The following is a 57,671-nucleotide window of genomic DNA, read 5'->3' on the forward strand; positions in this document are numbered from 1 at the left end:
GTCGAGCGACGGCGCGTCGAGCAGCGGGGCGAGGTCCTGGAGCTGGCCCTGGGTGGACAGCTTGTTCATGTCGAGGTGGTCGGCGCCGGAGTTGTCGATGACGTCCGGCGGGTTGCCGCCCGCGAAGCGCGGGGTGAGCTTGGGGCCGACCTGCTGGGTGCCGGTGTGCTTGACCTCGGCGCCGTAGGTGGCCTTGTAGTCGGCCTCGGCGTCCTTGGCGTACTGGTCGCCGAGGCCGCCCTTGAAGATGAACGCCTCCAGCGGGGCGCCCTTGGCCACGCCGAGCGGGTTCTTCTCGGACTTGGGGCCGCCGGGGGCCTTGGTCTCCTTGTCGTTGCCGCCACCACCACCGGTGGCGCAGGCGGACAGGACGCCCATGGTGGGTACGGTGATCAGGCCGAGCGCGGCGGACCGCTTGATCAGGTCGCGACGGCCGAGGCCGTCACCGTCGTTGCGGGCGGAGGTGGATCCCATGCTCAAGTCCTCGCTTTCTCCAGGACTCAGGCGGTGTACCGGTCGCCCGTCCTGCTCGCCAGAAGCGAAAGGGCCCCGCCACCGCGGTCAATTGCTGGGTCGTGCAGGTGCTGGGTGGTCGTGCAGTGCTGGACGCCGACAGGTATAGTCCACTTCTCGTCAACTGAGCAAGATCGAAAGCAGCTTTGGGCAGCAGTCTTTCCCGAGTTGAGACCTCCGGGAAACCCGGAACCGCCGGGTACGCATTCGTGTCGCGAAGGTTCGGCAGAACGGCTGAATTCGATCTTCCCGTCACGCCAACACCCTTGACACCGCACATCACTTACCTCCCTACTGTTCGTGCGCAGGTCCTCTGACAACGTTGTCCAACGCGCTTTCGGCAGGAGGCAGGACGCGGGATGCAGCCCAGACAGCCCAGCACGTCCGCACCGAGAACCCGACACCGACACCCCCGTACGGCCGCCCTCGTGGCGGCCGCTTCGCTGATCGCGGCGGCCGCCCCGCCGGCCACCGCCCTGGCCCTGCCCGGCCAACCCGCCGTGGCCGGCCAGGAGTTCCACACGTCCTTCGAGGCGGACGAACGCCCACCGGACTGGCGCGACACCGTCGACGTGGGCGCCGACGGCCGCAAGCGGGCCTCCGGCGTCGACGGCGCCTTCTCGGCGGGGATACCCGGCAACGTCACCGACAAGGTCACCGCCCTGCGCGCCAGCGGCGAGAACAGCGGCGCAGGAGAGACCAAGGAGAACCTGGTCGACCTCCAGCCGAGCACCAAATGGCTCACCTTCTCCCCCACCGCCTGGGTCGAATTCGACCTGGACGAACCCGTCAAGGTGGTGACATACGCGCTGACTTCCGCGAACGACCACGCCCCGCGCGACCCCAAGAACTGGACGCTTCTGGGTTCGGCCGACGGCACGGAGTGGAAGGTTCTGGACACGCGCGAGGGGCAGACGTTCGCCAAGCGCTTCGAGACCAGGACGTACGACTTCAACAATTCAAGGGAGTACGCGCATTACCGGCTGGAGATCACGGCCAACAACGGCGCCTCGGGCATCACCCAGCTCGCCGACGTCCAGTTCTCGAACGGTGACGCCTCCACCCCCGTCCCGCCCGACATGCGCAGCCACGTCCACCGCGGCCCCGGCGGCTCCCCCACCGCCAAGGCGAACGCCGGGTTCAGCGGGGTGCGGGCGCTGCGGTACGCGGGCACGCACCGGGCGGGCGGCCGGGCGTACTCGTACAACAAAATCTTCGACGTCCACACGGCCGTACGGCGCGACACCGAGCTGTCGTACCGGATCTTCCCCTCCCTGCCGGAGACGGACCTGAACTATCCCGCCACCAACGTCGCCGTCGACCTGGCCTTCACCGACGGCACCTACCTGAGCGAGCTGGGCGCCGTCGACAGCCACGGCGGGGCGCTCACCCCGCGGGGCCAGGGCGCCGCCAAACGGCTCTACGTCAACCAGTGGAACCAGGTGACGGCCGGGATCGGGACCGTCGCGGCAGGCAGGACCGTGGACCGGATCCTGGTGGCGTACGACTCCCCCAACGGCCCCGCGACGTTCCAGGGCTGGATCGACGACATCGCGATCAAGCGCGCCGCCCCGGTCGACCACCACGCCCGCCCCTCCGACCACGTCTCGACCGTGCGCGGCACCAACTCCAGCGGCTCCTTCTCGCGCGGCAACACCTTCCCCGCCACCGCCGTCCCCCATGGGTTCAACTTCTGGACGCCGGTGACCAATGCCGCGTCGAAGAGCTGGCTGTACGAGTACGCGCGCGGCAACAACGCCGACAACCTGCCCACGGTGCAGGCGTTCAGCGCCAGCCATGAGCCGAGCCCCTGGATGGGCGACCGGCAGACGTTCCAGCTGCTGCCGTCGGCGGCTGCCGGGACGCCGGAGACCGACCGTGTCCGCCGCGCCCTGCCCTTCCGCCACGACAAGGAGACGGCGAAACCCCACTACTACGGCGTGACGTTCGAGAACGGCATCAAGGCCGAGATCACGCCGACCGACCACGCGGCGATGATGCGGTTCACCTACCCGGGCGCGGACGCCTCGGTCGTCTTCGACAACGTCACCGACGAAGGCGGGCTGACGCTCGACCCGGCGACCCGGTCCTTCACCGGCTTCTCGGACGTCAGGAGCGGCCTGTCGACCGGCGCGACCCGGATGTTCGTGTACGGCGTCTTCGACGCGCCGGTCACCGGCTCGGCGGCGGCGGGCGTCAAGGGCCACCTGCGCTTCGACGCGGGCGCGGACCGCACGGTGACGCTGCGCATGGCGACGTCCCTGATCGGCGTGGAGCAGGCGAAGCGGAACCTGGCCGCGGAGATCCCGCCGGGGACGGGCTTCGAGCGGGTACGGGCACGGGCACAGGCCGCGTGGGACCGGATCCTCGGCCGGGTGACCGTCGAGGGCGCGACCCGCGACCAGCTCGTCACCCTCTACTCCAACCTCTACCGGCTGTACCTGTACCCCAACTCGGGCTTCGAGAAGGTCGACGGCAAGGACCGGTACGCCAGCCCCTTCTCGCCGCAGACCGGCCCGGACACCCCGACGCACACCGGCGCGAAGATCGTCGACGGCAGGGTGTACGTCAACAACGGCTTCTGGGACACGTACCGGACGACCTGGCCCGCGTACTCCTTCCTCACCCCCCGCAAGGCGGGCGAGCTGGTGGACGGCTTCGTCCAGCAGTACAAGGACGGCGGCTGGATCTCCCGCTGGTCGTCCCCCGGTTACGCGGACCTGATGACGGGCACCTCGTCGGACGTCGCGTTCGCCGACGCGTACGTCAAGGGCGTCGACTTCGACGCGGAGGCGGCGTACGAGGCGGCGTTGAAGAACGCGACGGTGGTGCCGCCCTCGTCGGGCGTGGGCCGCAAGGGCATGGAGACGTCCCCGTTCCTCGGTTACGCCTCCACCGCGACGCACGAGGGCCTGTCGTGGTCGCTGGAGGGCTACCTCAACGACTACGGCCTGGCGAGGATGGCCGACGCGCTGCACAGGAAGACCGGCGAGGCCCGGTACAAGGAGGAGGCGGCGTACTTCCTGGGCCGGGCCCGCAACTACGTCACGCTCTTCGACAAGGACGCCGGCTTCTTCCAGGGGCGGGACTTGAAGGGCGAGTGGCGGGTGCCGTCGGCCTCGTACGACCCGCGTGTCTGGGGCTACGACTACACGGAGACCAACGGCTGGGGTTATGCCTTCACCGCCCCGCAGGACAGCCGGGGCCTGGCCAATCTGTACGGCGGCCGGGCCGGCCTCGCGAAGAAGCTCGACACCTACTTCGCGACGCCCGAGACCGCCTCGCCGGAGTTCGTCGGCTCGTACGGCAGCGTCATCCATGAGATGACGGAGGCGCGGGACGTACGGATGGGCATGTACGGGCACTCCAACCAGGTCGCGCACCATGTCACGTACATGTACAACGCGGCCTCGCAGCCGTGGAAGACGCAGGAGAAGGTGCGCGAGGTGCTGTCGCGGCTGTACACGGGCAGCGAGATCGGGCAGGGCTACCACGGCGACGAGGACAACGGCGAGCAGTCCGCCTGGTGGCTGTTCTCGGCGCTGGGCTTCTACCCGCTGGTGATGGGCAGTGGGGAGTACGCGATCGGCTCGCCGCTGTTCACCGAGGCGACCGTACGGATGGACAACGGGCGCACGCTGGTGGTCAAGGCCCCGGAGAACAGCGCGCGCAACGTCTACGTGCAGGGGCTGAAGGTCAACGGCAAGCGCTGGACGTCCACGGCGCTGCCGCACGCGCTCGTCGCGCGGGGCGGTGTGCTGGAGTTCGAGATGGGGCCGGAACCGTCGGCCTGGGGGACGGGGCCGGGCGCGGCGCCGGTCTCCATCACCCGGGACGACTCCGTGCCCTCACCGCCCCGGGACGTGCTCGTGGGCGCGGGTGAGTTGTTCGACGACACGTCGGCGACGGCCGCCTCGGTGGAGGCCGTGGAGCTGCCGGTTCCGCCGGGCGGCACGCGGGCGGTCCAGTACACGCTGACGTCGTCGGCGCGGGCCGCCGCCCCGGCGGGCTGGGTGCTGCAGGGCTCGCGGGACGGTACGGCGTGGACGGACCTCGACCGGCGGTCGGGTGAGTCGTTCGCGTGGGACCGGCAGACCCGGGTGTTCACGGTGGCGCGGCCCGGTACGTACGAGAGGTACCGGCTGGTGCCGGGCGCGGTGTCGGTGCTGGCGGAGGTGGAGTTGCTGCGCTGAGCAGGCGGTTGGACGGCAGGCCCGGCGCGCGTGCGGACAGGCGTGCGCCGGGTCGCCATCCATGTCCGGGCGTTCACTCTTCGCTCTGGATGTCGGTGGCGTGAACGCGGCACTAGGTTGCGGGATTGGCGGGGACATGCCTAGTGAAGGGCAGCCTGATGACGCACGCTCCGGAGAGATCTCGGTCCGCTTCCTCAGCACCAGTGGGTACGTCGCTCTTCGTCAACGGCCATGTCCCGAGGCGGCGGGCGCTGATCATTCTCGTCAGCGCACTGTTCGGTTTCGCGCTGACGGTGGTGTGGTCGGCGGAGTTCGTCGACCGGACGATCGGTGACAACGTCGCCAGTGGGCTGCTCGGGCACGAAGTGCGGGACGCGCCGATCAAAGGCGCCCTGGCCGGTGTGGCCTTCGCGCTCGCCACGGGTGTGGCGGGCACGTTCACCGCCTGCAACGTGGCGGCGTTCAGTGCGATCGCCCCGCTGGCGGGCAGCGTCCGCACCCGGCGCGGGCGGCTGGCGCAGGTGCTCAAGCCGCTGGGGCCGCTGGCCGCGGGCGCGGTGCTGGTGTCGGCGCTCTACGGTGTGATCGTGGCGCTGGTCGGGACGGGGATGCCGCAGTTCCAGGAGAGCGCGGGCGGGGCGTCGTCCGGCTTTTCGGCGCGGCTGGTCCAGGCGATGGTGGTGTACGGGATCATCGGCCTGGTGATGGTGTATCTCGGGCTGGCTTCCATGGGCCTGGTGCGCGATCCGCTGGCGCGGGTGTCGGCGCGGTATCCGGGCGCGCCGATGTTCGTGATGGGGGCGCTCATCGGGGCGTTCCTCATCGGGCGCCCGTTCGCCCTGTTCCGGCAGTTGTTCCGGGACGCGGCGGAGAGCCACAACGTGCTGTACGGGGCGGTGGCCTTCAGCCTGCAGGCGTTCGGGAACGTCCTGATCATGGCGGTCCTGTTCGTCCTGATGGCGCTGTTGGCCGGGGACCGGCTCGGCCGCTGGTTCGAGGCTGACCCGCGCCGGGCGTCCGCCGTGATGGCGGTGGCGTTCATCGCCGCGGGGGTGTTCATGATCCTGTACTGGGACGTGCGGATCCTGGCCCGGCGGGAGGTCATCTGGTACCCGATGGCCCCGTGGGCGTGACGAACGCGGGAGGGGCCGCACCCCCGTCGGGGGTGCGGCCCTCGCGCCGGGCGTCTGGTCCTCAGTTGCGGATCAGGTTGCGCAGCACGTACTGCATGATGCCGCCGTTGCGGTAGTAGTCCGCCTCACCGGGGGTGTCGATGCGGACGACCGCGTCGAACTCGACACCGGTGTCGGTGGTGACCTTGACCGTGCGCGGCGTGGTGCCGTCGTTGAGTTCGGTGACGCCGGAGATGGAGAAGGTCTCCTCGCCGGTCAGGCCGAGGGACTCGGCCGACTGGCCCTCCGGGAACTGGAGCGGCAGGACGCCCATGCCGATGAGGTTCGAGCGGTGGATGCGCTCGTACGACTCGGCGATGACGGCCTTGACGCCGAGGAGCGCGGTGCCCTTGGCGGCCCAGTCGCGGGACGAGCCGGAGCCGTACTCCTTGCCGGCCAGGACGACGAGCGGGATGCCCTGGTCGATGTAGTTGCGGGAGGCGTCGTAGATGAACGACACCGGGCCGCCGTCCTGGGTGAAGTCGCGGGTGTAGCCGCCCTCGGTGCCCGGCGCGATCTGGTTGCGCAGGCGGATGTTGGCGAACGTACCGCGGATCATGACCTCGTGGTTGCCGCGGCGCGAGCCGTAGCTGTTGAAGTCGCGGCGCTCGACGCCGTGCTCCGTGAGGTACTGGCCGGCCGGGGTGTCGGCCTTGATGGCACCGGCCGGGGAGATGTGGTCGGTGGTGACCGAGTCGCCCAGCTTGGCGAGCACGCGGGCACCGGTGATGTCGGAGACCGGGGTGGTCTCCATCGTCATGCCCTCGAAGTACGGGGGCTTGCGGACGTAGGTGGACTGCGGGTCCCACTCGAAGGTGTTGCCGGTCGGGATCGGCAGCGCCTGCCACTGGGCGTCGCCCGCGAAGACGTCGCTGTAGGACTTGGAGAACATGTCCTCGCCGATGGCGTTGGCGACGACGTCGTTCACCTCGGCCTCGGAGGGCCAGATGTCCTTGAGGAAGACCGGGTTGCCGTCCTGGTCGGTGCCGAGGGCGTCCTTGGTGATGTCCACCTTCATGGACCCCGCGAGGGCGTACGCGACGACCAGCGGCGGGGACGCCAGGTAGTTCATCTTGACGTCGGGGTTGATCCGGCCCTCGAAGTTGCGGTTGCCGGAGAGGACCGACGTGACCGCGAGGTCGTGGTCGTTGACGGCCTTGGAGACCTCCTCCGGCAGCGGGCCGGAGTTGCCGATGCAGGTGGTGCAGCCGTAGCCGACGAGGTTGAAGCCGACCTTGTCGAGGTACGGGGTCAGGCCCGCCTTGTCGAAGTAGTCGGTGACGACCTTGGAGCCCGGGGCGAGGGTGGTCTTGACCCACGGCTTGCGGGTCAGGCCCTTCTCGACCGCCTTCTTGGCCACCAGGGCGGCGGCGACCATGACGTACGGGTTGGAGGTGTTGGTGCAGGAGGTGATCGCGGCGACGGTGACCGCGCCGTGGTCCAGCTCGTACGTCGTGCCGTCGGCGGCGGTCACGGTGACCGGGCTGGACGGCCCGGGGCCCGGCACCACGGCCGAGTGCTGCGGGGCACCGGCGCCGTTGTCCTCGTGGCCGTACGCCGGGGCGTCGCTGGCCGGGAAGGACTCGTCGCTGGCCTCGTCCACCGGGGAGGTCAGGCTCTGCTGCGCCTGCCCGGCCTCGACGTAGTTGAGCACGTCGCTGTTGAACTGCTCGGCGGCGTTGGCGAGGACGATGCGGTCCTGCGGGCGCTTCGGGCCGGCGATGGAGGGGACGACCGTGGAGAGGTCCAGCTCCAGCTTCTCGGAGAAGTCCGGCTCGGCGGCCGGGTCCAGCCAGAGGCCCTGCTCCTTGGCGTACGCCTCGACGAGCGCGACCTGCTGCTGGGAGCGGCCGGTGAGCTTGAGGTAGTTCAGCGTCTCGTCGTCGATCGGGAAGATCGCAGCGGTGGAGCCGAACTCGGGCGACATGTTGCCGATGGTGGCGCGGTTCGCGAGGGAGGTGGCGGCGACGCCCTCACCGTAGAACTCGACGAACTTGCCGACAACGCCATGCTTGCGCAGCATCTCGGTGATGGTCAGCACCAGGTCGGTGGCGGTGGTGCCGGTGGGCAGCTCGCCGGTGAGCTTGAAGCCGACGACGCGCGGGATCAGCATGGAGACCGGCTGGCCGAGCATGGCGGCCTCGGCCTCGATGCCGCCGACGCCCCAGCCGAGCACACCGAGGCCGTTGACCATGGTGGTGTGGGAGTCGGTGCCGACGAGGGTGTCGGGGTACGCCTGGCCGCCCCGGACCATGACGGTGCGGGCCAGGTGCTCGATGTTGACCTGGTGGACGATGCCGGTGCCGGGCGGGACGACCTTGAACTCGTCGAAGGCGGTCTGGCCCCAGCGCAGGAACTGGTAGCGCTCCTTGTTGCGGCCGTACTCCAGCTCGACGTTCTGCGCGAACGCCTCGTTGGTGCCGAACTTGTCCGCGATGACGGAGTGGTCGATGACCAGCTCGGCCGGGGCCAGCGGGTTGATCTTCGCCGGGTCGCCGCCGAGCTCCTTGACGGCCTCGCGCATGGTGGCGAGGTCGACGACACACGGCACACCGGTGAAGTCCTGCATGATCACGCGGGCCGGCGTGAACTGGATCTCCTGGCTCGGCTGAGCCTGCGAGTCCCAGCCGCCGAGGGCCCGGATGTGGTCGGCGGTGATGTTCGCGCCGTCCTCGGTGCGGAGCAGGTTCTCCAGGAGCACCTTCAGGCTGTACGGGAGGCGCGCGGAGCCCTCGACCTTGTCCAGCCTGAAGATCTCGTACGACTCGTCGCCCACGCGCAGCGTGCTGCGGGCGTCGAAGCTGTTCGCCGACACGACAGTCTCCTTCATCAATGTGCGCGTTCTTACCGCATCCTGCCGCGATGGCTCCTCGCCGATCCGCTAAGGTAAGACTTAGTTAGGTAACCCTTACCGGCTGGCGCGGCTGCGGTGCGTCTTTCGGCAGATATCTCGATGTCGAGATAACTCTAGTACATGACCGTGCCCCGCGACGAGGCGCGGCCGGTGGACTGTCGTGTCATGCGGTGAAGCGGCGGACGAAACGTCTCTGCCAGGGCGTCTCGACGGCGTGGCGGTCATAGTTCTGCCGCACGAAATGCACCGCTTCGTCCGCCGGAACCCCGTCCAGGACGGCGAGGCAGGCCAGGGCGGTACCGGTCCGGCCGCGCCCGCCACCGCACGCGAGTTCGACACGTTCGATGGCGGCGCGCTCCCATGCCTCGCGGAGGACGGTACGGGCGTCCGCCGGACTGCTGGGCAGCCGGAAGTCCGGCCAGCGCAGCCAGCGGGCCTCCCAGGGCACCTCGGGAGGCCGCTTGCCGAGCAGATACACGCCGTACGCGGGCGCCGGCCCGCCCGGCAGCGGCCGGCGCAGTCCGCGCCCCCGCACCAGTCGCCCGGAGGGCAGCCGCAGGACACCGGGATCGATGGGGTTCCAGGTCTCGGTCATCCGCTCACGGTAGTCGCCGGCAGTCGTCGGCCCGGCCGGCGGAGCCGGAGTTGCGGGGGCGGATGGGCGGGTTGAGCATCGGATCATGTTCAGTGGCGCGCACGTCATCCTCTACACCAAGGACGCCGACGCCGACCGGGCGTTCCTCCGGGACGTGCTGGGGTTCGACAACGTCGACGCGGGGCGCGGCCGGCTCATCTTCAAGCTGCCGCCGGCCGAGGTCGCCGTACACCCGACGCCGGGTGAACCGAAGCACGAGTTCTATCTGATGTGCGACGACATCGAGGGCATCCTCGGTACGTTGGCGAACCGTGGGGCAGAGGTGTCACGGCCGGTCAGCGACCAGGGGTGGGGGCTGCTGGCGGCGCTGCGGCTGCCGAGCGGCGGTGAACTGCCACTCTACGAGCCACGACACCCCACGGCGCACAGCCTGTCACCCTGACGGCGGACCCCCGCGCAGGGGTCATCTCATATCTGAGATAACCTGCCCCCATGGCAGACGACTACCTCGTACGCATCGGCAAGCTCATCCGTGACGCCCGGCAGCACCGCGGCTGGACGCAGACACAGCTCGCCGAGGCGCTGGCCACAAGTCAGAGCGCCGTCAACCGCATTGAGCGCGGGAACCAGAACATCAGCCTTGAGATGATCGCCCGGATCGGCGAGGCGCTCGACAGTGAAATCGTGTCACTCGGGTACGCGGGTCCCATGCATCTGCGCGTAGTGGGCGGGCGCCGGCTGTCCGGCTCCATCGACGTCAAGACGAGCAAGAACGCGTGCGTGGCGCTGCTGTGCGCGTCGCTGCTCAACAAGGGCCGTACGACGCTGAGGCGGGTCGCCCGGATCGAGGAGGTCTACCGCCTCCTGGAGGTCCTCAACTCCATCGGCGTACGCACCCGCTGGATCAACGACGGGATGGACCTGGAGATCGTCCCGCCCGCGCACCTCGACATGGCCGCCATCGACGCGGACGCCGCGCGCCGCACCCGGTCCATCATCATGTTCCTCGGCCCGCTGCTGCACAGGCTGCGGCAGTTCAAACTCCCGTACGCGGGCGGCTGCGACCTCGGTACGCGCACCATCGAGCCGCACATGATCGCGCTGCGCCGCTTCGGCCTGGACATCACGGCCACCGAGGGGCTGTACCACGCGGAGGTCGACCGCGGCGTCACCCCGGACCGCCCGATCGTGCTGACCGAGCGCGGCGACACGGTGACCGAGAACGCGCTGCTCGCGGCCGCCCGCCACGACGGCGTCACCGTCATCCGCAACGCCTCCTCGAACTACATGGTCCAGGACCTGTGCTTCTTCCTGGAGGCCCTGGGCGTACGGGTCGAGGGCATCGGCACCACGACGCTGACCGTGCACGGCGTGCCGTCCATCGACGTGGACGTCGACTACTCGCCCTCCGAGGACCCGGTCGAGGCGATGAGCCTGCTGGCGGCGGCGGTCGTCACCGAGTCGGAGCTGACGATCCGTCGCGTACCGATCGAGTTCCTGGAGATCGAGCTCGCGGTCCTGGAGGAGATGGGCCTCGACCACGACCGGACGGCGGAGTACGCCGCCGACAACGGCCGTACGCGGCTGGTGGACCTCACGGTCCGCCCCTCCAAGCTCGAAGCCCCGATCGACAAGATCCACCCCATGCCCTTCCCGGGCCTGAACATCGACAACGTCCCGTTCTTCGCGGCCATCGCGGCCTCGGCCCAGGGCCAGACCCTCATCCACGACTGGGTCTACGACAACCGGGCCATCTACCTCACCGACCTCAACCGCCTGGGCGGCCGTCTCCAGCTCCTCGACCCGCACCGCGTCCTGGTCGAGGGCCCGACCCGCTGGCGCGCCGCCGAGATGATGTGCCCGCCCGCCCTGCGGCCCGCGGTGGTCGTGCTCCTCGCCATGATGGCGGCCGAGGGCACGTCCGTGCTGCGCAACGTCTACGTCATCAACCGCGGCTACGAGGACCTGGCGGAGCGGCTGAACTCGGTCGGCGCGCAGATCGAAATCTTCCGGGACATCTAGGACTTTCCGGGCCCTGAGGCCCCGTCGCCCTGCACGAGGAGCGGCGGGGCCGGTCCTGGCCGATGATCGACCTGACAGCCCTCGTACGGCACGAGCGCCTCGGGAGACGCAGTGGCAGAGCATCCAGTGATCGGTTACCTCGTCTGGGCCGTACTGTTCGGCGCCATCTTCGCCTGGGAAGGCATCGGCCTGCTCCGGGCGGCCGACGCGTTCCCCACCCTCAGCGACGCGACCAGGGCCGTCATGCGCTACCCGGTCGGCCGCTGGGCCCTGTTCGCCCTGTGGCTGTGGTACGGCTGGCACACCTTCGTACGCGGCTGGCACTTCCTGTTGCAGGACCCTTCCTGAGGGGCCGGTCGTGCTTCCGGTATCCCTCAACATCACGCTCATGCTGACCGGCTACGCCCTGGTCATGGGCTTCCTCGGCTGCGGCCTGCTCATCCTCCGGCGCCGCCCGGCGCGGCCGTGGCCCCCGGCTCGCCGGGTCCTCGCAGGTCCGGGCCGACGGGGCTGGCCGGCCCTGGTCCGCCAGGTCGCGGGCACCGCGATCGGCGGTTACGTGATGCTGATGGCGGTGGTGGTCGGCTACTACCAGGGGGTGGCGCATGTGGGCGGCCGCTTCCTGCTGAGCGCGGTCACCGGCACCGCGCTGCTCATCGGCATCACCCTGCCGGTGTACTTCCTCGCGTCATGGGTCACCGCACGGCGACGCGGATAGGCCGCGACGCCGGCGGCCCGAGTCCCGCGACCACCAGTCCGGGGCCACGTTGATGCCGTGGACGTCGGCGGCCTGGGCGTCGGCCGTTCCCTTGCCCCGGACGATCAGTTCGCCCAGCTTCTCGTCCGCCTCCCGGACTCCCGGATGACCTGCACCGAGGCGGGGCCACGGTCGCCCGGTGATTCGCGTCCGGACCTCTCGCGTTCAGCCCGGCGGCGTCCGCCGCGGTGGCGCCGACGGCGTGCCGGGCCGGGGGCAGCTGTCCTGGTACGGCACTCCGGGTGCGTAGGTGGCCCAGGCATCCCGGCCGAGCCCTTGGCCCGCCAGTTTGCAGGCCATACCGATGGGGTCGGCACTGAGGGCCGGGAGGGACGCCAGGTCCCAGATCTGGAGCGTGCTGTCGCTACGGCCGGTGACGGCGAGGCGGCCGTCGGGGCTGAAGGCGAGCAGCTCCAGTTTCTCGGTGGGGTGGGAGAGCCGGGCGGCGAGGTGGGTCCGGCGGAGGTCCCCGATGTCCGCGAACAGGACGTCACCGGATTCGTTCATGGCGCTCAGCAGATGGCCACCGGGATGGAAGGAGGGGTCGCCGGTGACGTCCCAGTCGTCCCCGGTCACCCGGCCGACCGTCCGGGGCGTGGCCGCCGCGTGGAGGTCCAGAATGCGCAGACCCCTGCCCAGCTCGGAGTCGGCCCAGAGGCGGCCGTCATGGGAGAGGGCGGATCCCATGTTGATGGTCCGCAGCTCCCCGTACGCGCCGAAGTCGACGCGCGACGACGGATAGCCCTTGACCGTACGCACATGCTTGGGGCGCTTCCTGTCCGTCAGGTCCCAGGTGGCGAGCCACCCCGTGGACAAGAGCGTCTCGGCGCCGTTGGCGGCCAGCGTGGTGGCACGAGGGCTGAGACTGACGTCCATCTCGTAGCCGACGCGGCCACGGTTGACGACGGACAGCTTGCGCGGCCGGGCGGGCGTGGTGATGTCCCAGAGCGTGATCCGGCCCCTGCGGTCGGCGGCGGCCAGGGTGGTTCCGTCGGCGCTGACGGCGAGGTCCTGGACGAAGGCTCCGAGGTCCATCGAGGCGAGGCGTTCCGGCCGGCCGGGCTGCCGCATGCTCCACAGGCTGACGGCTTCGTCGAAACCGGCCGTTGCCAGCGTTCTGCCGCCGTGCGTGAAGACGGCCGACCTGATGGCGCCCTGATCAGCGATGGACGCCAGCACCCGGGGGCGGCCAAGGGGAGTCAGGCGCCAGCGAATGACCGTCTGTCCGTCGACGGAGGTGAGGGTGCCGTCGTTCCGGCCGAAGACGAGGGCGTCGGGAGTGCGTTGGTGCCCGCGCAGGGTCGACTCCTTCTTCGGCTCGGCCCTGTTCGCGATGTTCCATACGGTGATCGACTCGTCGAACGACGCCATGGCCAGCCTCGTCCCGGCAGGGTTGAACGCGAAGGCGGTGACGAAGTCCTTGTGGGCGGCCCACTCCGCCTGCTTCCTCGGCCGGGACGGGTCGGCGACGTTCCACAGCACGACCCGGCCGCCGCTGGCCTCCGTGGCGAGAATCCGGCCATCGGGGCTGAACGCCGTTTCCTCGTCCACACGGTCCAGGCGCGCCAGCCGCCGTGGTCGCGCGGGCGTGGAGACGTCCCACAAGGTGGCGCCCTTGGGACGGGTGAGTGAGTTCCGGTCAGCAGGTTCTTCCTTGTACCCGCTCATGCCCGTCGAGCTGACCAGCGTCCGGCCGTCCGGGCTGAAGAGCACCGCCCGATTGTCATTCACGCCCCGCTCCACCGCGATCCGCCGTGGCGCGCGGCCGGCGGAGAGCCGCCACAGCACCACGGCCTGCTGGGACAGGGAATCGCGGCCGCTTCCCCATCCGGCGGCCGCCAGGAGGTCGCCCCGTGGGCTGAACGCCACCCCCGCCGGATCGCCTTTCAGCCCCTCGACCCGCAGGACGGCTGTACGGCGCGGATGCTTGACGTCGGCCAGCGACCACAGGATGACGGATCCGCCGTCGCAAGCGGCGGCGATCGTGCGGTCGTCGGCACTGAAGGCCACGCGGCTCCCGGAATGCTCCGCGCATCCGGGCAGCGCGGTGAGCTGCCTGCGGCGGGCGGCGTCCGACACGTCCCACAGCACCACTTGGTCGCCGTCCGCGGCGGCCTGGGTCCGGCCGTCGTGACTCAGCACGGAATTCTCCACATCGACGTCGCTGGTGGAGCTGCCGCCGTATCCGGTCCCGGCCAGCGTGCCGAACACCGCCGCCCGCGACTCCGCGGTCGGGCGCAACCGGTGCGCGGCGAGACCGAGCCGCAACGACAGCTGGGGGTCCTTCGTACGCTGGTTCTCCGCCTCGGCCTCGAGCGCGCGAACCGTGCCCAGCCGCCGCTGCTCCACGGCACTGTCCCGTTGCCGGTCGGCCTCGGCTCGTTGCTGCTCGGCGGCGGTCCGTTGCCGGTCGGCCTCCGTCGACTGCCGGAAGGCGTATCCCGTCGCCACCAGCGCCAGGCAGAGGCCCACCAGCGCGGCCCGGAGGCGCCATGTCAGACGCCGGTTCAGCCGGGTCTGCGCCTCCCACCTGGTCAGGTCCGCCGCGAAGCTCGCCTCCACGAACTCCCGCTCGACGCGCGGAAGGCGGTCGCCGTCGAGCAGTTCCCCCGCCGCGTCCAGTTTGACACCGGTCAGCAGGAAGTCCGCGTGCCGCCCGGCCGCGACCCACTCCTCGGCGCTGTCCGCCAGCCGTTGCCGCCGTACGAGGAGGTCCCGGTCCTCCTCGGCCCACTGCCGCAGCCGCGGCCAGGCCGCCAGCAGCGCCTCGTGGGCGATCTGCGCGTGGTCCTGGTCCACGGTGATCAGCCGGGCGGCGGCCAGGCGTTCCCGTACGGCACGGGTGGCGGCCTGCTGCGGGACCGGCAGGCCGTCGAGCAGGCTGTCGAGGGGAACCCCACGGCGTACCGCCACCCCGTCGTCGGTCACGTGGACCAGGCGGAGCAGCAGTTCGCGAAGGGCCTCCCGCCCGTCCTGGTCGAGCTCCTCGTACAGCCGGTCGGTCGTCGTGGTGACCGCGTGCCAGATGCCGCCGGTCGCCTCGTACCCGGCAAGGGTGAGCGTGGCGCCGCTGCGCCGCAGCCATGTCTCGCGCAGGGCGTGGGCCAGGAAGGGGAGCGCGGCGTCGCGGCCGTGGCCGCCGTCGCCGTGGCGCAGGTCGCGCAGCAGCCGGTCGGTCAGGCCGGGTTCGAGGGCCAGACCGGCGGCCTGGGCGGGGCGTTCGACGGCGGCGCGCAGGGCGTCGTCGTCCATGGGCCGTACGTTGAACAGGCCGTGGTCGAGCGCGCGGGCGAGTCCGGGGTGGGTGAGGCAGTCGCCGTAGTGGTCGCCGCGCAGGCCGAGCACCACGCGAGGCGGCTCGGCGGTTCCTTCCGGGGACGTCAGGACGTCGATGAAGCGGGTACGTTCCTCCGCGTCCGTGCAGCGGGTGAAGACCTCCTCGAACTGGTCGACGACGAGCAGTCGGCACCGCTCCCGCCCGGGCCGGGGCTCCGGCAGCCGGCCCGTGGACAAGGCCCGGTACACCTCCTCCGCCGGTCGTCCGGTGGCCCTGGACCACACCTCGGCCAGCGCCCGCACCGGATGCGGACCAGGTGCCGGCAACAGAACGGCGGGCCACGGCAGGCCGGCATGCCCGGACGGTCGGGCGTGGGTGAGCGGTTGGGCGTGGCCGGACGGTGCGGAGCGCCCGGAGCGGTCCGATTGCCCTGACGGTTCGGGCCGTTCGGGCCGTTCGGTCCCTTCGGCGTGGCGGCGTTCCAGGGCGGCCAGCAGGCCGGCGGTGAGCAGCGACGTCTTGCCCACGCCGGACTGGCCGACGAGCACCACCGGCGCGGTGCCGCCCGCCTCCCGTGCCCGCCGGCTGTCGCACACGACGTCCAGCAGCAGCCGGACGAGGTCCTCGCGGCCGAAGAAGTGCCGCGTCTGCGTGGTACCGAAGGGCTCCATCCCCGGGTACGGGCACGGCACGTCGGCCGGTGGGTCGGAGGGCGTGCGCGGCTCGGCGTAGGCGCGGTTGCGGGCCAGCCGCAGGGAGCCGAGGGTGCCTTCGCTCTGCCGCCAGGGGCGGATGGGGCCGCCCTGGAACGCGCGGTCGAGGGCCTCGTGCAGCCCGTCCAGGGTGAGCCACGGAGGGCCGGCCGGGTCACCCTCGCCGAGCAGCTCGATCAACTTCCCGCCGAACAGCGTGTGCCTGCGGCCCTCGGGCGCGTACGACAGGTCGTACCAGGACGCCGAACTGAGCAGGTAGCTGCCGCCGGGCCGGGTGACCACGAACGGCGGCGGGCCCTCCGCCCGTCCGCCGGGGGCCTTCGCCCGCCCCGAGTAGCAGCAGTCCAGGATGACGACGCTGCCCCCGGGCGCCTCGGTGAGCAGGTTCCTGAGCGTGCCGTACGGCACGGCGTCGGCGATCCGCTCCGGTGACCGGCCGGCCCGGGTGGCGAGGTACAGCTCGTCGGCGGGACCGAGGATGCCGTGGCCGACGTAGCACAGCAGGATCGGCCCGGTCGCCTCCCGTACCGCCCCTTCCACCGCCGCGACGACATCGCCCTGCGTGGCGTCCGCGGGCACGCGGTGCACCCGGTCGCCCCGTAGGCCACAGGCGTTCTTCAGGAGCGCCTCGAGGTCGTCGAGGGTCCCTGTGACGGCGGGGAGGGCGGGCAGCTCGGAGCCGGGGACGTGGTCGGGCGTGCCGATGAGGATCGCGTGCGCCCCCAGCGCCGCGAGATCGCCCGTACCGTCGGCCCCGTCTCGGGCCGTGTCGTGGGCCGGCACGCCGCTACTCCCGCTCCGGGCCGCTCTCGTCCAGTGCGGCCGTGATCTCGCGGACGAACTCCGCCCGCTGCTGGGCCGTCAGGTTCCTGATCCGGGTGGCGGTGAGGGTGATCTGCGTACCGTCGGGGCGGGTGACGGTGACCGTGCACTCGGTGCGGCGGGCGGCCAGCCAGGTGACCAGGCCGGCGGCGAACGTCGTGACGACTCCACCCGGTTCGAGCACCGCGAGCAGCGCATCGGTGGCCAGCCCCATGGCGCCGGCCGGCAGCGGGCCCGAGCCGTCGGTACGGATCCTGCCGCGCAACTCCGGCTCGCCGGCCAGGCGGCGCCTGAGGTCGTGGACACCGGTGTCCGTCGCCGCGTCTTCGACGCTGATCCCCACCCGTAACTCCGTCACGTCCGTAACCTTTCCCACCAGGACGGCCCGTCACCCACCCTCACGGGAACGACCGGCACGACTATTGCCGAGGACGTCAAAGCGCGACCGCCGGGAGGATGTTGGCGTTGCGGTGGAAGACGTTCTCCGGGTCGTACGTGGCCTTGACGCGGGCCAGCCGGTCGTACTTCTCCGGGCCGTAGGACCGGCGGACGCGGTCCTCCTCCATCTCGGCCATGAAGTTCACATAGCCGCCGACGTTCGCCGCGTGGGGCGTCAGTTCCGTCCACAGGGCCCTCGCCCAGGCGGTGTCGGCGGTCAGGACCTCGGGGTCCGGGCTCATGGCGGAGCAGCTCATGACGTACATGGGCTCACGCAGCCCGCCGAAGGCGGTGGCGTCCTCGTCGACGTCGGTGTACGCCCCGCCCAGGTGGAACGTCGGGCAGAACGACATCGGTGAGGTCTTGCGCGGGATGTACCCGCTCAGCACGCCGATCACGTGCTCGTTCAGGTCGGAGTACGTGAGCCCCCTGTCGTACGAGAGGATGCCGGTCGGCGCCGCGTCGTCGAGCATGCGCTGGAGCGCGGTGAACGGCATGGGGGTGCGCAGTTCGAAGAGCGTGGGGACTCCGTCGGCCACCGCGGCCACCGCCTCGGCGTGCTCCTCGGCCGTGCCGAAGCCAACGACGATCAGCGCGTGGCCGAGCTTGCCCTGGTGCTCCTGCGGTACGAAGGGTTCCGGCGGGGCGCTCAGGCCGACGCCCATCAACGCGCCCGTGTCGCGGGGCAGTCGGGGAACCAGGTCGCTCATCAGCCGCAGCGCGTCGGGGCCGTCGCCGATGTCCCAGAAGAACAGGCCGACGTGGACCTCGGGGCCGACCGGGTGCGCCCGGAAGGTGAAGGTGGTGACGACGCCGAAGTTGCCGCCTCCGCCACGCAGCCCCCAGAACAGGTCGGGGTTCTCGTCCTCGCTCGCGCGGACGACGCTGCCGTTGGCGAGGACCACGTCGGCGGCGAGCAGGTTGTCGACGGTCAGCCCGTGCCGACGGGTCAGCCAGCCCATGCCGCCGCCGAGGGTCAGGCCGGCGACACCGGTGTGGCTGACCGTGCCGGCGGGGACAGCGAGGCCGTACGACTGGGTGGCGGCGTCCAGTTCGGCGAGGGTGGCCCCACCGCCGCAGCGGACGGTGCGCGCGTCCGGGTCGACCTCGACCCCGTTCATGTCGCTGAGGTCGACGACGAGCCCGTCGGGGCAGATGGACGCCCCGGAGAAGCTGTGTCCTCCGCCGCGTACGGAGATCTCCAGGTGCTCCTCACGGGCGAAGCCCAGCGCGGTGGCGACGTCCTCGATGGTCGCGCAGCGTGCCACCAGGGCGGGGCGGTGGTCGATGGCCCCGTTCCAGATGGAGCGGACCTGGTCGTAGTCGGTGTCGTCGGGGGTGACGAGCCGGCCCTCGAGCCGGTCCCGGAACGAGCCGACGGCCTGTTCGGCGAGTGTGGTCATGGCAGTCTCCGCAGGGGTCCTGGCGCGCCTCGCAGGGATCCCGGCGCGTTACTGGCGGTCCGGGCGCGGAGGGGCGGATCGGTACGTCGGCGAGCGGAGCGATGCGCGCTGTTGTGAACGTTGCCTTCAACGTAGACGCCGTACGGACAGCCGGACAACTCACACAGTCACCACGATTTATATACGGCCGGAGCCATGGACGCTCACCGCCTTCCGGCCTCGGGCCGGCGCCGCGCGAGCCGCCGACGCCCGCTGCGACCAGCACAGATGCCAGGGCAGAGCCCGGACGGCGGGCCCGGGGACGTAAAGGAATAGAAAAAATGGTGCATATGCGCCGAATACTCCTTGACCGGTCCGTGTGTCAGTCATGAGGGTGGACAGCAGAGCGTTACCGGGCCCGGTCCCGGAAGGCGCTCAGGCCCCGCATTGGCCGGTCTGGAAAGGTTCGCCATGTCCCTCGGCACCAGTCGGACGTCAGCGCCCGCCCCGCATCCGCTGCGGCGCGCCACGGACTGGCCCCCCGCGGACCCCCGGCACCGCCACCACCACCCGAGCGGCACGACCGGCCCCGGCGCCCACCCCGCGCGGCGCGCCTCCGACCGCGTCACGCTCACCGCCTCCCCGCAGTGCCGTGCGTCGCGCCGCCCCGCCGCCTCACCCCGCCGCCGCCGCACGCGCACGTCGCCCACCGCTTCCGCGGCGGGCCGCCGGGGCGGCAGCGAAGGCGGCCCACCAGGGCATTGCGACGACAGACCCGCGTCAGCCGAGCCACCGGGTGAGGCACCTCAGCGGTCCGCGCTCCGCGCCGGGGTGCCGCGATGACGACGAACCTGATCACCCTGGCCGCGGTCGCGCTGATCGCCTATCCGCTACTGCTCCTCGTCCTGATGGCCGCGTCCGGCGGACACCACGCACGCCGCTGGTACGGCAGGCTCAGGCGCGGCGGCCGGAGCATGGTCGCGCTCGGCCTGGCGGTCGTGGTGGGAGCGGGCGTCTGGGCGGGGCCGAACGTCGTGGCGCCGATGTTCGCGGACGACCCGATCGACTGCTACCCCACCGGCCCGGTACAGGCCCGGCAGGTCTCGACCGGCCCCACCCCCGCCGACCTCTCCGCCCCGACCCGGCCTCCTGAGCGCCCGGAGCCCGGAGTGGTGTCCGGGGCCGCCGCGCCGACGGCGGAGGCGGGCCGGCGGCCGGCCCTGGTTCTCTACGACGGCGCCGGTGGCGCCGGCGCGGACTGGGCGGCTCAGCTGACCGCCCAGCAGGCGGCCAACCTCGCTTCGCACTTCGGACCCTGGACCGTCAAGCCGGTCGCGGACTACGAGGCGGGTGAGGCGCGCCAGCACTCTGCCCTGCTGTACTTCGGCTCATCGAGGGACTCCCGTATCCCGGCATCCTTCCTCGACGACGTGCTGACCAGCCGGGTACCGGTGCTCTGGGCCGACGAGAACCTCGACCAACTGGCCGAACACACACCGTGGCTCTGGAGGAGCCGATACGCCTTCCGCGCGACGGACCCCGGCGTCAGCGGAGTCAACCGGGTCGACTACCGCGGCACCACCCTGACCCGCGAGACCCCGCCCGGCGACCGCGGCATCCGTACCGTACGCGTCGACGACCCGGGCAAGGCGAAGGTCCTGGCCCAGGCACAGCGCCCCGACGGCAGCCGGACCCCCTGGGCAGTGCGGGCGGCGAACCTCTGGTACGTCGGCGAGAGTCCGTTCGACTACACCTCGGCGACCGACCGGTACCTGGCCTTCAGCGACCTGCTGGGCGACGTCCTGGCCCCCGCCGCCCCGGTCACCCCCGCCATGGAGGAGCGCCAGGCACTGGTCCGGCTGGAGGACATCGGTCCGAACGCGGACCCGGACCAGCTCCGCGACATCGGGACCTGCCTCCACCAGGCAGGGGTGCCGTTCAGCTTCGGCGTCCTGCCCATCTACATCGACCCCCACGGCAAGGCAAACCAGGGTGAGCCGACGAGCTTCACCCTCAAGGACCGCCCGGAGGTTGTCGAGGCGCTGCGGTTCCTGATCGATCACGGCGGCACCATGATCATGCATGGCGTGACGCACCAGCTCGGCGCGCTGAAGAACCCGTACCACGGGATCAGCGGGGAGGACTTCGAGTTCTTCCTCGCGCACCAGGACTCCAGGAAGTTCGTCATACCGGACGGGCTGGTGCCCGGCACGTCGCGCCAGTGGGCACTGGACCGTATCGACCGGGGGCTGGCCGAGTTCGGGGCCGCCGGGCTGCCCCGGCCGCAGATCTGGGAGTTCCCCCACTACGCGGCAGGGCCCCTCGACTACGAGGCGGTCGGGCAGCGCTTCGCATACCGGTACGACAACACGATGAACTACGCCAGCTCGGTGCAGGGCGGCTTCCCCGACGGGAACAAGCGGGCCGACCAGTTCTACCCGTACGGCGTCAGGGACATCTACGGCTCCGCGGTGATCCCGGAGAGCCTCGGCAACGTCGAGTCCACCGGGCACAACGCCCGTCCCCCGCGCGGCCCCGAGGACATCATCGACGCGGCCCGGCGCACCCTCGTCGTCCGCGACGGTGTGGCCAGCTTCTTCTACCACCCGCCCCTGGGCGTCGACAGGCTCCACGAGATCGTGCGGGGCATCCGCGATCTGGGCTACGAGTTCGTCCGCCCGTGGGACGTCATGAGGTGACGTCGTATGCCGATCCCCCGCTCCCTCCGCCTCGGCCGTGAGCACCCCGGCCACCGGCTGCTGCGCCGCCGGTCGTCCCGGACCGGCCCGCTGCCCACCCAGCGGGGCTTCGCGCTACCCACGTACGACACCGACGGGTACGACGATCCGCACGCACCCGCCTACCTTGGGCAGATCGCGGCCGTGGGCGCCAACTGGGTACAGCTGAACCCCACGTGGTACCAGGCCGATCCGGCCACCGGCGTCATGCGCCCGGCCTCTCAGACCCCGCGCGACGACGGCGTCGCCCGGATGGTCTACCTGGCCCACCGGCACGGGCTGAAGGTGCTGCTCAAGCCGCATGTCGACCTGGACGACGACACGGACCGCGCGACCATCCGCCCCGCCCACCCCGGCGACTGGTTCACGGCGTACGGCGACTTCGCCAGGCACTACGCGCGCCTCGCCGCGTGGTGCGGTGCCGACGCCTTCGCCGTCGGCACGGAACTGGCCGGCACGGTGGGCCACCGCGAACACTGGCTGGCGGTGGTCGCCCGCATCCGCGAGGCCTACGCCGGCCCGCTGCTCTACGCGGCGAACTACGACGAGTACGAGAGCGTCCGCTTCTGGGACGCGGTCGACCTCATGGGCATCGACGCGTACTGGCCGCTGAGCGAGAGCCCGACGAGGGACGTACGACGGCTGACCCGCGCCTGGGGACCGGTCCGCGACCGGCTGGCGCGGTTCGCCGCCGAAGCCGGCAAGCCCGTCCTGTTCACCGAGGCGGGCTACACCAGCGTGCGCGGCGGCGTGACGGCCCCCTACTCGTGGACCGTCTCGCCGACACCCGACGCCACCGAGCAGGCCGCCGGCTACGAGGCGCTGCTCCGGGCGTTCACCGGCCGGCCGTGGTGGGCCGGCGTCCACTGGTGGGTCTGGGAGCAGCTCCCCGCCACGACCGGCCGGACTCGTTCACTGGACTACTCCGCCCACGGCAAGGACGCCGAAGGCGTGGTCGCCCGCTGGTGGGCGCCGCAGGAACCACCTGTGGGTGCCGCCCGCAGAGAGGCACGACAGACATGACTCTGGTCGCATCGGCAGTCCTGTTCGCCTTCCTTCTCTACGTCCTGGGCATGTTCGCCCTCGGCCGTGGCGAGGGGCGGGCGGAACATAAGCACCGCAAGCACCGGCAGGGCGACCGGAGCATCGCCGCGCCCACGAACGCCGGCCACTTGCTGTTCGTGTTCGTCCTGCCCTGCCTCGACGAGGAGGTGGTGATCGGCGCGAGCCTGGACCGTCTGCTGGCGCTGCCCCAGCGCAACTGGATCGCCCTCGTGGTCGACGACGGCTCGCAGGATGGCACGGCCGAGATCGTGGAGCGCTTCACCGACCCCCGGATCCTCCTCATGCGGCGCGTTCCGCCACAGGCCAGGCAGGGCAAGGGCGAAGCGCTCAACGCGGCGTACCGGCACATCGGCACGGAGCTGATCCGGACACCGGCCTTCGCGGGGTACGGCCGGGAGGACATCGTGCTGGTGGTGGTCGACGCAGATGGGCGGATCAGGTCCGACGCGCTGTCCGTGGTTGCGCCCCTCTTCCGGGACCCGCACATCGGCGCCGTGCAGATCGCCGTACGGATCTACAACGCCACCGCCAACCTGCTGGCCAGGCTCCAGGACCTCGAGTTCGTCACGTACACGGAGATCTTCCAGCGCGCCCGGAGCCGGCTCGGCAGCGCAGGCCTCGGCGGCAACGGGCAGTTCACCCGGCTCTCCGCGCTACAGGCACTGGGGGACGCACCTTGGACCCGCTGCCTGACCGAGGACCTCGACCTGGGCGTACGTCTGCTCTCCCGTGGCTGGCGCACCCGGTTCACCCCACGCACCCAGGTGTGGCAGCAGGGCCTGACCCGGCTGCGGCCCTTCGTGCGCCAGCGCACCCGCTGGTTCCAGGGCCACCTCCAGTGCGTCGCGGAGATCCCCCGGATCCTCACGTCACAGCTCCCCGCGCGGATCGTCGTGGACCTGCTGATCGTCCTGACCCTGCCGCTGCTCGTCCTCCTGACGACGTTCTCGGTGGTGGCCTTTTACGCGTCACTCATCAGCGTGGCGGCGGGCGGCGGGACGGAGATGTTCGAGACGGTGACGGCCAACTACGGCATCGTCCTGATCGTGTGGGGCCTCGTCTCGTTCGGCGTGGCGCCCGTGTGCGCCTACGCCTACCACCGGGCCGCGCGGACCGGAGTGCCGCGGAGCGTGGCGTACGGACTGCTGTTCACCTTCTACTGCTACCACTGGCTCCCCGTCGGCTGGCTCGCCCTCGGTCGGCAGCTGCTGCGCCGCAGCACGTGGGCGAAGACCCGGCGCCTCCCCGAGCCGCCACGGCGCCCCGTCGAACCTCAGCGCCAGACCGTCTCCTGACGCGCCGACACTTCCTATATGAACCAGATATTCCCAATGCGGTGATCGTATGCTTTCTGCACGCTCCACGTCATCCGGCAGGCTTCACGTGGCGGTCGTTCTCGGCACCCGGCCCGAGGCCATCAAACTGGCCCCGGTCCTGCGGGCCCTGGAGGCATCGCCGCTGTTCTCACCGGTACTGATCAACACCGGCCAGCACCGGGAGATGCTCGAACAGATGCTGCGACGGCTCGGGCTCACCGTGGCCCACGACCTCGCCGTGATGCGGGAGCGCCAGCAACTGTCCGCGCTCACCGCCCGTCTGGTCGGCGGGCTGGGCGAGCTGATCCGCGAGGAACGGCCCGATCTGGTCATGGTGCAAGGCGATACGAGCAGCACACTGTGCGGGGCCCTCGCGGCCTTCTACGAACACGTCGCGGTGGCCCATGTGGAGGCGGGCCTGCGCAGTGGCGTCATCGACGACCCGTTCCCCGAGGAGCTGAACCGGCGGCTGGTCACCCGTATGGCGCGCTGGCACTTCGCGCCCACCCCGCGCGCGGCCGCCGCGCTGACCGCCGAGGCCGTACCCGGCCCGCAGGTCATGGTGACCGGCAACACCGTCATCGACAACCTCCTGTGGGCCCGCCACCGGGCGGACGGCCGGTCCGCCTTCCGCACCGGGCGCCGCGGTCTGCTCGTGACGCTGCACCGGCGGGAGAACCAGGGGGCCACGATGCGGGCGCTCGCGGACACCCTGCTGCGCCTGGCCGAGCGCCCGGACGTCGAGGTGCTGGTGCCGCTCCACAAGAGCCCCGCCGTACGGGACGTACTCCTGCCCCCGCTGGGCGGGAACCCGCGGATCACCCTGACCGAACCGCTCGACTACTTCGACTTCATCGCGACCATGGCGGACTGCTCGCTCGTCCTCACCGACTCCGGAGGCGTGCAGGAAGAGGCGCCGAGCTTTGACAAACCGGTGCTGGTGCTGCGCGACACGACCGAACGCCCGGAAGTGGTCCGGGCGGGCGCCGCCCGGCTCGTCGGCACGGACCCCGCCGCCGTGCACGCCGCGGCCACCGCCCTGCTGGACGACCCGGTGCTGTACGGGCGGATGGCGGGCGCACGCAACCCCTTCGGAGACGGTCACGCCTCCGAGCGGATCCTCGGCACGCTGGCGCACGACTTCGGCCGCGTCCCGGCGCCGGCCCGGTCCCTCGACGTCGTCGCGGCCGGATGAGGGGCCGGATGGGGAGCCGGATGAGGAGCCGAATGAGGCGCCGGACGAGGGGCCGGATGGGGGGCCGCTCCGGCACGTGGGCCGGTGCCGTTCTGCTGCTCCTGGTGTCGGCCGTCCTGCTGCCGAGCTGCGGCACCGATCCGGAGGCGGCGCAGTGGCAGGAGGGCACCGAACACGGTCCCTGGCGGGTGGTCTACAACGGGCACGGCACCGTGGTCGGGCAGGGCGGCACCATCACGCTCTCGCCGCGGCCGGCGCGGCGGGCCGACGAGACGCATGCCGCGCTCGTCATCTCGAAGGCCTCGTACGAGGACTTCACCTACCGGCTGCGGATGCGCACGGTGAAGCAGCTGCGCGAGCCCGGCCGTCCCAATCCGTGGGAGGCCGCATGGGCCGTCTGGCACTACACCGACGACACGCACTTCTACTACGTCGTCCTCAAGCCCAACGGCTGGGAGCTGGGCAAGGTCGACCCGGCGTGCCCGGAGAAGCAGTGCTTCCTCGCCACGCACCCCGGCTCGTACCCGATCCACTCCTGGCACACGGTCGAGGTGCACCAGAGAGGCGCCACGATGACCATCAGCGTCGACGACGAACCGATCGTCACCCACACCGACCGCCGGGGTCCCTACACCCGGGGATCCGTCGGCCTGTACACCGAGGACGCCACGGTGGAGTTCGAGGACATCAGCGTACGGGGGCGGGGGTGACGTCCTCGGACTCGGACTCGGACTCGGACTCGGACTCGGCCCACAGCGAGCGCACATGCCCCAGGTGCCGGGCCATGCACGCCTCGGCCGCCGCCGCGTCGCCGGAGAGCATGGCGTCGAGCAGTTCGTGGTGTTCCTGGGCGGAGGCGACGAGCAGGCCGCGTTCGGCGAGGGCCGTGAGGCCGTAGAGGCGGGCGCGTTTGCGGAGGTCGCCGACCGTTTCGACGAGGCGGTCGTTGCCGGAGAGTGCCAGCAGGGAGAGGTGGAAGCGGCGGTCGGCGTCGAGGTAGCGGATGAGGTCGTGGTCGCGGGCGCTGGTGACGATCTCCTCGGCGACCGGGCGCAGCTCCTCCAGCCGCCGGCGGTCCGCCGAGCGGGTGATGGCGCCGATGGTGGGGACCTCGATCAGGGCGCGCAGTTCCGTGTACTGGTCGAGGTCGCGTTCGCTGACCTCGGTGATCCTGAACCCCTTGTTGCGTACGGGTTCGACCAGGCCCTCGCGCGCCAGGTCGAGCATCGCCTCGCGCACGGGCGTGGCGGAGATGCCGAAGTCGGCGGCGAGGGCCGGGGCGGAGTAGACCGCGCCGGGTTGCAGCTCGCCTGCGATCAGGGCGGCGCGCAGGGCGTGCGCCACCTGGTCGCGCAGGCGTTCCTGGCTGGTGATCAGGTGCTTCAGGTGCTGGCCGGCCATGGTGCTGCCTCCGTGCGGTCGTCGGGATCGTAGGGGATCAGAGGAGGAAGCCCGCGGGGAAGGGGTCGGCCGGGTCCAGGAAGTACTGGGCGGTACCGGTGATCCAGGCGCGGCCGGTGATGGCGGGGACGACGGCGGGCAGGCCGCCGACCGTCGTCTCGCCGGTGAGCCGCCCCGTGAACCGCGTACCGATGAACGACTCGTTGACGAAGTCGCGCCCGAGAGGCAGCTCACCGCGCGCGTGGAGCTGGGCCATGCGGGCGGAGGTGCCGGTGCCGCACGGTGAGCGGTCGAACCAGCCCGGGTGGATGGCCATGGCGTGCCGCGAGTGGGCGGCGTCGGAGCCGGGGGCGGCGAGGTAGACGTGCTTGACGCCGCCGATGGACGGGTCCTCCGGGTGGACGGGGCGTTCGGTGGCGTTGACGGCGTCCATGACGGCGAGCCCGGCGGCGAGCAGGTCGTCCTTGCGGGCCCGGTCGAAAGGGAGCCCGAGAGTGTTCAGTTGGACGAAGGCGTAGAAGTTGCCGCCGTAGGCGAGGTCATAGGTGACCGTGCCGAAGCCGGGCACCTGGACCTTGCGGTCGAGGGCGACGCAGAAGGCGGGGACGTTGGTGAGGGTGACGGATGTCGCGGCGCCGTCCTCGACCCGGACGTCGACGCTCACCAGTCCGGCGGGGGTGTCGAGGCGGACGGTGGTGACCGGCTCCGTCACGGGCACCATGCCGGTCTCGACCAGGACGGTGGCGACGCCGATGGTGCCGTGCCCGCACATGGGCAGCAGCCCGGAGACCTCGATGAACAGGACGCCGACGTCGGCGTCGGGCCGGGTCGGCGGTTGCAGGATGGCGCCGCTCATGGCGGCGTGGCCGCGCGGCTCGTACATGAGGAGGGTGCGTACGTGGTCGAGGTGGTCGATCACGTGCCGGCGCCGCTCGGCCATGGTGGCGCCCGGGATGGTGCCGACCCCGCCGGTGATGACGCGGGTCGGCATGCCCTCGGTGTGCGAGTCGACGGCGTGGTAGACGTGCCGGGTCCGCATGGCTAGGCGAGTCCTTCCGCGAGCGCCTTCTCGGTGGCGGCGCGGACGGTGGCGGATTGGGCCCCGGTGAGAGGGGTACGGGGCGGGCGGCACGGTCCGCCGCGGTACCCGGCGAGGTCCATGGACAGCTTGATCGCCTGGACGAACTCGGGCTTGGAGTCCAAGCGCAGCAGTGCATGCAGGGCCCGGTAGAGCGGCAGGGCGGTGTCCAGGTCATGGGCGACGGCGGCCCGGTAGAGGGCGACGGAGGCGGCGGGCAGCGCGTTGGGGTAGCCGGCGATCCAGCCCACGGCACCGGCCAGCGCCAGCTCCAGCAGCACGTCGTCGGCGCCGATCAACAGGTCCAGGTCCGGGGCCAGTTCGGCGATCTCGTACGCGCGGCGCACATCCCCGCTGAACTCCTTGACCGCGACGATGCTGCCGTCGCCGTGCAGCTGTGCGAGCAGCGGCGGGGTCAGGTCGACCTTGGTGTCGTAGGGGTTGTTGTACGCGACGACGGGGAGGCCGGCGCGCGCCACCTCGGCGTAGTGGGCGCGTACGGAAGCGGCGTCGGCGCGGTACGCGTTGGGCGGCAGCAGCAGGACGGACCCGCAGCCCGCCTCCGCCGCCTGGTCGGCCCACCGGCGGGCCTCGGCGCTGCCGTACGCGGCGACGCCGGGCATGACCCGCGCCCCGTCGCCCGCCGCCTCGACGGCGACGCGGACGACACGCGCCCGCTCGTCATCGGTCAGCGTCTGGTACTCGCCGAGCGAGCCGTTGGGGACGACGCCGTCGCAGCCCTGGGCGACGAGCCGGGCGACGTGTTCGGCGTACGCGTCGTAGTCGACGGTCAGGTCGTCGCGGAACGGCAGGGCGGTGGCGACCATGACGCCGTGCCAGGGGTGAGGACGCTGGTTCATCGTTCGGCTCCTGGTGGTTGTGCCAGCCGGCTGAGCGGTACGGGGCAGGAGAGCGGGCGCCGGTCGGGCGCCGGGTCCTGTCCCGCGAGGCGGGCGACGGCCGGTCCGCACACGCGGCCCTGGCACCAGCCCATTCCGGCGCGGGTGAGCAGCTTGACGGTACGGGCGTCCCGGGCGCCCAGGTCGGTGACGGCTCGGCGGATCCGGTCGGCGGTGACCTCCTCGCAGCGGCACACCTCGGTGGCGCCGTCCAGCCAGTCGGTCCAGCCGGGGCCCGGCCGGTGCGCGGCGGCCATCGCGTCGGCGAAGGCGCGGAGGCGGGCGCGGCTGCGGAGGAGTGTTCCGGGCGGGCGGTGCCCGCCGATGGACAGTGCGGCGATCTCTCCCTCCACGTGGGCGAGTTCTGCGCCGCCGATGCCGCACGTCTCGCCGGCCGCCCAGATGCCCGGTACGGAGGTGCGCTGCTGGGCGTCGACGTCGAGGGCGGGGGTGCCGTCGGGGGCGCGGCGGGTGGCGCAGCCGAGGCCGGTGGCGAGCTCCAGTTGCGGTACGAGGCCGTGGCCGACCGCGAGGGCGTCGCACGGGACGCGGCGGCCGGTGCCGGGGACGGGGCGCCAGTCGGCGTCGAGCCGCGTGACGGTCACGGCTTCGACACGGGTGGTGCCGTGGGCGGCGGTGACCGCGTGGCGGGTGAGGAGGCGGGTGGTGCGGCGGAGGAGGGCGCCGCCGTGGAGGGCGCCCTGGGCGAGCTTGGCCGGGTTGCGTACGAGGGCGGGGGCGTGGCGGGCGTACGCGGTGTAGTCGGCCGCCTCGACGAGCGCGGGGACCCGGGCTCCGGCGGCGGCGAGCGTGGTGGCGACGGCGAGCAGCAGGGGCCCGCTGCCCGCGACGACCACCCTCCCCCGAGCTCTCGGCTTCGCTCGAGCAGGGGGCACCCCCATGCCGGGGAGGGCGAGCCCGCCCTTGAGCATCGCCTGGGCGCCGCCCGCCCCGACGACACCGGGCAGCGTCCAGCCGGGGAAGGGGAGCTGGCGTTCGTACGCGCCGGTGGCCAGGAGCACGGCGTGGGCGCGGACGGTGGCGGGGGTCTCGTCGGGGCCCACGACGGCGTGCAGCAGCCAGGTGTCGCCGTCCCTCACCACGGTCCAGACGTGGTGGGCGGGCAGGTGGCGCACGCCGTCCAGCCGGCGTACGAGGCGGCGCGCCCCGCGGGGTACGGGACCGCCCGCCGGATGCCGGAAGATCTGGCCGCCGGGTCGTTCGGCCGCGTCCAGCAGCGTGACGTCCAGCCCGAGTCCGGCCGCGGTCGACGCGGCGGCGAGTCCGGCGGGCCCGGCCCCCACGACGGCGAGGTCAACCGCCATGGCCGGTGCCCTCCTGGGTGGTGACCGTGTCGCCAGGGCGGGCGGGCAGGAGGCAGGCGCGCTGGTTGGGGCGGCCGTTGACGGTGGCGAGGCAGTCGTAGCAGGTGCCGATCCCGCAGAACGCACCGCGCGGTTCCCCGCCGTGCCGCGTGGTGCGCCAGGCGAGGATGCCCGCGCCCCACAGGGCGGCGGCGACGGTCTGGCCCGGCAGGGCGGTGACGGGGCGCCCGTCGAAGGTGAGGGTGAACGGCTCGGGGTTCACGCGGCGCCTCCTTCCGTGTCGTCGAAGCGGTCGGGGCGGAACGGCCGGATGTCCAGCGCCGGTTGCTCCCCACGCAGCACGTCGGCCACGATCCGCCCGGTAGCCGGGGCGAGGCCGATGCCCGCGCCCTCGTGGCCGCACGCGTGGTACAGGCCCGGCACGCGCGCGTCCGGGCCGATGGCCGGGAGGTGGTCCGGCAGGTAGGGCCGGAAGCCGTGGTACGCGCGGATGGCGCGTACGCCGCCGAGGACCGGGAACAGGGCGGTGGCCTGCGCGGCGAGCCGCCGCAGCGCCTCCGTCGACAGCGTCCGGTCGAAGCCGACGCGCTCGCGGGTGGCGCCGATCAGGACCGTCCCGGCCGGGGTGCCCTCCACGACGGCGGAGGACTGCAGGGCCGCCGAACCGCTGGCGACGTCGGCGACGTAGTCGGCCGCGTACACCTTGTGGCGCACGAGCCGGGGCGGGAGCGGTTCGGTGACGAGGACGAAGCCGCGCCGGGGCAGCACGGGCAGGTGGACGCCGGCCAGTTCGGCCAGCGCTCCGCCCCAGGTGCCGGTGGCGTTGACGACGGCGGGGGTGTGGAGGTCGCCGCGTGCGGTGCGTACGCCCCGGACGGCGCCGGACCGGTCGGTGAGCACGGCCGTGACCTCTTCGCCGGGCCGCACGTCCGCCCCGGAGGCGCGCAGGAGCTGGGCGGCGGCCATGGCGGGCTGGACCTGGGCGTCGCCGGGGTAGTGGAATCCGCCGGTGAGGCCGGGCGCGAGGTGCGGTTCGAGGTCGTGGAGCCCGTCACGGGGGATCTCGTACGCCTCGACGCCTGCCTTTCCCTGCCCCTCGGCGAAGGCCCGCAGTGCGGAGAGGGCGGCCTCGTCGGATGCGACGACGAGACCGCCCTTGGGCTCGTACTCGGTCTCCGGTGGGAGCGTCTCGGCGAGTTCGCGCCACAGTCGGGTGGACAGCAGCGCGAGGTCGAGCTCCGGGCCCGGCTCCTTGTCGGAGACGAGCAGGTTGCCTTCTCCGGCACCTGTGGTGCCGCCCGCGACGGGACCGCGGTCGACGACGGTGACGGCGAGACCGGCGCGGCCGGCGTAGTACGCACAGGCCGCTCCGACGACTCCGGCTCCGATGATCACGGCGTCCGGCACATGACTCACGTGTCTCGTGGGCACGGCAGTAACATTTCACATGTTACTGCGTCTGTACAGACCGCGCTGCAGGGACAATTACCTTACGGCGAGGACCGGTTCACATCCTGAGCGGCCCCTCGCACACATAGTCCGAGGTCCCGGCCCGCCCGTCGGACCAGATCTCCACGTCGCCGAACGCGCAGTTCATGTCGGCGAGGTTGGTGGAGGCGGGGGCGGCCCGGTCGAGCAGGAAGTGGTCGACCGTCTCGGACATGTCCCTGAAGACCCGGTCCGCGCTGCCGGCGTCGGTCAGGCGGGCGGTGACCCGGCCGGTGCAGACGAACCGCCGCATGCCCGGGTCGCCGTTGTCCGTGCAGGACGGGCCGGCGCCGGTCGCCGCCGCGAAGGAAAAGCGTACGGCCTCGGCGGTGGCGTCCCGCAGCCGGTCGTTGGGCGTGTACCGGGTGTCCGGGACGAACAGCTCGTCCACCTTGGCGATCTGCGCGTCCAGGAAGACGTCGTACGCCCGCTGCACCGCCGCGTCCCGGCCCAGCCGGTCGCGCCAGGCGTCGAAGGCGGCCGGGTCGTCGGCGCGCAGGTGGCGGTACATCTCCCGCAGCAGGCCGGGGCGTTCGGTCCACAGGTACGTGAAGAACGTGCCCGCGTAGGCGTAGAAGCGGAAGCCGTCACCCTCGTACGTCGCGTGCAACAACCGGTTCACGGTCATACGGGGCCGGCCGTTGCCGGTGTCGGCGATGATGCTCCTGACGAGGGACTTGCGCACGGCGACACCGTCGTCACGGGTCGCGCCGTCGAAGAACTCGGCCGTCCCCTCGTCCATGGCCGTGGTGCGGTCACCCTGGTACCAGGGGCCTTCACCGAAGTAACCGGGTACGGCGAAGCGGCCGTTGAGGTAATGGACGTACTCGTGCCGGAACAGCTCCTCCAGCGTCAGCGAGGAGTCCTGCGGGACGCGCCGCTGGTACGTGTAGAAGGTCGCGCCGCGCTCGATGTAGATGCCGCCGTTGTCGGTGTCCATGCCGGTCAGGAGCGGGTGGTAGTTCTCGTAGTCCGCGCGGGAGGCGTACAGGACGATGGTGAGGGTGGTGTTGGTGTCCCCCGCGAGCGGCCGGTCCGTGCCCAGTACGCGGTGGAACTGTGCCTTGACCTGCTTGCTCGCGTAGTAGAGCTGGTCGACGGTGGCGCGGTCGAGGCCGGTGCGGACCTTGATGGCCGCGTTGTCGTAGCGGTACGTGTGGGGGAAGATCTCCCGCTCGATGTCGCTCTTGCAGACGCGGTACGGCGCGCACGCCTCGTAGAAGTCGAGCCAGGACGCGAGCCGCGCCCAGGGGGCTCCGCCGCGCCCGAAGTCGCGGGCGACGGGCGCGAGGAGCGCCCCGAGGTCGGGCACGATCGTGGACGTCAGGTCCTTGATCTGGCCGAAGCGCCCGTACTCGGCGAGCCCGTCGCGTACGGCCCACTCATTGGGCGTGCCCTTGAGGTGGGTGTACGTGGAGAACTTCCGGAAGGCGTCGCGGTAGGGGGCGTTGCGGGCGACGAGGGTGTGGAAGGCGGTGTCCTTGTTGCCGGGGTGGACGCCCAGGTAGTTGACGGAGAGCGCGGCAAGGGCGGCCCCGCCCCAGGAGGGGTCCTTGTAGGTGGTGGTGTGGTACTGGTCCATGGTGGCCAGCACCTGGCGTATCAGGTCCAGCTGGGAGTGGCGCAGCCCCGTGGCGCTGCCCGCGTAGAGCGCTTCGCGCAGGGACTCGGCGTTGGTGCGGGTGGCGTCGAAGGAACGGCGCGCCGTGCCGAAGGCGTGGATGGCGCGGCGCATGGCCTCGGTGGTGGGCGCGTCGGTGACGTCGATCTCGCCGCGCGAGAAGTCGTGGTACGCCACCGCGTGCAGGTAGGTGAGCATCTCCAGCAGGTGGCTGCCGTTCCTGCCGTCGTGGGCGGCGGCGAGCGCCGATATGCGGCGGGAGACGGCCTGGACGTGCGCGTCCGACATGACCGGGGCGAGGCGGGCGTCCCAGGTCCAGATCAGGCCGCGCAGACAGCCGTCGGCGGTGACGGCCGGGTCGGCGAGGAAGTCGGCGAACGCCTCCGGCGCGAGGCGCGTGACGTCGTCGAGGCCGCACGGAGCGGCGGCCGGTGTGTACGTCGACGTCTGCGGCCCCGGTACGCGTACGGTGGCGCGCCCGCCGGGCGCCGGTGCGGGCCTCGGCCCGGCCTTGGGCGCGGTGGCGAGGCGCTCGACCCCGTCGTGCGGGCGCTCGCCGGAGGCCGGACGCGATCGCCCGGCCTCGTACGCCTCGGCTGCGGGCGCGCTCTCGGCCGCCACGCCGAGCAGCGCCGCGGTGGCGACGGTGCCGGCGAGGAGGGCTCTGAGCAGGGGACTGCGTATGAATCGCTGGGACACCTTCGGCTCCTGTGTCGGAGGTGGGGAGTGGGTCCGTTCAGCGGTGCGGACGGCGGCGACAGCTTCTTGATGGGTGCATGCCACTGCCGTGTGACGTGCAACATAGTAATGTGACATTGCACTGACAACCCTTCCGCGCCCCCGAGTTGCCCCTCTTCCTGGCACGAGGGCGTGCCGTTGGGGCCGTTCCACTGGCACGTCCGGCAGGGCGGCCCCGTGTCCGTGTGGCCCTCTGTCCGTGTGGGACGACATCGAGCAGGTCAGGTGCTCAATCGCCGGCTCGCACGTCACCGTCCGATTCCAGGGCTTCTGCCCAGGTGTCGAAGACCAGCGCGTACCGCTCGTCCGCCACCGGGCCGCCCCACAAGTCCGGTTCGGCGCCGAGCGGTTCTATGTGCAACTCGCCACGCACCAGCGGGCGCACCATCGCGGCCAGGTTCTCGGCGCCGATTCCCCCGTTCCACGGCAGGGTTTCGGCGCCGGTCACGTACGGCATGTCGCCGTTCCGGTCCGCCTCACGCCACCGCCCCTCGATCAGCACCAGCCGGCCTCCCGGCCGCAGGCGGCCCACCCAGTCCCGCAGCGCCGCCTCCGGGTCGGGCAGCGTCCACACCAGGTGTCGGCAGAGCACGGCACCGAACCGCTCCTCCCCGGTCGGGGGTTCCATGGCGTCGCCGACCAGGAAACGCCCCGCGAGGCCGGCCGCCGCGAACTTGGCACGGGCCCGGTCAACCATGCGCGGTGCCAGGTCCACGCCGGTCACGCGGTGTCCGGACTCTGCCAGCAGCAGGGACATCGAACCGGTGCCGGAGCCGATGTCGAGGACGTCGACCGGTTCGGAAGGCATCCACCTGCGCACGAGCCGCGCCCACGCGGCGCGCGTGGAGGCGGCCCGCAGGCCGTGGTCGGGCTCGTCGTCGAAGGACGACGCGGCGGCGTCCCAGTAGGCCGCGATGGAGGCGGTGATGTCGGTCATGACTCGATGCTCGCAGCCACCACTGACAATGCCGCACCGCGCGCCGGGCGTTCAGTCCAGCACCGCGAACCCGTCCAGTTCCACCAGCGCCTGTTGGTCCCAGAGGCGGGCCGCGCCGATGACCGCCATCGCCGGGTAGTCGCGGCCCGCGAGGCGGCGCCAGATGCGGCCGAGTTCGGGGGCGCGGGCGCGGTAGTCGGCGACGTCCGTGGCGTAGACGGTGACGCGGGCGAGGTCGGCGGGGGTGCCGCCGGCGGCCTTGAGGGCGGTCAGGAGGTTGCCGAGGGCGGTCTCGAACTGTTCCGGGAGGGTGTCCCCGACCACGCGCCCGGCCCCGTCGAGCGCGGTCTGGCCGGCCAGGAAGACCAGGCGGGAGCCGGTGGCGGTGACCGCGTGGGAGAAGCCCGTGGGTGGGGAGAGTTCGGCGGGGTTGACGCGTTCGAGGCTCATCGGGCGTACAGCTCCTTCGCGATGATCGTGCGCTGGACCTCGGTCGCGCCCTCGTAGATGCGCGGCGCCCGCACCTCCCGGTACAGGTGCTCCAGCAGGTGGCCGCGTTGCAGGGCGCGGGCGCCGTGGAGCTGGACGGCGGCGTCGACGACGTACTGCGCGGTCTCGGTGGCCAGCAGCTTCGCCATGGCGGCGCGCTTGGGGACGTCGGGGGCGCCCGCGTCGTACGCCGCTGCCGCCGCGTAGACGAGCAGGCGGGCGGCCTCGGTGCGGGTGGCCATCTCGGCGACCTGGTGGGAGACGGCCTGAAGGTCCTTCAGTACGCCGCCGAAAGCGGCCCGTCCGGCGGTGTGCGCGAGCGTCGCGTCCAGGGCGGCCTGGGCCATGCCGACCGCGAAGGCGCCGACGCTGGGCCGGAAGAGGTTGAGGGTGGTCATGGCGACGCGGAAGCCCCTGTCCACCTCGCCGAGGACATCCGCGCGGGTGACCGGTACGGCGTCGAAGTGGAGCGCGCCGATGGGGTGCGGGGACAGCATGTCGAGCGGGGTGCCGGTGAGGCCGGGGCGGTCGGCGGGGACGAGGAAGGCGGTGACGCCACGCGCGCCGGCGCCCGGTGTGGTGCGGGCGAAGACGGTGGAGAAGTCGGCCTCGGGGGCGTTGGAGATCCAGCGTTTCTCGCCGGTCAGCCGCCAGCCGTCCCCCACCGGTGCCGCCTCCAGGGCGAGCGCCGCCGCGTCCGAGCCCGCGTCGGGCTCGCTGAGCGCGAACGCGGCGACCGCCCGGCCCGCCGTCACCTCCGGCAGCCAGCGCGCCCGCTGTTCGGGCGTGCCGGAGGCGGCGACCGGGTGGGCGCCGAGGCCCTGGAGGGCCAGGGCGGTCTCCGCCTCCGTACAGGCCTGCGCGAGGGATTCGCGCATCAGGCACAGGTCGAGGGCGCCCGCGCCGAAGAGGCGGCCGATCAGGCCCAGTTCGCCGAGCGCGGCGACCAGCGGGCGGTTGACCCGGCCCGGCTCGCCCTTCTCGGCGAGCGGGCGGAGGCGTTCGGCGGCCAGGGCGCGCAGCTCGGTGCACCAGGCGGTTTGGGCGGGATCGAGTGAGAATACGGGCATTCATGCCCCCTCAAAGACATCTATCGCGGGCCGTTGACTGTCGTCACATGAACGATACGCTCGATGAGCGTTCCCACCACGCCAAGGGGGCGAACCATGGAGCTCACGCCTTCGGCCCATCGCGACACCTTTGCCCGGGAGCATCTGCCACCGCGCGAGCAGTGGCCGGAGCTCGTCTTCGACCTCCCCGAGCTGCGCTACCCCGACCGGCTCAATTGCGGGGCGGAACTTCTGGACCGCACGGTGGAACGGTTCGGCGCGGACCGGCCGGTCTTCCGGGACGGCGCCGGCCGGGTCTGGACGTACGGCGAGCTGCGCGGCCGCGTCGACCGGATCGCCCACGCGCTCACCCACGACCTGGGCGTGGTGCCCGGCAACCGGGTGCTGCTGCGCGGGCCGACCACGCCGTGGCTGGCTGCCTGCTGGCTGGCGGTGATGAAGGCGGGCGCGGTCGCCGTCACCGTACTGGCGGGGCAGCGCGCGCAGGAGCTGGCCGTGATGTGCGAGATGGCCGGCATCAGCCACGCGCTGTGCGACGTCCGCGCGGTGGACGACCTGGTGAAGGCGGAGGTGCCGGGGCTGCGGATCACGGCGTACGGCGGTGACGCGCCCGACGACCTGCTGCACCTCGCGGCCCGGCACCCCGGCGCGTACGAGGCGGTCGACACGGCGGCCGACGACGTCGCGCTGATCGCGTTCACGTCCGGGACGACCGGGCAGCCCAAGGGGTGCATGCACTTCCACCGCGATGTGCTGGCCGTCGCGGACACGTTCTCCGCGCGCGTGCTGCGGCCCGAGCCGGACGACCTGTTCGCGGGCAGTCCGCCGCTGGGGTTCACCTTCGGGCTGGGCGGACTGGTGATCTTCCCGATGCGGGCGGGGGCCTCGGCGCTGCTGCTGGAGCAGGCCGGGCCCAGGCAGCTGCTCCCGGCGGTCGCCGAGCACCGGGTGACGGTGCTGTTCACCGCGCCGACCGCCTACCGGGTGATGCTGGACGACCTCGACGCGTACGACACCACCTCGCTGCGCCGCTGTGTGTCGGCCGGCGAGAACCTGCCCGCCGCCACCTGGCACGCCTGGTACGAGCGGACCGGGCTGCGCCTGATCAACGGCATCGGCGCCACCGAGCTGCTGCACATCTTCGTCTCCGCGGCCGACGACGCGATCCGCCCCGGGACGACGGGGGTGCCGGTTCCCGGGTGGCACGCGCGCGTGGTGGACGATTCCGGGGAGCAGGTCCCGGACGGACAGGAGGGGTTCCTGGCCGTACGCGGCCCCGTGGGGTGCCGTTATCTGGCCGATCCGCGCCAGAGCGAGTACGTCCGGCACGGCTGGAACATCACGGGCGACACCTATGTGCGCGAGCCGGACGGCTACCTGCGCTATGTCGCCCGCGCGGACGACATGATCATCTCGGCCGGGTACAACATCGCCGGCCCGCAGGTCGAGGAGGCCCTGCTGGCCCACCCCGATGTGCTGGAGGCGGCCGTGGTGGGCCATCCGGACGAGGTGCGCGGCCAGATCGTGGTGGCGTACACGGTGCTGCGCGACGGCCTGCCCCGCGACGACTCCACCGCCCAGGCGCTGCGCGCCTTCGTGAAGGACCGCCTCGTCCCGTACAAGTGCCCGCGCTGGATCGTCTTCCTGGACGCCCTCCCCCGCACGGCCACCGGGAAGCTGCAACGCTTCCGGCTGCGTGACCAGGCCGCAGCCCAGGACACACCCGAGGACACGCACGTAAAGTGATCACGTGGCCGAGCAGCACACCCCGCGTTCCCTGATCGTGTCCCTGTACGGCGCGTACGGGCGGACGCCCGACAACGCCCCGCTGCCGGTGGCCGAGCTGATCCGGCTGCTGGCGGTGCTGGGCGTGGACGCGCCGTCCGTGCGCTCCTCCGTCTCACGGCTCAAGCGCCGCGGGCTGCTGGAGCCGTGCCGTACGCCGGACGGGTCCGCCGGGTACGCCCTTTCGGACGACGCCCGGCAGCTCCTGGACGACGGTGACCGCCGGATCTACGCGGCGGGCGAGCCGCACGAGGACGACGGCTGGGTCCTCGCCGTCTTCTCGGTGCCCGAGGTCGAGCGGCACAAGCGGCACCTGCTGCGTTCCCGCCTGGGGCGTCTGGGCTTCGGGACGGCGGCTCCGGGCGTGTGGATCGCGCCCGCCGCACTGTACGAGGAGACCCGGCACACCCTCCAGCGGCTCCAGCTGGACCCGTACGTGGACCTGTTCCGCGGCGAGCACCTGGGCTTCGCGGCGACGGCGGAGGCGGTGGGCCGGTGGTGGGACCTGGCGGCGATCGCCAAGCTGTACGAGGAGTTCCTGGACCTCCACGAGCCGGGCTTGCGCGCCTGGTCGACCCGCGAGCCGTCGCCCGAGGAGGCGTACCGGGACTACCTGCTCGCCCTGGACTCCTGGCGCCGTCTGCCGTACGCCGACCCCGGCCTGCCGGCCGCGCTGCTCCCGGCGGGCTGGCCGGGTGGCAGGGCGGCGGCGGTCTTCGGCGGGCTGCACGGACTGCTGCGGGACAAGGGCGAGGCGTTCGTCAGGAGCGCGGAGCCGGCGTGAGCAGGGGCGCCGACGCGAGCCGGGGCGCCGGCGTCAGGAGCGGGGCGCCAGGCTGAGGCGCGGCTTGGGCGCGTCCGTGCGGCCCGTGGGCGGCTTGCGGCTGCCCGCGCGGTACGGGAGAGGCCACGGGGCACCGGGGCCGTCGTAGCCCTGGTCGGCCGCCGCGTGGAGGGTCCAGTGCGGGTCGTAGAGGTGCGGGCGGGCCAGGGCGCACAGGTCGGCGCGGCCGGCCAGCAGCAGGGAGTTGACGTCGTCCCAGGACGAGATCGCGCCGACCGCGATGACGGGGACCTTCAGCGCGTTGCGGATCTTGTCGGCGTACGGGGTCTGGTACGAGCGGCCGTACTCGGGGCGCTCGTCGGGCACGACCTGGCCGGTGGAGACGTCGATGGCGTCGGCGCCGTGCCGCACGAAGGCGCGGGCGATCTCGACGGCCTCCTCGGCGGTGGTGCCGCCGGGCGCCCAGTCGGTGGCGGAGATGCGTACGGTCATGGGCCGCTCGCCGGGCCAGGCGGCCCGTACCGCGTCGAACACCTCCAGCGGGAAGCGGAGCCGGCCGGCCAGCGAGCCGCCGTAGGCGTCGGTGCGGCGGTTGGTGAGCGGGGAGAGGAACCCGGACAGCAGGTAGCCGTGGGCGCAGTGCAGCTCCAGCAGGTCGAAGCCGGCGCGGGCGGCGCGCCGGGCGGCCGCCGCGAACTGTTCCCTTATGTCGGTGAGGGCGGCCCGGTGCAGTTCGTACGGGACCTGGTTGACACCCGGGCGGTACGGGATCGGGGAGGCGGCGACCAGCGGCCAGTTGCCGGAGTCGAGGGGCTGGTCGATGCCCTCCCACATGAGCTTGGTGGAGCCCTTGCGGCCGGAGTGGCCGAGCTGGACGCCGATGGCGGTGCCCGGGGACTGCTGGTGGACGAAGTCGGTGACGCGGCGCCAGGCGGCGGCCTGACCGGGGGTCCACAGCCCGGCGCAGCCGGGGGTGATCCGGCCCTCGGGGCTGACGCAGACCATCTCGGTCATGACGAGCCCGGCGCCGCCGAGCGCGCGGGCGCCGAGGTGGACGAGGTGGAAGTCGCCGGGGACGCCGTCCACGGCCGAGTACATGTCCATGGGTGAGACGACGATCCGGTTGCGCAGGGTCAGGCCGCGCAGCCGGAACGGGGTGAACATCGGCGGGGTGCCGGGCGGGCAGCCGAAGTCGCGTTCGACGGTGTCGGTGAAGCGCGGGTCGCGCAGCCGCAGGTTGTCGTGGGTGACGCGGCGGCTGCGGGTGAGGAGGTTGAACGCGAACTGGCGGGGCGGCTGGTCCAGGTAGTCCGCGAGGTCCTCGAACCAGCGGAGGCTGGCGGCGGCCGCGCGCTGGGTGGACTCGACGACGGGGCGGCGTTCGGCCTCGTACGCCGTGAGCGCCCGCTCCAGGTCGGGTTGCTCCTCGACGCAGGCGGCGAGCGCGAGGGCGTCCTCGACGGCGAGTTTGGTGCCGGAGCCGATGGAGAAGTGCGCGGTGTGGGCGGCGTCGCCGAGGAGCACGGTGGTGCCGTGCGACCAGCGCTCGTTGACGACGGTACGGAAGGCGGTCCAGGACGAGTTGTTGGAGGCGAGCTGCCGGCCCTGGAGCGCGTCGGCGAAGATCTTGGCGCAGCGGGCGATGGACTCCTGCTCGTCCAGCTCGTCGAACCCGGCCGCCCGCCACACCTCCTCCCGCATCTCGACGATGACGGTGGAGGCGTCCGCCGCGTACGGATAGCCGTGCAGCTGCATCACACCGTGCTCGGTCTCGGCGATCTCGAAACGGAAGGCGTCGAAGGCGAAGTCGGCGGCGAGCCAGATGTAGCGGCAGCGGTGGGTGGTGAGGTGGGGCGCGAAGACGTCGGCGTGCGCCTCACGGGTCCTGCTGTGTACGCCGTCGGCGGCGACGACCAGGTCGTACGCGGCGGCCAGCTCGGCGGCGGGCGGCGCCTCGGTACGGAAGCGGAGGCGTACGCCGAGGTCGGCGCAGCGCTCGTGGAGGATCTCCAGGAGCCGGCGGCGGCCGAGGGCGGCGAAGCCGTGGCCGCCGGAGGTGAGGGTGCGGCCGCGGTGGACGATGTCGATGTCGTCCCAGCGGACGAACTCCGCCTGGAGCGCGGCGTACACGGCGGGGTCGGCGTGCTCGATGCCGCCGAGGGTCTCGTCGGAGAGGACGACACCGAAGCCGAAGGTGTCGTCGGGGGCGTTCCGCTCCCAGACGGTGATGTCACGGGCGGGGTCGAGGCGCTTGAGCAGCGCGGCGGCGTACAGCCCGCCGGGGCCGCCGCCGATGACGGCGACGCGCAGGGGACGCGGACGTGAGGGTCCCATGGCCGGTCACCGCCCCTGCCACTTGGGCGGCCGCTTCTCGGTGAAGGCGGCATGGAACTCGGCGTAGTCCTCGCCGTTCATGAGGAGGGCCTGGGTGGCGGCGTCCAGTTCGACGGAGGCGGCGAGCGGCATGTCGAGCTCGGCCGTCAGCAGCGCCTTGGTCTGCGCGTACGCGAGGGCGGGGCCGTCGGCGAGCAGACGGGCGAGCTCGGCGGCGCGGGCGTCGGCGCCGCCTTCCTCGGTCAGCTCGCTGATCAGGCCGATGCGCTCGGCCTCGGGGGCGCGGACGGGTTCGCCGAGCATCAGCAGCCGGGTGGCGTGCCCGAGGCCGACGACGCGTGGGAGGAGGTAGGCGGCGCCCATGTCGCCGCCCGAGAGGCCGACCTTGGTGAAGAGGAACGCGAACCGGGCGGAGGGGTCGGCGACCCGGAAGTCGGCGGCCAGCGCGAGGACCGCGCCGGCGCCCGCCGCGACCCCGTGGACGGCGGCGATCACGGGGAAGGGCGCCTCGCGCAGCGCCCGGACGACCTGGCCGGTCATGCGGTTGAAGTCGAGGAGCTGGGCGGTGTCCATGGCGAGGGTGGCGCCGATGATGTCGTCCACGTCGCCGCCGGAGCAGAAGCCTCGGCCCTCGCCCGCGAGGACCAGGGCGCGGACGGCGCGTTCCCGGGACAGCTCGGCGAGCAGGTCGCGGAGGTCGGCGTAGGCGCCGAAGGTGAGCGCGTTGAGCTTGGCGGGGCGGGCGAGGGTGACGGTGGCGACGCCGTCGTCGACGGCCAGCCGTACGTGCTGCCACTCCTCGGTGCGGGGCGCGGAGCTGGAGAACGGGCTCATGAGGTGCGGCCTCCCTCGGTCTGCCTCGATCTGCCCCGGTCCACCTGGGCAGATACCTGCTCCTCGAAGCTATCACTTGTACGTGACTTCCGTCACGCAGGCGCGATACGCTGACCGGTGACCTTGCCACAGCTGTCCGTAACCGGCGACGGTCCTGTATCAGCTGTGGCACATGTCTCCCCATGGATGGGCGGGGGCCTCTGGTGTCGCTGCTCGCCCTTCGTAAGGTGAGGACAGGACCTCACAGGTCTCTGCCGTCTCTCCTGTCTCTACCGTCTCGCCGCTTTTTGTTGTGCCCCGCTCCCCCCTTCCCTTCTCCCGAACGGAACCGGCTTCACCGAACGGACCCCGCCTTGCTCGAAGCATCCGGCCCCTCCTCCTGGCGCGTCGCGCTGCCGCACACGACGGCCGCGGTGCCCATCGCCCGCGCCCTGATACGGACGGCGCTCGCGGATCTGGACGCGTCGGCCTACCGGGACACCGCCGAGCTGCTGACGGCCGAGCTGGTGGCGAACGCCGTGGAGCACACCGCCGGCAAGGGGCCGATCGAGCTGGTGGTACGGCTGCTGCCGAGCGGCTGCCAGGTCGAGGTCCACGACCGTGACCCCGCGCCGCCGGGCGACCTGGCGCCGGAACACGACACTCCGCCCGATCCGTGGCAGGAGCACGGGCGGGGCCTGCTGCTGATCCGTACCCTCAGCGCGGCATGCGGCCACCGGCGTACCGACCGGGGCAAGGCCGTCTGGTTCACACTCCCGGGGCTGCAGGCCCCGTGACCGGGCCGGTGGGCGCGGCGAGCCGCGAGTTGCGGCGCCCGTGCAGCGCGTACACCGGCGCGCCCACGACCAGGAAGAGCGGGCGTATCGCTATATCGCTATGCCGTCGCGTCCGCGAGCGTGGCCACCATGACGGCCTTGATGGTGTGCATCCGGTTCTCGGCCTCGTCGAAGACGACCGAGTGCTCGGACTCGAAGACCTCGTCGGTGACCTCCAGCTCGGTCAGGCCATGGCGCTCGTGAATCTCGCGGCCGACGGCGGTGCCGAGGTCATGGAAGGCGGGCAGGCAGTGCAGGAACTTGACCCGCGGGTTTCCGGTCGCGCGCAGGACGTCCATGGTCACGGCGTACGGGGCGAGGGCGGCGATGCGCTCGTCCCAGACCTCCTGGGGCTCCCCCATGGAGACCCAGACGTCGGTGGCGACGAAGTCGGCCCCCTGGACGCCCTCGGCGACGTCCTCGGTGAGCGTGACGCGGGCGCCGCTGGTCTCGGCGAGCTCGCGGGCGCGGGCGACGATGCCGTCGGCCGGCCAGTACGCCTTGGGCGCCACGATCCGCACGTCCATACCCAGCAGCGCCCCGGTGATCAGGTAGGAGTTGCCCATGTTGTAGCGGCCGTCGCCGAGGTAGGCGAAGGCGACGCTCTCCAGCGGCTTGTCGGTGTGCTCGGTCATCGTGAGCGCGTCGGCGAGCATCTGGGTGGGGTGCCAGTCGTCGGTGAGGCCGTTGTAGACGGGCACGCCCGCGTGGGCGGCGAGTTCCTCCACGGTGGCCTGGGCGTCGCCCCGGAACTCGATCGCGTCGAACATCCGGCCGAGGACGCGGGCGGTATCCTTGGCGGACTCCTTCTTGCCGATGTGGGAGCCGGCCGGGTCGATGTACGTGGTGGAGGCGCCCTGGTCGGCCGCGGCGACCTCGAACGAGCAGCGCGTACGGGTCGACGACTTCTCGAAGATCAGCGCGATGTTCCTGCCACGCAGCCGCTGGACCTCGGTGCCGGCCTTCTTGGCCGCCTTGAGTTCGGCGGCCAGATCGAGCAAGCTGCGGAACTCCTCGGCGGTGAAGTCCAGCTCCTTGAGGAAGTGGCGGCCGGTGAGGTCGGTGGCCATGGGTGCTCCTGGGTTCCGAATACGGGGACCATGGAAGTCTATACGAGACCTCACATTTCTATACGGAGCCGGGGGCCCGCCGGAGGCCGGGGGTCCGCCGGGAGGGTGACCTAGCCGGGGTCGGCGTCCCGGACGACCGGGCAGCTCATACAGCGTGGGCCGCCCCTGCCCCGGCCCAGCTCACTGCCCGGGATCTCTATCACCTCGATGCCCTCCTTGCGCAGATGCGTGTTGGTGGTGACATTGCGCTCGTACGCGACGACGACGCCCGGCTCCACCGCCAGCACATTGCACCCGTCGTCCCACTGCTCGCGCTCCGCCGCGTGCACGTCCTGCGTCGCGGTCAGCACCCGGATCGCGGGCAGACCCAGCGCCGAGGCGATCGCGCTGTGCATGTGCTGGGGCGGGTGATCGGTGACCTTCAGCGCGCGGCGGCCGTCGCCGGGTTCGATCGTGTACGAGCGGAGCATGCCGAGCCCGGCGTACTGGGTGAACGTGTCGTGCGCGACCATCGTCATGACCGTGTCCAGGTGCATGAACGCCCGGCTCTTCGGCATGTCCAGCGCCACGATCGTATGCGCCGAACCGGCCGCGAACATGCCGCGGGCCAGCATCTCCACCGCCTGCGGTGTGGTGCGCTCGCTCATCCCGATCAGCACCGCGCCATTGCCGATGACCAGGACGTCGCCGCCCTCGATGGTGGACGGGTAGTCGTCCTGCCCCTCCGACCAGTGGTGGAAGGAGCCCGCCTCGGGTCCGGTGAACAGCGGGTGGTGCTTGTAGATCGCCTCGAAGTGGACGGTCTCGCGCTGCCGGGCGGGCCAGCGCATGGCGTTGATGGAGACGCCGTCGTAGATCCAGGCCGATGTGTCGCGGGTGAAGAGGTGGTTCGGCAGCGGCGGCAGCAGGAAGTCGTCCAGGTCCATCACATGGAAGCGTACGGACGTCGGCTCGGCGTGACCGGCCAGGAAGTCACGTTTCGTCATCCCGCCGATCAGCGCCTCGACGAGCGCGCCCGTCTCCATGCCGTCGAACACCGCCCTTATGTGGTCCGTCGCGAGCGGCCCGTACTCCTTCTCGTCGAAGACCCGGTCCAGGACGAGTTTCCGCGCCGCCGGGATGTCCAGTGCCTCGCGCAGCAGGTCCCCGACGAGGTGCACCTCCACGCCCCGGTCGCGCAGCACATCGGCGAACCCGTCGTGCTCCTGCCGCGCCCGCCGCACCCACAGCACGTCGTCGAAGAGCAGCGCGTCCTTGTTGCTGGGTGTCAGCCGCTTCAGCTCCAGATCGGGCCGGTGCAGGATGACGCGGCGAAGCCGCCCGGTCTCGGAATCGACATGGAATCCCATGCCTCCATCCTCACCGCGTGAGCCCCGCTTCACCCGCGAACAGCCGGAGATCCCTCGGGCACCGCCGGCTGCCGCACGGCCGCCCGGGGCGGCGCCGCGCCCGTGCGGGGTGACTGGACGAAGCCGTCCCGGGCGCCGGGGCGACAGCGCCCCGGCCGCCGCGGGGGCCGGGGGTGGGCCGGGGGTGGGCCGCGCGCAGGCGCGCGCAGGCGCGCGGCGCCGTCCGGTACGTACCGGACGGCGCCGGCGGCGCGCCCCCCGCGGGGGCGTCAGAGGCGGGGGTCGACCGGCTCCGATTCCAGGGCCAGGACGGCGAAGACCGCCTCGTGGACGCGCCACAACGGTTCGCCGTCGGCCAGGCGGGCGAGGGCCTCCAGACCGAGGGCGTACTCGCGCAGCGCGAGGGACCGCTTGTGGCCGAGGTGGCGCTCACGCAGCCGGGCCAGGTTCTCCGGGCGCGTGTACTCCGGGCCGTAGATGATCCGCAGGTACTCCCGCCCGCGCACCTTGATGCCCGGCTGGACCAGCCGGCCCTTCCCGTCGCGTACGAGGGCCTGGAGCGGCTTGACGACCATGCCCTCGCCGCCCGCGCCCGTCAGCTCCAGCCACCAGTCGACGCCCGCCCGGACCGACGCGTCGTCCCCGGTGTCCACGACGAGCCGGCGCGTGACCTGGAGCAGGCCGGTCGGGTCGTGCTCCACCAGCCGGTCGAGCCATGCGAGCTGCTCGTCGTGCGGGACGCCCGCGAGCGAGCGCCCCCGCCCCGCGAGGATCTGGAACGGCGCGAACCGCACCCCGTCCAGCCCCTCCGTGTCCCAGCAGTAGCGCCGGTACGCCTCGGTGAACGCCGCCGCGTCCGCCGCCCGCTCCCGCTGCTTGCCCAGCAGCCCGGCCACGTCCACGCCCCGGCCCACCGCCGCCTCCAGCGCCGCGACCGCGCCGGGGAACACCGCGCCCGAGGCGGCGCCGACCGCCGCGTACTGGCTGCGCAGCAGACCGGCCGCCTTGAGCGACCACGGCATCAGCTCGCCGTCCAGCAGCAGCCAGTCCGTCTCCAGCTCGTCCCAGAGCCCGGCCGCGCCGATCGCCGTGCGCAGCCGGTCCAGGACCTGCTCCGTACGGGAATCGTCGTCGAAGAACGGCCGCCCGGTGCGGGTGTGCAGCGCACCCGTCGGACCGTCCACCCCGAACCGTTCCCGCGCCGCGTCCGCGTCCCGGCACACCAGCGCCACCGCCCGCGAACCCATGTGCTTCTCCTCGCACACCACCCGCTCGACACCGTCGGAGCGGTACTGCGCGAACGCCTCCGCCGGGTGCTCCAGGAAGCCTTCCTCCTTGGACGTGGCCGTGGGCGCCATCGTCGGCGGCAGGTACGCCAGCAGCCGCGGGTCCACCGCGAACCGGCTCATGACCTCCAGCGCGGCCGCCGCGTTCTCCTCGCGTACGCCGACGTTCCCGGCGTACCGGGTCTCCACGACCCGCCGCCCGTGCACGTCCGCCAGGTCCAGCGGCCTGCCCTCGTGCCCACCGGGTGCCTCGGCGGCGAGCGGCCTGACCGGCTCGTACCAGACTTTCTCGGCGGGTACGTCGACGAGTTCGCGCTCGGGCCAGCGCAGCGCGGTCATCTTCCCGCCGAACACCGCGCCGGTGTCGAGGCAGATGGTGTTGTTGATCCAGGAGGTGTTGGGCACGGGCGTGTGGCCGTACACCACCGCCGCGCGGCCTCGGTAGTCCTCCGCCCACGGGTAGCGCACCGGCAGCCCGAACTCGTCGGTCTCGCCGGTCGTGTCGCCGTACAGCGCGTGCGAACGCACCCGGCCCGAGGTGCGGCCGTGGTACTTCTCCGGCAGCCCCGCGTGGCAGACGACGAGCCGGCCCTCGTCGAGGACGTAGTGGCTGACGAGCCCGTCGATGAACTCCCGCACCCGCGTACGGAACTCCTCGCTCTCCTTCTCCAACTGCTCGATGGTCTCGGCGAGGCCGTGCGTCCGCTGGACCTTACGGCCCGCCAGCCAGCGCCCGAGCTTGTTCTCGTGGTTGCCGGGAACGCACAGCGCGTCGCCCGACGCGACCATGCCCATGACGCGGCGCAGGACGCCGGGACTGTCCGGGCCCCGGTCGACGAGGTCGCCGACGAACACCGCCGTACGGCCGTCGGGGTGTACGCCGTCCTCGTACCCGAGCTTGGTGAGCAGCGTCTCCAGCTCGGAGCTGCACCCGTGGATGTCACCGATGATGTCGAAGGGGCCAGTGAGGTGGCGGAGGTCGTTGAACCGCTTCTCCAGCACGACCTCGGCGGTCTCCGCCTCCTCCACACTCCTCAGGACGTGCACCTTGCGGAAGCCCTCGCGCTCCAGGCCGCGCAGCGAACGGCGCAGCTCGCGGCGGTGGCGCTGGATGACGTGGCGGGGCAGTCCGGCCCGGTCGGGCCGGGCGGCGTTGCGCTCGGCGCAGACGTCCTCGGGCATGTCGAGGACGATCGCGATGGGCAGGACGTCGTGCTCGCGGGCCAGCCGCACCAGCTGCCGGCGGCTCTCCTGCTGCACGCTGGTCGCGTTCCCTGTCAAGTCCTTCTGTTCAATTTTCTCTGAACTAGCTGTTGCGAGACAGGACGTTGTTGACGGGGCCTCATGTCTGATTGCCGGCGAGAACTGTGCTGAGCGCGACGGTGGCGTCGAGAAGGGCACGGGAGCGAGCCTCGATGTTCGCGTCTCGGGCCGCCAGCGCGGCTCCGACGTCTTCCGATCGGTGCCCGCGCCGCAAGCCCGGTATCAAGGCCCGGAGCGAGTCGATGCGATAACCCGCACTGCGTAGCTGATGCACAATTCGGGCGTCCCGAGTTTGGGCCGGTGAGTATCGTCGCGTTCGTCGTGGGGAGACCCGGTCAGGAACAGCAAGCCCCTCGGCGTCCCAGTGCCGCAACGTCGATGGTCGCACTCCGAGCGCGGCGGCAAGTTCGGAGACGCTCATCGAATCCGATAGGCGTACGTCTTCGATCGGCTCGGCCGAGATCGCCGCAGCAGCCTCCTTGGCGAGTCTGAGGTCCTTACGCTCCCGGTCGAGTCGGGCGTGCGCCGCGTCGAGGAGTGCAAGTACCTCCGACGTCGGACACTCATGCACAGCACGAACGATCCGCTTGGCCTCAACAGGGCCCACGCCGACGGCGAGAGCTCTGTAGGCCAGCGCGGACTGTAGGTGAATCTCCCCGTAGATCCGGTAGCCCGCAGCTGTACGCGTCGCCGGCGGCAGGACACCGTCGCGTTCGAGATTGCGGACCTGTTGAACGGAGTACCCAGCGCGTCGCGCGACATCGACTGTGCGCATGGTCGATGACTTGAGAGTTGACACCCGCCGTTCCTCTGCCTTTCCGGCTCAAAGTCTCCACAAGCACCTTAATGAAACGCTTGAGCACATGACCATCGACGAGATCATCAACTTCGTAGAAGACCTTGATGGAGTCCTGGCCACCAGGCCGGGACCCGACGACGGCTCACCTGAGATCAGCTGGGGGGACACGTTTTTCTACTACGCGCCTGATGGCGTCATGCCGAAAGCTTCTCAACCGTTCGCGACGATCGTGACGAAGAACTACCCGGGCGACGAGAGGTCGCGCCTAGACCGCCCTGACACGTTCCGCGTCAATATCGCCGCTGGGAAGGAATCCTTCATCAACTGGACCGGCCACGCGCCGCGCGAACCAGCCATCGACGACGACCCGAGCGTCACCGATGCCGTGATTGCGCACCCCGTCTATGGCTCCGTTGGCTGGCTCGCCGTGGTGAATCCGGGCCAGCGGACCCATGCGGCAGTCCGAGAACTGCTCGGTAATGCCCACCACCTCGCACGTTCGCGCTATGAACGACGAGCGGGCTCAACGACGAGCTGATAGGGGCAGCGACTGCGGAAACAGACCCCGTCCTGGTTGAGCTCGGGTCCTGCAACGCCAGACCTTCAGGTCGTCGATCGGGGGAACGGGACGACGTTGTCGGAGACAGGTGCGCGTTCTGCTTGCCTGTCACTGTCATGAGTGAGAACAGCGCTGGCGAGCGCGAGCCTGGTCACCTGCTGTCGGAGCTCCTCGATCTCGGCTCTCTGATTGGCGATGGTCTTCTTGAGCTTGGTGACGGTGTCCCGGAGTCGTTTCTCGGCCTCCGGGACTTGGTGGGTCTCGGCGCGGACGCGTTCGTAGAACTTGTTCTTCAGGTCGACGTGCCGTTTGAGGAGAGCCATGCGGTGGACGCCGGCCTCGGCCGCGAGAGCAACGACGGTGAGGCTTCCGTTGGAAGCGGTGGCCTGTCCGGTCAGGAGTCGTTCCATGGCTTCGCGGATGCGGTTGCGTTCGTCCTGGTGCTGTTGGTTCATGTGAGGGCCTCGGCAGGGTGCGCGGTGCTGTCGTGGGTGTGGGCGGTCTCCCGGAGCCGGTTGGCGTTGGTCCGCAGACGTTTGCTGACCGGGCCGGGGGCGTGGGCAGCGAGCTGGTCGAGTTCGTCGGCGCGTTCGCGGAGCAGGCGGGCGTGGGTGTCGGTGCGGACGGTGTTTCCGCAGCCAGGTCGGCAGTCGTACTGCCTTGGGGCGGTCGCGCCGGACTCTGGCTCACACAGAGCGTTGTCGTGCTTGAAGGCGCAGATCAGGAGCGCGTCGGGGTTGTCGTAGAGCACGATGCCGTCGCGGGCGAGAAACGCGCTGGCCTTCCTGGCGAAGGTGCGGGGGACCATGCGGCCCTCGAAGCGAGGGGTATGGGCGGCGGCAGTCAGGGCTCGGCGGGCTGCGGGCCCGGACACCTTCTCGCCGGCGGCGACGCGGTCACGGAGCCGGGCAGCGGTGTCGGCGGCGGCGAGGGCCGTTTCGACGTCGAGGATTGTGTGGATGCCGCGACGGCTGCGGGCGCCGTAGCCGCTGGAGGTGCGGGCATCGAGGACGGTGCGCATGTGCCCGTACTGGATGGCGAGGGCGACCAGTCCCCCCGGGCGCCGGGCGATATGCCAGGCCAGCGACCTTCTGAACCGGCCCAGTCCGATCGCGCCGTGAGGGTCCTCGGGGATGATCTGGTCGGACAGGTCCTGCGTCTCGGCCTCTCGGTTCACCCAGTTCACAAAGGACTCGATGCGCAGGGTCAGGGTGGACTTCTTCAGCGCCCCTGCGTGGCCGTGGCGGGAGCGGAACTCGTGGTGGGCGGTACTGAGGAGGAGCTCTCCCTCGGGGACCATGCGCTCCAGCACGCGGATGGCGTGAACCACCGGTGTGATCGCGACCCAGGGCACTTGGCGGACTTCACCGGCGGAGATGTGGTTGCCGTCGTCGTCGGTGACGTTCTTGTAGTGGTGGCTGTGGATCAGGTGCCGTCCCTCGGTGCCGTCGGTGGCGGGTTCGGGGTCGGGACAGCATCCGGAACGCAGCCCCTGCACCTCCTGGGGGCGCATCCCGGTCAGGTAGAGCAGGATGATCGTCGCTGCCGTACCCAGGTGTCGCATCAGATCGGCGGCCTCGTTGAAGTCCACGTGCTCGCGCCATGGTTTGCCGTTGATCTTCCCGGTGACCGGCACCCGCAGCGGGCATGGCCCTGGCCGCGATGCGGCGATCTCTGCGAGGCCGTGTTGCTTGACGAACCTGGAAACCTGACCGCGGTTGGAGCCGGTGAGAGCGGCGATGTAGGTGGTGGCCACCTGGATCTCGCGCTTTTCTGAGTTGGCCGGCAGCGGGTGGCCAGCCCGTGCCATGGGCAGCAGCCACTCCTCCATCGCGGCCCATCCGGCCGGCGCGGCCTTCGTGGCGGCGGCAACGGCGATCAGGCGGCGGCGTTCGGCCCCGGCCGCAAGGATGTCGTCGGCGAAGTCGTCGACGAACCGGATGGCCCAGGTCAGCAGCGGACCGAGCACCAGAGGGTCCAGCGGCTCTGTCGCGTTCTCCCCGCCGGCGGCCGTGCCGGCTGCGGGAAGGAAATCGTCGACTCCTTCGGTCTCCCACGGAGGCCGAGTGATGCCCGAAGGACGGGCGCTGAGCTGGTCGAACGCCCACAGGTTCGCCAGACGGACGCAGATTATCGCCGCGGTGTCGCGGGACACCTGGTGCAGACGCTCACTCGCATACGCCCGCCACTCCGTCTCGGTGCAGGCACCCAGGCTGGTGATCTGGCGCTCGTGCAGCCAGCGGGCGAGCCGCATCCATTCCAGGCAGGTGGAAAGCCTCTCCGGGCCTCCCGACCGGGATCGCGCCTGGACGCCGCGGGTTTGGAGGTAGGTGGGCCTCAGCTGGCCGTTGATCATGGTCCAGGCAGCCAGTTTCACCTGGTCACGCAGGGGTTCCGGGCAGTTTTTCCAGTGGAGCTTGACCAGGCCGGTGCCGGGGTTGTCGATGAGCGGGGCCATGGACCAAATGGCTTCCTGGTAGCGGGAGTTCGGGTGCGTGTTGCCGGGACTGATCCACTCGGGCAGCACCACGGGGCTGGCCGGGGCGGGCATGGCCAGGACGTACGTGTCGATCTCTGCAGCGGCGCCGACAGCGGTCATGGAGTGAGTTCTCCTTTCACCATGAGGTGGACCAGGGTGCGGTCCTCGTCGTTCACGTGGGCGAGCGCCGCGTTCCAGGCCGCCGGGCCGACCTTGTCGCGCAGGTCCTCAAGGCGGAGTGCGTGCTCGTTCCACCGCTCGTGCCAGGAGCGGTCAGGCAGGACGGATCGAAGGCTGTGCAGTTTCTGGTGCAGGTGGGCGAGCCGGGGGTGATGGCCGGGGTGGACACGGGCGTTGGGGCAGGCCAGGCAGAGCAGGAAGTCCGCCCCGCAGCCGCCCTGCGCGTCGGGCCAGGGGCTGGCCGTCTCATCCGCGCAGTCCGCGGTCACGGTCTGCTCGTGGCCAGGGTCCGGGGCGTCGGCAATGTCTCCGGCGAACACCACGGCCCGGGCCTGTTCGAGGGCCTCGCGGGCACCGGCCTCGAAGACGCTCTGTGAGGCGCGCTGAACATGCTCGTCGGGCAGCACGTAGATGCTGTGGTGGGTGCCCTGCGTGTGCTGAAGGGGGCGGCCTTCCCGCGTCACCGTTGTCCTGCGGGTCCGCTGGAACGGAGCTCCGCCCAGTCCGTGCGTGATCGCCCAGAGCTGGGCGTCGCCGTTGCCGATCCCGAAGGACAACGGGCCCACCGGGCGAGGCCGTTCCGTGCGCTGGTGCCGCCGCTTGGGGTAGTGCATGCGCGCGACCATCAAGAAGTCGGTGCCGGGCGCCAGCCGGGCGGCCAGAGCACGACCGTGCGCGGTGGCCTCCAGTGCCTGAGTGATCAGTCTGCCAGCGGAGTCGGCCCCGGAATCGGTGGCATTTTCCGTGGAGAACCACCAGCCTCCGCCCTGCCTCCGCTTTTCGACCTGAACCTGGTAGGTCACCGTGGTCCTCGTTCCGGCCGACGGGGCCCTGGTCGGGGCTAGGATCCGGTCGTAGACCGACAGATTCCAGCCGAACCGGTCGGTCAACAGCACGGCCAGCGCTGTGAGTTCGGAACGGGACAGAAACAGCCTGCCCCATGTCTGCTCCGGGCTGGTGCCGCCCAAGAGGCGACGGTTCTTCACGCTCTCCGTGCCACTCGGCGCGACCGTGTGCGGGACGTAGCCGGTGTCCGCGAGGTGGTCGAGGACCTGACCGAGGCGCCAGTCACGGCTGTCCTCCGCCAGGTCACCGGCGCGCCAGCGCTCCAACAGACGTGTGTTCTCGCGAATCCGCAGCAGAGCGGTCCGGAACTGCCGCTGTGCCGCCAGCAGCACCCGCTCCCGCTCCTCCTTCCCGTAGGACTGCTTGATCGGCACCGCCTTGGGAATGCGCCGGGCCAGTTCCTCTCCCACCGGCCCGGCGGCCAGCCGCGGATCCGCCCTCAGCAGCGGCCGGACCTGACGCAGCACGTTCTTGCCGCTGTTGGTACCGATGTGCTTCGCGCGCCAGCGTTTGAGCATGGCAGCGGTCAGATCCCCCAGATCTTCCGGAGGACGCTCCAGTTCGGAGATGAAGCGCGCGAACGCCTTCACCGTGATCCAGGAGGCTCGCGCGGTCTCATGGCTGTTCCAGCCTGCGGACCGCACCGCGAACACCGTCGCCAGCGACCGCTGCATGGGCTCGGCGACCGGCAGCTCGGCGAAGTCGAACGTCATCTCGTATCCCGCCTTGTTGACGACTGTCACCACGAGCTCGTCGGGAGCCAGCGGCGGCTCGGTGCGGTGATCGGCCGGCGGCAGGACGGCCCGCCGTCCCCGCCCGGTCACCGGGCCGCCTCAAGGACGGCGTCGATGTCCTGGATGCCCTGCGACTCCCGGGCCAGCCTGGCGAAGACATCGTCCAGGTCCTCGACCTGCTGTTCCTCATCGTCGGCGGGCTCGGCCGCGGCCAGGATCGACTCCAGTTGCAGGTGCGCGACCGGCGCAAGGTAGTGCCGTTTCGTCACCTCCACATCCGCGTGCCCCAGGAGGGTCTTCACCAGCCACCACGGATCGCCGAACAGCAGGGCGAAGTCCCGCCGGTCCGCGGCGGTGAGTCCGTAGCGGGTCTCCATCAGCTGGTTCAGCAGGACCAGCATGTAGAGGGCCATTGAGTGGCGCGCGGCATGCGGTGTCGCGTACGGACTCTTGCCGCGTACCTCTGCCAGCCGGAAGTCTCGCTCGACCTGCCGCTCTTCCGCAGTAAGCAGGACTTCCTCACAGCGCAGGTTCGCCGCCCTGAACACGCCGTTCCACCGGTCCGGGGCCATCGGCAGGCCCTGCTCAGTCAGCCACAACCACGCCGGCTCCGGCCCGTCCGGGCCCTCCAGGAACAGCCACTGCCGCTCGCGCCAGTCCAGGCGGCTGAGTTCCTGACCGCCGACGACGCCGTCAGAGGCCACCCACTCGATCTTCGGTTTCAGGCCCCGTGTCACCTTTGTGACCAGCCGCATCATGGGCAGCCGCTCGTAGCGGCCTTCCGCCTGGGCGCGTTGCACCGCCCACGCGCGCTCCGACTCGGCATAGGCCTCGACTTGGCCGATCACGTCCACCGACGCGTAGAAGACCCGGCTCTGCTTCGACCGGGTGACCGCCGCGGCGACGTGACCATGGCAGTAGCGGCCGAATCGCAGGCGCTGGCTGGGCAGTTCGAAGGTGAGCAATGAACCGCCCTCCTGCCGCCGCAGGCCGGAGCTGAGCAGTAGCTGGACGAAGCTGGTGTTGCGCAGCTCCGTCCGAGACTCCCACCCCGCCGCCTGCACGCCGGTACGGCTGTGGCCGCGCAGCCCGATGTCCGACCACAAGCCCCAGGTCCGCGGCGTCAGCCACATCACGCGCGAGCTCACCGAGTCTGCGGCCCGATCCTCGCGCCGCACGATGTCCACCGGCAGCGGGGACACCTTCGCCCACCGGAACAGCTTGGTGAACGCGGCCGACTCCCGGTTCCATTTCGTCCCACCGATCCGGCGCGGATTCTCCGGAGCCCGGCATCTCCAGTGCCGATAGTCCGCCAAGTCCTGCCGCGTCGCCCGCCTCCACGGAACTCCCCGCGAGGACAGAAAGGTCAGAAGCGGCCGGATATCCGTCGCGTAATTCCGCTTGGTCTCCCGCTCCAGATTCCTGAATTCGGCGGAGCGGACGAAATCCAGCAGATCCCGGTCCACCGTGCCATCCGGCGCCACGAACACCGGATCGCCCGGCCGAAGGCCCATCCGGGCGACCGCCGCAGGCAGGTCCTGTACCCCCAGGACACCGTCAGTCGGCAGCGCCCCCCAACGGTCCGCATCCGGCACTCGCACCACATACCACTCGCTCAACTACCGCCTCCCCTGACGCTTGAACACATCCAATCATCAGGGAAGTGGCGTCGACGACGGTCAGCCGGCCGGCGGCGAGGCGCTTGCCGACGATGTAGTGGAGGACGTCGAAGGCGTCGCCGCTCGCGCCCTGGTCGTTCTCGTCGTCGGCGACGAGCCCGCGGCAGAAGTCGGAGGAGATGACCTCGGTGGGCTTGAAGTGCTTGCGCGCGAAGGTCGACTTGCCGGAGCCGGTGGCGCCGATGAGCACGACGAGGGACAGGTCGGTGACCGGCAGCCTGCGGGCCCTGGTGGTGATGGTCTCGGTCATGCGGCCTTCTCCTCGTCTGCGGTGGCCAGGGTGAACACGGCCATCTGCGTGGGCGGCCCGACCTCCGGGTCGTCCGGGCCGACGGGTACGAACGCCACGCCGTATCCGTGCCGTTCGCCCACGCCCCGCGCCCAGGTGCGGAACTCCTCGCGCGTCCACTCGAACCGGTGGTCCCCGTGGCGCACGTGCCCGGCCGGGAGCGTCTCCCAGCGGACGTTGTACTCGACGTTCGGTGTCGTCACGATCACGGTCGTGGGCCGCGCCGAACCGAACACCGCGTACTCCAGGGCGGGCAGCCGCGGTAGGTCCAGGTGCTCGATGACCTCGCTGAGGACGGCCGCGTCGTAGCCGGTGAGCCGCTTGTCGGTGTACGTGAGCGAGCCCTGGAGCAGGTTCACGCGCCCGGCCTGCCGCTCCCCCATGCGCTCCAGGCGCAGCCGCCGCGCGGCCACGGTCAGCGCGCGTACGGACACGTCGACGCCCACGATGTCGGTGAACCGGACGTCCTTGAGCAGCGCCTGCACCAGCTGGCCCTGGCCGCAGCCCAGGTCGAGCACCTTGCTCGCGCCGGCCGCGCGCAGTGCCCGGAGGATCGCCTCGCGCCGCTGCTCGGCGAGCGGCACGGGCTTCTCGTCGGTGTCGGTGGTCTCGTCGACGGCGTTGTCCACGTCCTCGACGTCCAGGTCGTCGGCCTCGGCGAGCCGGACCAGCTCCAGGCGCTCCATCGCCTGGCGGGTCAGGCCCCAGCGGCGCGACAGGTAGCGGCTGGTGATCAGCTTGTGCTCGGGGTGGCCGGCCAGCCAGCCCTCGCCGGCCCGGAGCAGCTTGTCGACCTCGTCGGGCGCCACCCAGTAGTGCTTGGCGTCGTCGAGGACCGGCAGCAGGACGTACAGGTGCCGCAGCGCGTCGGCGAGCCGCAGCTCGCCCTCCAGCACCAGCCGTACGTAGCGTGAGTCGCCCCACTGCGGGAACCGCTCGTCCAGCGCCACCGGCTCGGCGGCGACCGACGTCCAGCCCAGCGGGCCGAACAGCGCGCGGACGAGGTCGGCGCCGCCGCGCGCGGGCAGCGCGGGGATTTCGATCCGCAGCGGCAGCGGCTCGTCCGCCCGGCCGGGCAGCGCCTGGCACACGCCGCGCAGCGCGCTCTTGAAGACGGTGCTCAGCGCGACGGACATCAGCGACGAGGCGGCGTACGGCCGGTCGTTGACGTACTGGGCGAGCGCCGAGTCGGGCGCCCCGCCCCGGCCCTTGCCCTTGCCGCGCCGGACCAGCGCGACGGGGTCCACCTCGAGCAGCAGCGCCGCCGTGCAGCGCTCGGCGGACGCCTCTGGGTAGAAGACGTGCGCCGTGCCGTGCGAGGTGGAGAACGCCTGCGCCTTGTCGGGATGCTTGTGCAGCAGGAAACCGAGGTCGGTGGCGGGGCGCTTCGGGCTACCGGTCGTACTGATCGTCAGGAACACATGTCCGAGTATCGCCCGGTGCGCACCGCCCGACCATGGGTTTTCCAGGTTGCGATTGCTCAGCTGAGCTGGGACATGACCTGCGAGGAGATCAGTTCCAGGTGGTCGAGGTCGTCCAGGTCCAGGACCTGGAGGTAGATCCGGGACGCGCCGAGGGCTCCGTACCGGCCGATCTTGTCGACGACTTCGGCGGGCGAGCCGGCGAGGCCGTTCGCCTTGAGTTCCTCCACCTCCCGTCCGATGGCCGCGGCGCGGCGGGCCACCTCGGCGTCGTCCTTGCCCACGCAGACGATCAGCGCGTTCGAGTACACGAGGTCGTCGGCCTTGCGCCCGGCCTCCTCCGCGGCGGCCCGCACCCGGCCGAACTGCCGCTCGCTGTCCTCGAGGGAGGCGAACGGGATGTTGAACTCGTCGGCGTACCGCGCGGCCAGCCGGGGTGTGCGCGTCGCCCCGTGCCCGCCGATCAGGATGGGCACCTTGGTCTGGGCGGGCTTGGGCAGCGCGGGTGAGTCGGTGAGCTGGTAGTGCCTCCCGTCGTACGAGAACGTCCTTCCGGTCTCGGTGCCCCACAGGCCGGTGACGATCGCCAGCTGCTCCTCCAGGCGGGCGAACTTCTCCTTGGGGAAGGGGATGCCGTACGCCTTGTGCTCCTCCTCGAACCAGCCGGCGCCCAGCCCGAGTTCGACCCGGCCGCCGGACATCTGGTCGACCTGCGCGACCTGGATGGCCAGCACGCCGGGCAGCCGGAACGTCCCGGCGGTCATCAGCGTGCCGAGCCGGATCCGCTTGGTCTCCCGGGCGAGCCCGGCCAGGGTGATCCAGGCGTCCGTGGGGCCGGGCAGCCCGTCGACGGATCCCATGCGGAGGTAATGGTCGGAGCGGAAGAAGGCGTCAAAACCGAGGTCCTCGGTGGCCTTCGCCACGGTGAGCAGGGTGTCGTAGCTTGCCCCTTGCTGGGGCTCCGTGAAGATTCGAAGATCCATACCTCCATCCTGCACCGTCGGACGACCGTCAACCTCCCCTTCCCGGCCGGGTGAACCTGATCGAACCGGCGACCCCGCGTGTCG

Annotated in this window: 43 protein-coding genes and 1 pseudogene (1 of these 44 only partly in view); 15 read left to right on the top strand and 29 right to left on the bottom strand. The window is 71.5% G+C overall.

Features of this window, described 5'->3' with window-relative positions; translation table 11 throughout:
* Positions 1-474, bottom strand: the start of a protein-coding gene (ngcE, locus tag AMK26_RS15465; protein WP_073755199.1) for an N-acetylglucosamine/diacetylchitobiose ABC transporter substrate-binding protein. 978 nt of this gene lie to the left of the window's left edge; the window shows 474 of its 1,452 coding nt (coding positions 1-474); its start codon is at positions 472-474; the stop codon falls past the left edge of the window.
* A 398-nt stretch (positions 475-872) separates the two neighbouring features.
* Between ngcE and AMK26_RS15470 the strand changes: the two genes are divergently transcribed.
* Entirely contained in the window at positions 873-4,706 is a 3,834-nt protein-coding gene (locus AMK26_RS15470; protein ID WP_073755200.1) for a GH92 family glycosyl hydrolase, read from the top strand.
* A 203-nt stretch (positions 4,707-4,909) separates the two neighbouring features.
* Positions 4,910-5,839 carry a hypothetical protein gene (locus tag AMK26_RS15475; protein WP_338015576.1) on the top strand — a complete coding sequence of 310 codons (930 nt, stop codon included), beginning with the start codon at positions 4,910-4,912 and terminating at the stop codon, positions 5,837-5,839.
* A gap of 61 nt (positions 5,840-5,900) precedes the next feature.
* Here AMK26_RS15475 and AMK26_RS15480 read toward each other — a convergent pair whose 3' ends face one another.
* Positions 5,901-8,693, bottom strand: coding sequence for an aconitate hydratase (locus AMK26_RS15480; protein WP_073755201.1), 2,793 nt, complete (start codon positions 8,691-8,693; stop codon positions 5,901-5,903).
* Between the two features lie 202 nt (positions 8,694-8,895).
* Positions 8,896-9,327 carry a protein-tyrosine phosphatase family protein gene (locus AMK26_RS15485; RefSeq protein WP_073755202.1) on the bottom strand — a complete coding sequence of 144 codons (432 nt, stop codon included), beginning with the start codon at positions 9,325-9,327 and terminating at the stop codon, positions 8,896-8,898.
* Positions 9,328-9,412: 85 nt separating this feature from the next.
* Here AMK26_RS15485 and AMK26_RS15490 point away from each other — a divergent pair, with 85 nt between their 5' ends.
* From AMK26_RS15490 to AMK26_RS15505, 4 genes are all read left to right on the top strand, one after another.
* Positions 9,413-9,769 carry a VOC family protein gene (locus AMK26_RS15490; protein ID WP_073755203.1) on the top strand — a complete coding sequence of 119 codons (357 nt, stop codon included), beginning with the start codon at positions 9,413-9,415 and terminating at the stop codon, positions 9,767-9,769.
* Between the two features lie 50 nt (positions 9,770-9,819).
* Positions 9,820-11,349 (top strand): helix-turn-helix domain-containing protein, encoded by a 1,530-nt coding sequence (locus tag AMK26_RS15495; RefSeq protein WP_073755204.1) that lies wholly within the window; start codon positions 9,820-9,822, stop codon positions 11,347-11,349.
* 111 nt (positions 11,350-11,460) lie between these two features.
* A complete protein-coding gene (locus AMK26_RS15500) occupies positions 11,461-11,697 on the top strand; it encodes a DUF6186 family protein (RefSeq protein ID WP_143608531.1) in 237 nt (78 codons plus the stop codon).
* Positions 11,698-11,707: 10 nt separating this feature from the next.
* A complete protein-coding gene (locus tag AMK26_RS15505; protein ID WP_073755206.1) occupies positions 11,708-12,067 on the top strand; it encodes a DUF6256 family protein in 360 nt (119 codons plus the stop codon).
* A gap of 204 nt (positions 12,068-12,271) precedes the next feature.
* Here the strand turns inward: AMK26_RS15505 and AMK26_RS15510 are convergent, their stop codons facing one another.
* The 3 genes from AMK26_RS15510 to AMK26_RS15520 form a co-directional block, all read right to left on the bottom strand.
* A complete protein-coding gene (locus tag AMK26_RS15510) occupies positions 12,272-16,879 on the bottom strand; it encodes a WD40 repeat domain-containing protein (RefSeq protein ID WP_073755207.1) in 4,608 nt (1,535 codons plus the stop codon).
* 4 nt (positions 16,880-16,883) lie between these two features.
* A complete protein-coding gene (locus AMK26_RS15515) occupies positions 16,884-17,276 on the bottom strand; it encodes an effector-associated constant component EACC1 (protein ID WP_143608533.1) in 393 nt (130 codons plus the stop codon).
* A gap of 76 nt (positions 17,277-17,352) precedes the next feature.
* Positions 17,353-18,759 carry an FAD-binding oxidoreductase gene (locus AMK26_RS15520; RefSeq protein WP_073755208.1) on the bottom strand — a complete coding sequence of 469 codons (1,407 nt, stop codon included), beginning with the start codon at positions 18,757-18,759 and terminating at the stop codon, positions 17,353-17,355.
* 818 nt (positions 18,760-19,577) lie between these two features.
* On the opposite strand from AMK26_RS15520, the gene AMK26_RS15525 reads away from it, so the two are divergent.
* From AMK26_RS15525 to AMK26_RS15545, 5 genes are all read left to right on the top strand, one after another.
* Positions 19,578-21,437: a DUF2334 domain-containing protein gene (locus AMK26_RS15525; protein WP_079277601.1), complete on the top strand. Its 1,860-nt coding sequence runs from the start codon at positions 19,578-19,580 to the stop codon at positions 21,435-21,437.
* 6 nt (positions 21,438-21,443) lie between these two features.
* Positions 21,444-22,499: a glycoside hydrolase family 113 gene (locus tag AMK26_RS15530; protein WP_073755209.1), complete on the top strand. Its 1,056-nt coding sequence runs from the start codon at positions 21,444-21,446 to the stop codon at positions 22,497-22,499.
* Complete coding sequence (locus tag AMK26_RS15535) at positions 22,496-23,836, top strand: glycosyltransferase family 2 protein (RefSeq protein WP_073755210.1); 1,341 nt, start codon at positions 22,496-22,498, stop codon at positions 23,834-23,836. Before AMK26_RS15530 ends, AMK26_RS15535 begins: the two co-directional genes overlap by 4 nt.
* Positions 23,837-23,924: 88 nt before the next feature.
* Positions 23,925-25,052: a non-hydrolyzing UDP-N-acetylglucosamine 2-epimerase gene (gene wecB / locus AMK26_RS15540; protein ID WP_241837908.1), complete on the top strand. Its 1,128-nt coding sequence runs from the start codon at positions 23,925-23,927 to the stop codon at positions 25,050-25,052.
* A gap of 56 nt (positions 25,053-25,108) precedes the next feature.
* Positions 25,109-25,762, top strand: a complete 654-nt coding sequence (locus AMK26_RS15545; protein ID WP_073755212.1) for a family 16 glycoside hydrolase — start codon at positions 25,109-25,111, stop codon at positions 25,760-25,762.
* On the opposite strand, the gene AMK26_RS15550 is transcribed toward AMK26_RS15545, so the two are convergent.
* The 10 genes from AMK26_RS15550 to AMK26_RS15595 form a co-directional block, all read right to left on the bottom strand.
* Positions 25,740-26,453 carry a GntR family transcriptional regulator gene (locus AMK26_RS15550; protein ID WP_073755213.1) on the bottom strand — a complete coding sequence of 238 codons (714 nt, stop codon included), beginning with the start codon at positions 26,451-26,453 and terminating at the stop codon, positions 25,740-25,742. The two genes, AMK26_RS15545 and AMK26_RS15550, sit on opposite strands and share 23 nt — an antisense overlap.
* A 37-nt stretch (positions 26,454-26,490) precedes the next feature.
* The gene (locus tag AMK26_RS15555) at positions 26,491-27,492 is read right to left on the bottom strand and encodes a proline racemase family protein (RefSeq protein WP_073755214.1); all 1,002 of its coding nucleotides are present in this window, start codon (positions 27,490-27,492) and stop codon (positions 26,491-26,493) included.
* Positions 27,493-27,494: 2 nt separating this feature from the next.
* Positions 27,495-28,391 carry a dihydrodipicolinate synthase family protein gene (locus tag AMK26_RS15560; RefSeq protein ID WP_073755215.1) on the bottom strand — a complete coding sequence of 299 codons (897 nt, stop codon included), beginning with the start codon at positions 28,389-28,391 and terminating at the stop codon, positions 27,495-27,497.
* The gene (locus AMK26_RS15565) at positions 28,388-29,755 is read right to left on the bottom strand and encodes an FAD/NAD(P)-dependent oxidoreductase (RefSeq protein WP_073755216.1); all 1,368 of its coding nucleotides are present in this window, start codon (positions 29,753-29,755) and stop codon (positions 28,388-28,390) included. The genes AMK26_RS15560 and AMK26_RS15565 overlap by 4 nt, the downstream gene beginning before the upstream one ends.
* Positions 29,745-30,017, bottom strand: a complete 273-nt coding sequence (locus tag AMK26_RS15570) for a (2Fe-2S)-binding protein (RefSeq protein ID WP_073755217.1) — start codon at positions 30,015-30,017, stop codon at positions 29,745-29,747. Before AMK26_RS15570 ends, AMK26_RS15565 begins: the two co-directional genes overlap by 11 nt.
* Positions 30,014-31,186 (bottom strand): NAD(P)/FAD-dependent oxidoreductase, encoded by a 1,173-nt coding sequence (locus tag AMK26_RS15575; protein ID WP_073755218.1) that lies wholly within the window; start codon positions 31,184-31,186, stop codon positions 30,014-30,016. Before AMK26_RS15575 ends, AMK26_RS15570 begins: the two co-directional genes overlap by 4 nt.
* 76 nt (positions 31,187-31,262) lie before the next feature.
* Positions 31,263-33,563 (bottom strand): collagenase, encoded by a 2,301-nt coding sequence (locus tag AMK26_RS15580; protein WP_241837909.1) that lies wholly within the window; start codon positions 33,561-33,563, stop codon positions 31,263-31,265.
* Between the two features lie 268 nt (positions 33,564-33,831).
* The gene (locus AMK26_RS15585; protein ID WP_073755219.1) at positions 33,832-34,539 is read right to left on the bottom strand and encodes a class I SAM-dependent methyltransferase; all 708 of its coding nucleotides are present in this window, start codon (positions 34,537-34,539) and stop codon (positions 33,832-33,834) included.
* A 51-nt stretch (positions 34,540-34,590) separates the two neighbouring features.
* Positions 34,591-34,989: a RidA family protein gene (locus AMK26_RS15590; protein WP_073755220.1), complete on the bottom strand. Its 399-nt coding sequence runs from the start codon at positions 34,987-34,989 to the stop codon at positions 34,591-34,593.
* Positions 34,986-36,098 (bottom strand): acyl-CoA dehydrogenase family protein, encoded by a 1,113-nt coding sequence (locus AMK26_RS15595; RefSeq protein WP_073755221.1) that lies wholly within the window; start codon positions 36,096-36,098, stop codon positions 34,986-34,988. Before AMK26_RS15595 ends, AMK26_RS15590 begins: the two co-directional genes overlap by 4 nt.
* A 96-nt stretch (positions 36,099-36,194) precedes the next feature.
* Between AMK26_RS15595 and AMK26_RS15600 the strand changes: the two genes are divergently transcribed.
* Together AMK26_RS15600 and AMK26_RS15605 are read left to right on the top strand one after the other, a co-directional pair.
* The gene (locus AMK26_RS15600; protein WP_073755222.1) at positions 36,195-37,844 is read left to right on the top strand and encodes an AMP-binding protein; all 1,650 of its coding nucleotides are present in this window, start codon (positions 36,195-36,197) and stop codon (positions 37,842-37,844) included.
* A gap of 4 nt (positions 37,845-37,848) precedes the next feature.
* Positions 37,849-38,667 carry a PaaX family transcriptional regulator gene (locus tag AMK26_RS15605; RefSeq protein WP_073755223.1) on the top strand — a complete coding sequence of 273 codons (819 nt, stop codon included), beginning with the start codon at positions 37,849-37,851 and terminating at the stop codon, positions 38,665-38,667.
* A gap of 33 nt (positions 38,668-38,700) precedes the next feature.
* Here AMK26_RS15605 and AMK26_RS15610 read toward each other — a convergent pair whose 3' ends face one another.
* A complete protein-coding gene (locus AMK26_RS15610; protein ID WP_073755224.1) occupies positions 38,701-41,001 on the bottom strand; it encodes a bifunctional salicylyl-CoA 5-hydroxylase/oxidoreductase in 2,301 nt (766 codons plus the stop codon).
* A gap of 6 nt (positions 41,002-41,007) precedes the next feature.
* The gene (locus tag AMK26_RS15615) at positions 41,008-41,835 is read right to left on the bottom strand and encodes an enoyl-CoA hydratase family protein (protein ID WP_073755225.1); all 828 of its coding nucleotides are present in this window, start codon (positions 41,833-41,835) and stop codon (positions 41,008-41,010) included.
* A 353-nt stretch (positions 41,836-42,188) separates the two neighbouring features.
* Between AMK26_RS15615 and AMK26_RS15620 the strand changes: the two genes are divergently transcribed.
* Complete coding sequence (locus AMK26_RS15620) at positions 42,189-42,611, top strand: ATP-binding protein (protein WP_073755226.1); 423 nt, start codon at positions 42,189-42,191, stop codon at positions 42,609-42,611.
* Positions 42,612-42,709: 98 nt separating this feature from the next.
* Here AMK26_RS15620 and argF read toward each other — a convergent pair whose 3' ends face one another.
* The 4 genes from argF to AMK26_RS15640 form a co-directional block, all read right to left on the bottom strand.
* The gene (gene argF / locus AMK26_RS15625) at positions 42,710-43,720 is read right to left on the bottom strand and encodes an ornithine carbamoyltransferase (RefSeq protein WP_073755227.1); all 1,011 of its coding nucleotides are present in this window, start codon (positions 43,718-43,720) and stop codon (positions 42,710-42,712) included.
* Between the two features lie 110 nt (positions 43,721-43,830).
* Complete coding sequence (locus AMK26_RS15630) at positions 43,831-45,069, bottom strand: arginine deiminase (protein WP_073755228.1); 1,239 nt, start codon at positions 45,067-45,069, stop codon at positions 43,831-43,833.
* Positions 45,070-45,338: 269 nt separating this feature from the next.
* Positions 45,339-47,756, bottom strand: coding sequence for a polynucleotide kinase-phosphatase (locus AMK26_RS15635; RefSeq protein ID WP_079277603.1), 2,418 nt, complete (start codon positions 47,754-47,756; stop codon positions 45,339-45,341).
* A complete protein-coding gene (locus AMK26_RS15640) occupies positions 47,698-48,417 on the bottom strand; it encodes a MerR family transcriptional regulator (protein ID WP_073755229.1) in 720 nt (239 codons plus the stop codon). Before AMK26_RS15640 ends, AMK26_RS15635 begins: the two co-directional genes overlap by 59 nt.
* 64 nt (positions 48,418-48,481) lie before the next feature.
* Between AMK26_RS15640 and AMK26_RS15645 the strand changes: the two genes are divergently transcribed.
* Positions 48,482-48,955, top strand: coding sequence for a DUF6194 family protein (locus AMK26_RS15645; protein ID WP_073755230.1), 474 nt, complete (start codon positions 48,482-48,484; stop codon positions 48,953-48,955).
* A gap of 65 nt (positions 48,956-49,020) precedes the next feature.
* On the opposite strand, the gene AMK26_RS15650 is transcribed toward AMK26_RS15645, so the two are convergent.
* The 7 genes and pseudogenes from AMK26_RS15650 to AMK26_RS15680 all read right to left on the bottom strand — a co-directional run bounded on the left by AMK26_RS15650 (position 49,021) and on the right by AMK26_RS15680 (position 57,587).
* On the bottom strand, positions 49,021-49,431 hold the full coding sequence (locus AMK26_RS15650) for a hypothetical protein (RefSeq protein ID WP_073755231.1): 411 nt from the start codon (positions 49,429-49,431) through the stop codon (positions 49,021-49,023).
* Complete coding sequence (locus tag AMK26_RS15655) at positions 49,428-51,575, bottom strand: integrase (RefSeq protein ID WP_073755232.1); 2,148 nt, start codon at positions 51,573-51,575, stop codon at positions 49,428-49,430. The genes AMK26_RS15650 and AMK26_RS15655 overlap by 4 nt, the downstream gene beginning before the upstream one ends.
* Positions 51,572-53,194, bottom strand: coding sequence for a hypothetical protein (locus AMK26_RS15660; RefSeq protein ID WP_338015577.1), 1,623 nt, complete (start codon positions 53,192-53,194; stop codon positions 51,572-51,574). Before AMK26_RS15660 ends, AMK26_RS15655 begins: the two co-directional genes overlap by 4 nt.
* Positions 53,195-53,301: 107 nt before the next feature.
* Entirely contained in the window at positions 53,302-54,834 is a 1,533-nt protein-coding gene (locus tag AMK26_RS15665) for a site-specific integrase (RefSeq protein ID WP_073755234.1), read from the bottom strand.
* 37 nt (positions 54,835-54,871) lie between these two features.
* A pseudogene (locus AMK26_RS15670) lies at positions 54,872-55,144 on the bottom strand (AAA family ATPase); the annotation flags it as partial.
* Positions 55,141-56,604, bottom strand: coding sequence for a 3' terminal RNA ribose 2'-O-methyltransferase Hen1 (locus AMK26_RS15675; protein ID WP_073755235.1), 1,464 nt, complete (start codon positions 56,602-56,604; stop codon positions 55,141-55,143). The pseudogene AMK26_RS15670 and the gene AMK26_RS15675, both read right to left, overlap by 4 nt.
* Positions 56,605-56,663: 59 nt before the next feature.
* A complete protein-coding gene (locus tag AMK26_RS15680; protein WP_073755236.1) occupies positions 56,664-57,587 on the bottom strand; it encodes an LLM class F420-dependent oxidoreductase in 924 nt (307 codons plus the stop codon).
* Positions 57,588-57,671 lie beyond the last annotated feature (84 nt).

It is taken from the genome of Streptomyces sp. CB03234, assembly GCF_001905885.1.
GTDB lineage: Bacteria > Actinomycetota > Actinomycetes > Streptomycetales > Streptomycetaceae > Streptomyces.

What these genes read in the sequence shown, in the direction of transcription:
- AMK26_RS15470 (WP_073755200.1), top strand. Translation starts at nt 873, where the DNA reads ATGCAGCCCAGACAGCCCAGCACGTCCGCACCGAGAACCCGACACCGA.
- AMK26_RS15485 (WP_073755202.1), bottom strand. Translation starts at nt 9,327, where the DNA reads ATGACCGAGACCTGGAACCCCATCGATCCCGGTGTCCTGCGGCTGCCC.
- AMK26_RS15490 (WP_073755203.1), top strand. Translation starts at nt 9,413, where the DNA reads ATGTTCAGTGGCGCGCACGTCATCCTCTACACCAAGGACGCCGACGCC.
- AMK26_RS15495 (WP_073755204.1), top strand. Translation starts at nt 9,820, where the DNA reads ATGGCAGACGACTACCTCGTACGCATCGGCAAGCTCATCCGTGACGCC.
- AMK26_RS15520 (WP_073755208.1), bottom strand. Translation starts at nt 18,759, where the DNA reads ATGACCACACTCGCCGAACAGGCCGTCGGCTCGTTCCGGGACCGGCTC.
- AMK26_RS15525 (WP_079277601.1), top strand. Translation starts at nt 19,578, where the DNA reads ATGACGACGAACCTGATCACCCTGGCCGCGGTCGCGCTGATCGCCTAT.
- AMK26_RS15530 (WP_073755209.1), top strand. Translation starts at nt 21,444, where the DNA reads ATGCCGATCCCCCGCTCCCTCCGCCTCGGCCGTGAGCACCCCGGCCAC.
- AMK26_RS15535 (WP_073755210.1), top strand. Translation starts at nt 22,496, where the DNA reads ATGACTCTGGTCGCATCGGCAGTCCTGTTCGCCTTCCTTCTCTACGTC.
- AMK26_RS15545 (WP_073755212.1), top strand. Translation starts at nt 25,109, where the DNA reads ATGGGGGGCCGCTCCGGCACGTGGGCCGGTGCCGTTCTGCTGCTCCTG.
- AMK26_RS15550 (WP_073755213.1), bottom strand. Translation starts at nt 26,453, where the DNA reads ATGGCCGGCCAGCACCTGAAGCACCTGATCACCAGCCAGGAACGCCTG.
- AMK26_RS15555 (WP_073755214.1), bottom strand. Translation starts at nt 27,492, where the DNA reads ATGCGGACCCGGCACGTCTACCACGCCGTCGACTCGCACACCGAGGGC.
- AMK26_RS15560 (WP_073755215.1), bottom strand. Translation starts at nt 28,391, where the DNA reads ATGAACCAGCGTCCTCACCCCTGGCACGGCGTCATGGTCGCCACCGCC.
- AMK26_RS15565 (WP_073755216.1), bottom strand. Translation starts at nt 29,755, where the DNA reads ATGGCGGTTGACCTCGCCGTCGTGGGGGCCGGGCCCGCCGGACTCGCC.
- AMK26_RS15585 (WP_073755219.1), bottom strand. Translation starts at nt 34,539, where the DNA reads ATGACCGACATCACCGCCTCCATCGCGGCCTACTGGGACGCCGCCGCG.
- AMK26_RS15590 (WP_073755220.1), bottom strand. Translation starts at nt 34,989, where the DNA reads ATGAGCCTCGAACGCGTCAACCCCGCCGAACTCTCCCCACCCACGGGC.
- AMK26_RS15595 (WP_073755221.1), bottom strand. Translation starts at nt 36,098, where the DNA reads ATGCCCGTATTCTCACTCGATCCCGCCCAAACCGCCTGGTGCACCGAG.
- AMK26_RS15600 (WP_073755222.1), top strand. Translation starts at nt 36,195, where the DNA reads ATGGAGCTCACGCCTTCGGCCCATCGCGACACCTTTGCCCGGGAGCAT.
- AMK26_RS15610 (WP_073755224.1), bottom strand. Translation starts at nt 41,001, where the DNA reads ATGGGACCCTCACGTCCGCGTCCCCTGCGCGTCGCCGTCATCGGCGGC.
- AMK26_RS15615 (WP_073755225.1), bottom strand. Translation starts at nt 41,835, where the DNA reads ATGAGCCCGTTCTCCAGCTCCGCGCCCCGCACCGAGGAGTGGCAGCAC.
- argF (WP_073755227.1), bottom strand. Translation starts at nt 43,720, where the DNA reads ATGGCCACCGACCTCACCGGCCGCCACTTCCTCAAGGAGCTGGACTTC.
- AMK26_RS15630 (WP_073755228.1), bottom strand. Translation starts at nt 45,069, where the DNA reads ATGGGATTCCATGTCGATTCCGAGACCGGGCGGCTTCGCCGCGTCATC.
- AMK26_RS15645 (WP_073755230.1), top strand. Translation starts at nt 48,482, where the DNA reads ATGACCATCGACGAGATCATCAACTTCGTAGAAGACCTTGATGGAGTC.
- AMK26_RS15650 (WP_073755231.1), bottom strand. Translation starts at nt 49,431, where the DNA reads ATGAACCAACAGCACCAGGACGAACGCAACCGCATCCGCGAAGCCATG.
- AMK26_RS15655 (WP_073755232.1), bottom strand. Translation starts at nt 51,575, where the DNA reads ATGACCGCTGTCGGCGCCGCTGCAGAGATCGACACGTACGTCCTGGCC.
- AMK26_RS15660 (WP_338015577.1), bottom strand. Translation starts at nt 53,194, where the DNA reads ATGACGTTCGACTTCGCCGAGCTGCCGGTCGCCGAGCCCATGCAGCGG.
- AMK26_RS15680 (WP_073755236.1), bottom strand. Translation starts at nt 57,587, where the DNA reads ATGGATCTTCGAATCTTCACGGAGCCCCAGCAAGGGGCAAGCTACGAC.